Source organism: [Clostridium] aerotolerans DSM 5434, from assembly GCF_000687555.1.
Lineage (GTDB): Bacteria > Bacillota > Clostridia > Lachnospirales > Lachnospiraceae > Lacrimispora > Lacrimispora aerotolerans.
This window is the reverse complement of record NZ_JHWJ01000001.1, coordinates 461,374-519,044: the sequence shown is the minus strand read 5'-3', so window position 1 is coordinate 519,044 and position 57,671 is coordinate 461,374. Positions and strand designations below refer to the sequence as shown.

Sequence of the window (57,671 nt, the reverse complement as noted above, 5' to 3'; positions counted from 1 at the left end):
GCCCGGGGACGTCCGCCATGGCTTCTGATGATTGCAGGCTTTTTTAGTTTTCCAGCGGATATCACTTCGCCGATACGTCCACGAACCCCTGAGGTCTGCGCCTCTATAATAATTCCCCGTTCCATATAATCTGCAAAAATATCCTGGGCAGAACCAAGAGAGGTTGCTGCAACGTGTAAATCTTTCAGTCCCATTTCTTCTACTAGCACTTTACAGACCATTGCAGCTACATAATCACCATCACGAAACTCCGTATGAAAAGAAAATGTCATTCCATCATGTGCTCCACACCGTTCGCAAGCTTCACGGATTGTCTCGCAAATTTTGCTCTCCATTGGTTTTTCACCGCGCTTTACGGTAGGAGAAGCCTTTTTGATATACTGTCCATCTTTATAATTTCTTCCCTGATATACCTCACGGCCATCTGTTAACAGATAATCCGGGATATCTCTTCCAACTGCGTTAATCATATCCTATTCTCCCTTTCTTACAGATCGCCGTGATAAACGCCACATGCCTTTGCCAGTGCAATGATACGCTTCGCATCCTCAAAGAACGGAATATCAACCATTTTTCCGTCGACTGTATATACACCGATTCCTGCATCTGCCTGTGCCTGACAACCTCGTACCAACTTTTCGGCATAGACAATCTCTTTTTCTGTAGGTGCGAATGTTTCATGTACAAAAGCAATCTGCTTCGGATTTACGATACTCTTACCATCGAAGCCCATCTGATGATTCTGAATAACTTCAGCCTGAAACCCTTCCATATCATCAATGTTTGGAAACATGGTATCAAAGCATTGTACACCTGCCGCACGGGCTGCCAACAGCATCTGCCCGCGGGCAACCATCATTTCTACACCACCGCGCTGAATCTGCACATGCATGCTCTTACGGAAATCACCTCCGGAAATCGCGCAGCCAAGCATACGGTCAGATGCAGTAACAATATCATACGCATTCATGATTCCCATAGGGCTTTCCAGTGCCGCCATCAGAAGTGTCCTTCCTTCCTCAACACCGAACTCCCGCTCTGCTGCTAATACGGCCTCCTCTACCTGATGGACCATTTCTGCATTTTCACATTTTGCTATCCGGATTCCGTCTGCTCCTCCGGCAACACATACACGAACATCCTCCTGCCAATGCGGCGTATCAAGGCCATTGATACGAACAAGGACCTCCGTATCTCCATAATCAATATTCTTTAATGCATGATACAGACTAAAACGTGCTGCATCCTTCTGATTTTCAGCCACAGCATCTTCCAGATCCAGGATAATACTGTCACTTCCATAAATATAGGCATCTTTAATAAGACCTGGTTTCTGCGAATTCATGAACATCATTGTGCGGCGCAGACGCTTTTTATCTGGCTTTGGTCGTTGAATCATTTGATAATACCTCCCCATGGAATATTGGAAGCGGACTGATCGCAGCTACGATATACGGCGCATTCCACACGTGCTTTTAGTGTACAATCAAGTGCTCCTTTGTCAATAACAGTTACCTTTGCATTCGTTACTTCCAGCCGATTCAGAGTTTCCAATACAGCGGCCTTAATCTGGCGTCCATACTGATTTAATACACTGCTCTGGATATTGAGTTCCAAACCGTTTCCAGGTTCTATTGTGACCTGTGCATCACTGGATTCCAGCGTGCCGGCTACTGCACTATTTTTAATTAGCATTGAGGTTTCTCCTTTTTCATTTACGTTGAATAAAATTTAGGTATATTTGCCTGCTGAGTTCATTGTATCCTTGTTTAACCATCGTGTAAAATTCATAATATTTCTCGTATTCCAGTCCATTTTGGAATTTATATCTACTCTGTATCAATTTCATGATTACATTATAAACTATACACAAAAAGTTGTTACTTGATTTAAAAAGGGGGTTGATGTAACATGAATATATGGAATGGAAAATTAAAAAAGGAGAGAACATGGACGAGAAAGATTTTGAGATGCTAAGCATCCTGAATGAAACCAGAAACATCACACGTGCAGCAGAACGACTTTATATTACGCAGTCCGCTCTGTCAAAAAGAATAAAAGCCATTGAAAAAGAATTGGATACAGAATTACTAATTCGTTCCCGCCAGGGCATCCGTTTTACTCCTGCCGGCGAAGCAGTACTGGAACACAGCACATCCGCAGCCAGAGAAATGAATTTGCTGCGAATCTACCTGGAAACTATGAATGAGGAAATATGCGGAACACTTAATATGGGCGTCTCCGTTAATTTCGCCCTTTATAAATTACCTGATGCCCTGGCGGAATATCATGAGAAATATCCAAAAGTGAATTTGCAGATTACCACAGGACAAAGCCGCCATCTTTACCGCCAGATGCTGGACGGCTCTCTGGATCTTGCTGTAATTCGTGGAGAATATTCCTGGGACGGCGTCCAATATCTCCTGTCTCAGGAAAACATCTGCCTGGTTTATAATGAGGAATATGAAAACACCCCTCTATCTGACTACCTATATATCAGTCACAAAACAGATATGGCCCAGTCTGCAATGATTACACGCTGGATTCATGAACAAAACTTAAATCCCAGAACAAACGGGATATGTGTAGACAGTATTACTGCATGTGTGGAAATGGTAAAACGTGGATTAGGCTGGGGACTCTTGCCGGAAATAGCGCTAGAGCATTTTAATGGCTGCCAAATACCTTGTACCTTTAAAAACGGCGAGCCTTTTATAAGACGAACTTATATTTACTGCCAGCGGGAGGCCCAGAAACTACCACAAATAGAAGCATTTATGGAGATTTTAAAAAATAATCGTTTCTAGTACTGACGCGTTGTCACGTTTGAGATTACCTTCCTTAAACGAATCAAGTGCATACCGCCTAACAGGGTATTAAAAAGGAACTGCTCCAGCAGCTCCTTTTTAATGTTCTTTATTTATTTATCCTCACTTTTAACTGGACCGGAGGCAGCTTTTTAGTATAATACCTCTTTGTAGATAGTCTAAATGTTTATTTTTATAAGAAAATCACTCTGATTTTATGCCCCAAATACATGTATTGTTATCTCCCACAGTGGAAAAAGTCATTGTTGGCTCTGCAGTACCATTTTCGTCGTGCTGTTTGAAAAATACTCCCTGATATTCCGTACCATTTATATTCATTGTGATATAATCATACTTATTTCCTTTGGTCTGTTTCCAGGTTCCCGTTTTGTCTCCCTGGATCTTTCCGTTTTCAAGCAGAGTAATCGTTTCTTTCTTCACCATGTCAGACGTGGTTTTCTGACCATGATCGTATAAATCATATTTGCCCAACACCTCCTTGGAGTCATAATGATTGATAGGATCATTTTTGTTTTCAAATACAGCAGTCACCGGCCAGCCCTTTTGGTTTAAAAATTGCTGATGAACCCGAACCTCATGGTTTTCCGTTCCGTTATCAAATCTTTGATGATAAATCAGATAACGATTCTTACCCCCGTCAATGATAGCGCTGTTATGCCCTGCTGCCTTATATCCAATGCTGCTATTTCTTAACTTATAATTGCCCATAAGCTTTATTCCGTACTGCTCATTATTGCTGTTATTACCAGCCGCATTTTTCCCTGATGCATCAAGATAGGGGCCGGTGACCTCCTTTGAACGGAACAGGCGCATGTTGTACCCACCATTGGCTGTCAGACCACCATAGGTTTCATAAAGATAGTAATAGCCGCTTTCCTGGTCATATATGATATAGGGTCCTTCCCCTGACTGGTGATTCCCACCAGCCAGATGGACACCAAAATATCGGTCCACGTAATTTCCGCTCACTCCATCTACAGAATCCGTTCCAGGATACTTCACTGCTCCCGTCTCCCGATCCAGTTCACATAGGTAGATCCCTCCCGACCAGGAGCCATAAACCATGTAAAGCTTATTGCCTGTTTTATCAAAAAACAAGGTGGGATCAATGGCATTCGGACCATAATTATGGTTCCATTCATTTCCTTTAAACCATTGATTGCTGATCCCATTCTTTAAAACACCGGAATCCGTCAGTTTTTTTATATTCAGGTAATTATTATCCCACCTTGTATTCCTTCGGCTGTTTCCATCTGTCTTTCCATCTTTTGTAAAACCAGAATAAATTACGGTGTCCACATAGGTGTAAGGCCCCTCTATATTTTTAGATATGCCGTAACCAATACAGGACCTTCGCCAGGTCGAGGAGGCGCTGTAGTAAATCATATAGGCACCTTTGCTACCGTCTTTATTCCGGTAATAGGGATTCCAAATAACATCCGGTGCCCAGACAGCATACTTTCCGCCGGAACAATCCCCGTCATCATAGCCCGCCCATAGAAATGATCCTTTTAAATTTTCTCTTACATTTCCATAGAGCCAGTTATTTGTTACATTGTCATAATCAGTTCCCAGAGAAGTCCAATTGAGCAGATCCTTTGATTTTGCACCAGCAAGATGGGAACCAAAGATATAATATTCTCCGTCCTTTGCCTGAACGATTGACGGGTCGTGGACTGATACCCGCTTTGGTGCAGCCTGATTGTTTTGTGTGGACTCACTGCCTTCTTCTGCCTCCGCCTGAAACATAAATGCAATTACAAAAATTGCAAGAACCCCTGCGACTGCCAGATACCTTCTAAACGTTCTGCTTCTAACCACTCCACTCATAAATACCTTCCCCCTTGAAATTCCAACTTTCATTTCTTCCTTCCTCCATGGCGGGCAAACTCCTATTGCAGCAAATTCTGTTACATATTGAATTTCTCCTTTTAAGATGCATTTGTATACGATCCCATTACACATGGACAGGAAGAACGCTTCCTTATAGCGTATTGTACTATTTCACAAAATATCACATATTCACAGGTACAAGTACATCAATCACGTAATCAATATCATTCATAACAAAATAGCCTGCCAGAATAGTTTCATTCCAGCAGGCTATCATGCTCTTATTTAATGGTATATCAAAATATTATCCCCAAAGCGCATTGGCATCGGTGGCACTTCGATTCAATCTTGAAAAATCTGTCTTAACAAAGGATATGGTCGAAAGAAGCAGGAACACCAAACCAATGACCAGGATAACTCCAAACGTCATCATCGGAGTAATTGCAAAACCATTTATTTCAACCACCAGTCCTTCTTTAATCAGTTCAGAAACAGGAAGATTGCCTTTTTCCAAGACGATCATTCTAAAAAATGCTGTGGCATAAGTCATTGGATTAAAGTAAGCGACAAACTTCAGAGAGCCTGGCAGCATGGACAATGGAACATAGGCACCGGACAGAAATGTCAGGGGCATTGTTACTGCTGTTTTGACGATCTGGAATGTTTGACCGTTGCGTACCTTTGTAGCTAAAAACAGCCCAACGCCAGAGAATACGATGCCAATAAAAATCATGGATACGAGCACCAATAAAGGAGTTTTCCAGTTCGTAAACTTTATACCGATAAATAAACCAATTACCAGGATCAGGATACCCTGTAAGGTGGCTACTGTTGCTGCGGACAGTAATTGTCCCATTGCAACATAAACTCTTTTTGCCGGAGAGACCAAAACTTCTTTCATAAAACCACTGACCATATCATCAACCGTTGAAGACGCAAGGTTCAGCGCACTTTCAAATACAGTCGTGATAATAACACCTGAAAGCATATAAGCGATGGGATTTTCAATGAAATCATTTTTAAATATTGCACCAAACACATATACAAAGAAAAAAGGAAATATGAGCGAAAATATTAACCCTGTTTTATTACGTACAAATGCTTTTAGTCCTCTTTTCCATAAGGCGAATACTGTATTCATATTATCCCTCCTCCCTAATCTTTTTTCCTGTTATCTCTAAAAATACATCATTAAAGGTTCCTTTTTTAATTTCAATATTGGTAATGTGCTCCTTATGAACGCTTAATACCTCCAGCAGACGATCCAGATCTTCTGCTTCCACCTTGTAATAACCATCTTTTTTTGAATAGTTTAATTGGTGCTCCGCTAGCAGGCGTTCAAACCCTTCTTCATCGTTTGTATTGATATAAGCCTTGTCCTTCGTATACTTTTTCTTCAGCGCGTAAGGGGTATCATGTGCTACAATTACCCCTCCATCCATAATTGCTATCTTATTGCAGATTTCGGCTTCTTCCATATAGTGGGTGGTCAGAAAGATGGTAATGTTCCTTTCTTTTTGAAGCTTCATAATATATTCCCATATATGTGCCCTGGTCTGGGGATCCAGCCCGGTTGTTGGCTCATCAAGGAATAAAACCTTGGGATAATGCACCAGGCCCCTGGCAATCTCAACACGCCGTTTCATTCCTCCTGATAAAGCGGAAACCATTTTCTTTCTTTCATTTGTTAAATCCACGAGGTTTAGAACAAACGTAATTCGTTCTTCTACTTCCTTGTTTGGAATGTTATAAAATACACAGTGCATTTTCAAGTTCTCTTCAATGGTCATTTTCGCATCAAGAGTGGAATCCTGAAATACAACTCCAATGGAAGACCGTACCTCACTTTTTTGCCTGCTCACATCTTTTCCATCGATCAGTAACGTACCGGAAGTTTTTTCAAAAATGGTACATAACGTATTTATGGTTGTGCTTTTTCCAGCACCATTTGGTCCCAGAAATGCAAATACACTGCCTTCTTCCACATCAAAAGATATATCGTTTACTGCGACAAAGTCACCATATTTTTTTGTGAAGTTTTTAACCTGAATGATTGGATTCATAGTTTTATCTCCTTATTGCTTATTGTGCGAAAAGCCCCCTATTTTATACGGTGCTCTAGTGTGGCCTAAGTGTTACTTTAAAAATTCAAGCTGCAATTACTATGAAATGCAGCTTGAATAATGCTATATTATCATAATAAAATATCATTTACAACAGAGAAAGTGTACCATGCTATTCCCCTTGTATCTTGTATACCAATCAAAAAAAGCGATGCCCTGCCATTGTTCATTTAAACAAATGGCAAAATACCGCTTTCCATTAAATCTATAAATATAGTTTATATCCCATTGCTTCCAGAAGCTCTTCATTTCCCGTGGAGGCAAAAATTATATTTTTCTCCCCTCTATTCCATTCCTGATCCATCTCTGAAACATTCAGACTTATAAATAATCTTCCCTTGCTTCCGTCTCTTACAAAAGTCAACAGTTTTTCATTGGTTTCTTCCCATAATACTTCATAGGAAGTGTCTTCCTCTATATATTCTTTTCTGATCTCTATGATCTTCTGCACAAATTCACATAGTTGTGGATTTTGGTTCCATACCATGGGATTCCTGTATTCGTTTTCCTTCATTCCGCTAATTGCCTGTTCATCGCCGTAAAACAAGCTGGGGACCCCCGGAAAGAGCATAAGGAGAATACAAGCTAATTTCCACTTCCGCAGGTCGCCCCTACAAAGAGATAGAAATCTGGGTACATCATGGGTATCCAAAAGATTCAGCTGTCCGTTTACAAGATTGGTAGGGTAACGGAGCCTCATCTGTTCCAGCTGTCTGGCTGCAGTTAATGCATTTTTATGGTCACCAATGATGTGATCACGGCAAATTCGTCTGAATTCGTAATTCATGGTTGAATCAAAGATATCTCCCCGAAGCCAGCTTTCTGCATTCTCCCACACCTCACCAATGAGAATTGCTTCCTTATTTTCTTTTTTTACTGCCTCTCTGAATTTTCTCCAAAAATTCCGGTCAATTTCATTTGCTACATCTAATCGCCATCCGTCTATTTGATACTCACGAATCCAATAAGTACCTACATTGGCGAAATACTTTTGCACCTCTTCATTTGAAGTATTTAGTTTTGGCATCTTAGGCTCATAAGCAAAGCAGGCATAACCAGGTTTTTCTTTTTCCGACTGGGGCCGGCGGACCGGGAACTTTAAGTCATAAAACCAATCAATATATTTTGAATTTTCTCCCTTTTCCATAACATCTTCAAAGGCAGAGAATTCCCAGCTGCAATGATTAAATACACCATCTATAATGATCTTCATCTCTCGTTTGTGAATTTCTTCCACTAAGTGTTTAAATTCCTCATTGGTTCCAAAACACGGATCAATGTGATAATAATCAATGGTATCATACTTGTGATATTCTCCTGCTGCAAATATGGGATTGAAATAAATGCAGTTAACGCCAAGTGCCTGAATATAATCCAGATTTTTTATAACTTCTTTCAGCGTTCCGCCTAATCTTGATCTACAGACCTTTCCATTTTCTAATACCACTTCCTTTGGCTGTGTGAACGAACCAGCTTCCTCACCGACAAAGCTATCCGGAAATATATTGTAAACGACTGCCTTCTTAAACCAAGCTGGTACATCTGGTATTTCATTTCTTAATATGTAGGGATACTGATAATACTCGCTTCTTTCTTCCATAACATTACGTTCAAAATAAAGAATTGCTAGTTCATTTGAAAAACGTTCTGAGTAATAATAGGTCCACTCTCCTTCATTTTGCAGCTTAAAATAATAGCATACACGGGTATATGGTGTTTCAAACGCTGCTTCATAATAGTCAAAAAGTTCATCCCTTGCTTTTATTTCCATCTGAATTTCTTCAAAAACAACGGGCGTGGCAGGACAAGCCCGATCACCATAGTATAAGGTACACGCAGAAACATTGTCCTTTTGTGTTCGTATTCTTATGGTCAATCTATGTTCAGAATTGGCAAATGCATAATTTGATAACGGAATATGCAAAACCGCCTCACGATTTATTTTCATGTTGTTTTTCATTATCCTTTCACTCCTCCTGTAGTCAGTCCTGATACCATATATTTTTGTATGGAAAAAAACAGGATCAAAATAGGTACTGAAACTAAAATTGCGGCCGCTGAAAATAAGGACCAGCTTCTGCTATAATCATTGGCCTGAAGCTGATAAAGCCCGCCTGCAAGGTTATAGTTCTCCTCTTTCATTAAAAATGTAGTTGCAAATAGATATTCATTCCATACAAAAATCAATACCATGACCGCAGTCACAATAATGGAAGGCCTGGCAAGGGGTAATATGATCTTACAGATGATCTGTCCCGAGCTTCCGCCATCGATTCTTGCAGATTCTTCAATTTCGATGGGAATGGTATCAAAGTAACCTTTCATATTCCAGATACTGAATATACACATGCTTCCTGCATAAATCAGGATTAAACCCATGTAATTATTTAAAAGGTTCATGTTTTTAAATAATCTAAATATAGCAAACATGGATAAGATTTGTGGAAACGCATTCAGAATTAACAATAGCTTTAACATCTCATTTCTTCCCCGAAACCGAAAGCGGGAAAATGCATACGACGCTGTCACCGATGTCCCCATTGCAAGTATCATAGTCCCAAGACTAAGAACGACAGAATTCTTAAGCCATATAAGAAATGGCTCCTCCACAAGAATTGCTTTATAATTTTTCAAGGTAGGACTCTGGGGAAATAAGAATCCGTTTCCAAATGCAGAGCTATCACTGCTTACGGAAAGCAAAAATGCATATAAAATAGGAATTAAAGTAATAAAACATAACAATACAAAAAATACATTTAAGATACTTAAACGAGCCATGCGTTTTGCTGTTTTTATCCTCATACGTGTTCCTCCCGAATGCCTCGATTGACAAATAAAGAAAATAGAATAATAAATCCAAATATTACTATGGAAACAGCAGAGGAAAGCCCATAATTATTAGATACAAAGGCATTTTGGTGCGCATATGTAATAACAGTCTGAAGAGTTGCTCCAGTAAGAGAACCCTTTTGCATCGTTAATAAATAGATAATGTCAAACTGCTTAAAGGTGGTAAATGTCGTCATAATAATGGAAGGAGCTAATATGGGCTTAATGGATGGTATTGTTATATATAAATTTTGAGCCCACCATCCGCCTCCATCTAATCTTGCACTTTCATAATAGCTGATGTCCACACTCTGCAACGCCCCATCCATCATCATAATGAGAAATGGCAGTGCCATCCACAAGTTTAATACCATGCAGGAAATAAAAGCCGGAATGTTTTCAGATAAAAAATCCATGTTAGAAAACCCCAGCGCGGAACGTATTTTATTCAATAAGCCATACTGCGGATTATAAATACCTACTCTCCATAATAAAATTGATATGTAAGCCGGCATTGCCCAAGGAAACATCAGGAGTGTCTTGTATAATCTCGCCAGTTTTAGCCCTTCTGCATTCAACCCCAGTGCAATCAAATAGGCAGCCAAAATCTGTATGACCATATTTAAAACGGTCCAAATGATTGTTGTTAATAATGCAGACATAAAACCTGAATCCAGTTTTGTTAATGCACGTCTATAATTGTCCAAGGCTATAAATTCATAGTCCGTCCAATGATATAGATTCATATTTGTAAACGAAATATATATGGTATATATAATCGGAAATACTACAATTAATCCGATTAATATGATTGAGGGAAAACTATATTCCCATGGAAGAATTTTATTTTTCTTGTTCATAAATTGCCTACTCCTATATCCCCAATCTGCAGCAATCTGTCCTATAAAAAAGGACAGGTAAGGTGTCTCTACATAATCGTAAGACAAGTTTTCTTCTGTATGACCGATTAACTATTTAAAACAAGTTAACCGGTCATACAAAGAGCTTATAAAAGCATCCTCTGCTATCTTCCCGCGTACTTACACTTTTATTGCATATCTGCGATTGCAGTCTCTGCCTGCTTCTGATATTCATCCGCAACGTTGTTTAAATCTTTGCCTGATTTATTGACTGCCGCAAGAAGTGATTCTGCTGGCCCCCACATTACGCTCATTTGGGGAATGTTTGGCATAGGCTGAGCAATATCAGCAGTCTTTCTCATAGCAGCTATCATTTCATCCTTTGACACCGTTGGATTTTCATAGGATTTTTGATTCGCAGGAGCGCAGCCTGAGTTTTCTGCCAGATCAATTCCAAGCTGGGGATCAGCAATTTCTTTCAGCACCTTTTCCACCGCTTCTTTTTTAGTTTCCGCTGCATGCTTCATAACACCAATTCCCTGGACGCCTGAATATGGCACCAGTGCATTACCGTTTGGCATCGTAAAATCACATAAGGCTTTTATTCCATAATTGATTTTAGCTTCTTTCACGCCTGATATCAGCCATGGTCCGCCAATAATTGCCGCGGCTTTTCCGTCTTTAAACAGAGCATTCACCGTATTATAGTCCCCGTCCGCTTCTAATTTGGCAAACTTTCTATTATATTCAATTGCCTCCATGGTCTTTTTATCATTTAGTCCTGACTTCGCCTGCTCATTGATAATGAATCCGCCAAATCCGTTTATAAAGGGAGCTACATTATAAGCAGTTGAATGTTGGTTCACTAAAGCATAAGTTCCAGCAGTGGCATCTGTATGGTCTTTCATGTAGGAATAAAGTTCTTCTGTGGTGGAAGGCACTTCTCCCTCCCATAAATCCTTATTGTAAATAAAAAGCAGTGTTTCAAAGTAGACCGGCATCAGATATTGAGCCTCCTTATAATTCCCTGCTTTCAGCGTCATGGGAAGCATATCCGCATAAACAGCTTTGTCAATCACATCCGTGATCGGTGCCAAAGCTCCCATTTCCACGAACATTCCAAGAGAATCATGGGCATACATATACAGATCCGGTCCATTCACCTCATCGCTTCCATATAGCTTAATCTGATCTGTTAATCCGCTCTTCTGCTCGAATTTTACAGTGATTCCATCATCACTTAAAGCTTCATTTAGATGATCTTCCATCAACTGTATCATAGCCTTATCTCCATCATGCCAAATACGGATGGTATTGAGTGCCTCCGTATTCCCCTGCTTTGCCGCAACGCTGTCCGTATTTTTACTACATCCTGTAAACATTGCAGCAGTGATTGCAATACACAAAACCAGTGCCATCTTCTTCAATTCTCATGCCCTCCATTCAAAATTTTGAAATTATGTTACGAATCTTTTACCAGTCTATATTCACTGTCCCTGCCCCCGACGCTGGCACCGTATAGCTGCGATTATCTCCGCTTTGCCAAATGACATTGCCTGCCGCATTCTTCTTAATTGCTTTAAACTCAATTTTCTGACCTGCCGGAATATATACGGTCAAATTCCACTCAGGATAATTGGGGCAGGCTGCAGGCCCTGCTGCTTTGTTTGGATCCCAGTTTCCAAGTTCTGCGCAGTTTCCTAAAATATAAACATTCTGTCCCCAGTCCGTAGACGCATTGCGAATATGAATAGTCACCGGAATAGTATTACCTGCATTTTCATCAACCACATATATTTTGGAAGTGTCTCCGGTAAGGGTTATTGTTACTTTCTTATCTTGGGATACGGTTATTTTATCATTGGGATTCATTACATTTACTAACGTAGTCCCTGCTCTTATGGAGCTTTCAGCACGTATAGACATTGTTTCAGTATCGGTGCCTTTGGAATTATGAAACGCACAAATTATTTCCTGTCCTGCATTTTTTCCACTGTCCATTCTTCTTGAAAACGCATAGGTATGCATGGAAGTCCACATCTCACGTTGTGTTCCGAAGCTTAGGGCTTCATATTTTTCCCGAAGGTCGTTCAAAGTCCGGATAAGCTTATAGGTATTGGTGGATGTGTTAAAATAATCTTTTATTACATTGCCGTTTTGATCCTTCGTTACCATGGACCAACGATTCCAGGTATCTGCAATCCCATTGATCCCCTGACCATTGGCATTTCCTCTGTTTTGCTCTGTTCCCTGAAAGACCACCGGAGTTCCTCTTGCTGTAAATATAAACGTCAATGCATTATGGAGTTTATCAACATCGCCTCCAGCTTCTGTCAAAAAACGATTTCTGTCGTGATTGTCAATAAATGTAACCATATCATTCAGGTGAGTGCCATAAAGGTAATCCTGTGCTAAAATGGATTGAAGTGATATTTCCGATGTGTTGTTAAAATTCTTACCATATGCAAAATCATTTACAATAGCCTGAAACAGGGGAAAATCAAGCATGCCTGTTTCAGCGTTATCTCCAACCCAATCCTTAATAAATTCCACATGCATATCAAAGTTCTCGCCAAAGGTTGCAACTCCCAAATATTCCTGTAATTCATGAATATCAGATGGTTTCATACATTTTGCTGCATCCACTCTGGCCGCATCTGCCCCGGTATAGGTAAACCAGTTTTTTATAGAGTCAAACATTGCGCCCTTGGCATCCTTATTATCAAAGTCAATATCATCCAGACCACCCAGGTCATGATCTTCAAGCATCTGCGTGCTTGTTGATGTATGAGGGTGCTCTATGTTAAAGTTGATATCTCCTTTATTGTGATACCATGAGACATTATTAAACGGAGCCGCAGGCTGCAACTGAGTGCCCTCTTTTAATCCTGTACCGTTGGTATAATGCGCATTGCTTCCGATTCCCTGCAGATAATCTCCCACATGATTGGGAACTACATCAAAAATGACCTTAATTCCATTTTCATGGCAAACATCTACCAATTCCTTTAGCTTATCCTTGCTGGCCTGAGGATCTCTTGAACCGAAATAGCGATTGGCTCGATTGGGATCAAATACATTATAGCCATGATAGGCAGATGGCCACTGTTTGCCACTGGAATCCGGTATCCCCCATAGCTGCGGATCAGACACCGGTGAAATCCAGATTGCGGTATATCCCATTTCCTTAATGTAAGAAATCTTATCTATGATTCCCTGCCAATCACCGCCATGCATATAACGATAATCTTCTTCTGAGTTCTCTGCATATCGAAAAGCTTCTCCAGTTGCATTATTCGTTTTATCCCCATCATAAAAACGATCAACCATAATCTGATAAATAGACTCTCCCCGAAGACTTTCGGCTGCATTTACCTCCATTGGAGGTAACAGCGGCATTGTCATAATAAAACAAAGTACAAAGCTTACAATACGTTTTAACATCTTTTTCACTATCATTTCCCCTTCCTTCTCCATTCTTGATATGTTGTTTACTATTTTATAAAATACCGGTATTTATAAGCAAATTATAACAATACCACTCCTAATAACAAAGTTTTTTTATACATATTGCTTGATTTTTTTAGGTAAACGATATACTATTCTAATGGAGTTTAAGAAAGGGGTGTCCAATGGCTGTAACAATAAAAGATGTTGCCAGGGAAGCCGGAGTATCCACAGCTACGGTATCTAAAATCCTGAACAACAAGCCTTATATTTCAGAACGCACGACTCAGCGTGTCTTGGAAGTGATGAAACGTCTCAATTATCATCCCAATGCACAAGCCAGTAATTTCAAATGCAAACGTACTGGCAACATTATCTTTCTTGCTGTTACGGAAATACATACTGCCTTTCATAATCCTCACATGTTTGAAATTCTATGCGGTGCACAAAATGTAATCCGAGACAAAAACTATAATCTGTCTTTCTTAGGCGTATCTGACAAACAAGATGCTTTTGATTCAGCGAATAAAATCGTCGGTTGTAACACGGCTGATGGTATTTTGGTCCATGGCTCTGCCACTTCAAGGGCATTGATTGACTTTTTATCTAAAAACAACTTTCCACACATTATTATCGGGAGGCCCCCATTTGCCAGCCCCTCTTCCTGGATCGATACCAACAATCGCGTTTCTGGACAAATGGCAATGGAATATTTGGAAAAATGCGGCTATTCTCAGATCGCTTTTATCGGAGGGCCTAAAAGCGATGAAATATCAAGGCACCGCCTGCAAGGTTTTGTATCGTATATGAATATTAATGGACTGACCATACAAGATGATTTTATAAAATACGGTACCTATACAAAAGAAAGTGGATTTTTAATGATGGAAGAACTCCTAAGTCAACCCACTCTCCCCGATGCCGTTATCTGTGAGAATAATCAGATTGCAATGGGGGCTGTTGGGGCAATAGAAAAACATCAATTATCCATCCCAAAGGATATGGGACTCATTACATTTGACGATTATCCTCTCTCACAGCTCGTTGATCCACCTCTCACTGTGATTGATATAGATGTCCATGAAATGGGAAAACAGGCGGCTTCTATCTTATTGAGGAAGATAAAAAATCCGGGGCTTCAAGTTCAATCCTTTGTGACTCTTCCAAATCTAATTGTTCGATCATCAACCAGAAAATAAAATAAGGCATAAAAAATGCATCCTGAATCAGCTTTTAAAGGCTTCTCAAGATGCATTTTATCTGCGCCAGTTTCAAACTGACTAATCTCTAGCTATTATTATGACTCACTATGGGAATACTTTATATCCTAATGCTATTATCAGACCCTTTCTTACAGCTTGCCATTCCAATGCTAAGCAACAACCACATCATGGGAGTTACAATCACTACACTTATATTCACGACTGCTTGAGTCATATAACATATCACGGCAAAACAACAGGCTATTATATATGGCTTTGTCTTCACATTTTTCCACATACAGCGAATAGCTGAGCCAAGAAAAACAACATAAGCAATTAAACCAGTCAGACCAATGGTCATAAAGTACTGCAAATACTCATTATGGGCATTTTCAAAGCGTTGTGGCATTTCTTCACCGATTTTTGTTACAGTCAGTATTCCAAAGGTATCCAGTCCATGCCCAAATAATTTATGCATTGGAGTAAATTCCTTATATAATTCCATTGACTTTCTCCAGATATACCCCCGACCCGTTCCCCAGCTATCGTTAAATACGAGATAATTCCCCAAAGAGTCATACCTTGCTGCATTTCCAGCCACGTTTGCATCAAAAAGCAAAAAGCCAAGAACCAATATGGAAAGTATCATCAGTCCAGCCCAGCCATATAGGAACCCCAGTCCAACTTCCTCATTCTTATTCTGGCTTTTTTTAATCAGGATATAAACTGCAGCGTATACTGCCCACAGCCCTGCCACTACGTATATAAAACCTTTAAAGTCAGCCAATGTCTGAAACAAACTATCAAGCCCAATCACAGTATCCCCGTAAGCCTTGTTCATTTGGATAATGCATAGCACCACGGTACCGAATGTAGCAACCATCAGCAAATACCGTTTCATCCCGGTTTTACTTCTGAATAATAGAAAAGGCAGAAATCCAAACAAAGCCGCCAACGCCAAATATCCATTATCGCTGCGTCCCAGGATAATTGCAAAAAAGCTAACTACCATACAGAGATAACACCAGATGACTCTTATCCTACTTATAGAAATAGCAAACCACGTCGCTGAAGAACCTAAAATCAGCGCAACATAACCGGTATACATATTAATATTTCCAATGGTGGAGGTAAATATATCCCATTCTTCATACGCAATGTACTTATGAAGATTAAGGACATCCATCCTAAAATAATCTGTGATTCCAACAAAACATATCATCATACCACTGACCAGAAAAACATCCAGTACCCATTCCTTTGCCTTCCAAAACCGGCTAATCATCAGATAGGATGCAACATAGAGTGTCATTAAAAATAATCCAGAATATCGTCCTTCATTTCCCCAGAATGACTCATAAAAATAATCGGACTGAAAAGTTGAAATAACGAGAATAATCAAAAAAATGATAGCCCAACGATCAGCTGCACGAAATGTTTTTCTCCAGTTCTTTGGACGCAGCCTGGTAAAAAGAATCTTTGTATGCTCCCCTTTATATTTCTTGTAATCGATTACCAGCATAATTAGAGAAAGAATAAAACAAAGTGATAACATAGCCACAACACTGCCCCAATAGAATTGATATTTGAACACTAAAATATCTATGTAAGAATTATGATAGATGATTGGAAATACTAACACTAACAAAACAATAAAAAAGCTTATTACTCCATTGATGATGGATGAACAAGCTTCTGCAAAGGTGTAGTTATGTACTTTTATTTTTTTACTCTGTGAACTCAAATCATAGCCTCCATTCTCTTCCCCATATATTAAATAAAGTATAACATTCAATTGACTTAACTACAATTTACGATTTAATTAATATAAATGATAACTTTTTTAGAAGCTTGATTTATCTCATAGATGAGAACATTGGTCTGGTGCCCATATTATTCCAGATTTCTACTTTCCGCCAAATAATTTCTATTTGTATTCTAGTGGGCAGCGAATATCCTTCTCTAGTTCAGGCTGAAACATTTTTATTACCTCCTGCCAACAATATAAAACTATAGCTTTCGTATATCAAGTTACATATAAACTTAATAGTAACTTGATATACTTCAAAAATTATTTGATTTTCATAATTTCTTATGTAATTTGTTTAATAGTAAATGGGAAAAATTGGATATCAGCAGGCCTGAAATAATAATAATTCCTCCTACCCACTGTAATGCTGTCAGTTTCTCTTTCAGTACGATCTGTGCTGTAATAAGACCCGCTACCGGAACCAGGAGCGATAAAGGGGCTACCTCTCCAGCGGAGTATTTTGCGAGTAATGTACTCCATATACCATACCCAATCAGAGTTGCACACAACGCCAGATATACGATTGAAAAGATGGCTGTCCCATTGATATCGGTCAACTGATTCCAGACCTGTAAGGGCTTAGTAATAATGATTGCTGCTGTCAGCATAGGAATTGGCGGAACCAAACTGGACCATACAACCATGCTGAACATATTTAATTTCTTTCCATGTGCTTCTGCTTCTTTTGACGCATATCTAACTACAATATTTGAAATTCCCCAGAAAAGTGCCGCTAATATCGTTAGAAAAAATGCCGCTTTCGGTACAGCAGTGCCGCCATTGCCTCCTATGCTGCCGCTTATAAAATAAAGTCCTGCTCCAGCAATGATAAGTCCCACAATTTGGCCCTTCCTGATTTTTTCCTTAAACAGTACACCTGCAAATAATATGGTAAAAAATGCCTGTGACTGCAAGACCACTGATGCAACACCGGCAGGCATTCCTATATTTGATGCATAAAAAAGGCATGAAAACTGTCCTACACCAACGGTCATTCCATAAAGGACAACATATTTCCAACTGATATCTGGCCGTTTTACAAATAGTATTGCAGGCAGAGCGGCAACGGTATATCTTAATGCCACCAATAAAAATGGCGACATTTCATTGACTCCTAATTTAATTACTGTAAAATTGATTCCCCATAGTAGCACAACAAATATGGCTAGTAGTTTGTCCCTTGTTTTCATAAATTATATTCTTATGCCTCCTTATTATACTGACTTTCAATCCCTACAATTATAATAGGTTTGGAGCTTCTTTACTTAAGCTACTAATAAACTTATTATGAACTATTATCTTTTCAAGTCGCTAATGAATTAGATTATATATTATCATTGAAATAAAAGAAAGATATAATACAGGCAAGTTTTATAAAAAAGCTAACATTTTCTATATTTAAGGTTGATATAAGGAAAGTCAACGCTTATCTTGAAATTACCATGAAAATTGAAAACGCAAATCGCCTTACATCTGCAAGCGTAGTCTAAGTAAACTTAAACTTAAAGATCCCCGTGTGGCTGAATAAACTACACGAGGATCTTTAATGGAAAAAAAATATCTTTTTACTCTTCTTTTTTTTGCTCAATTAGCCAATTTCCAACAACTTTTCTGTTATGCTGGCTGATAGGTAATATTCTTTTATTAACCATTTCTATATAATTATATTGATAAGAGACTATATACGAATAGTTTACAATGTAAGATTTATGGATTTGGAGAAAATTCTCACCTGGAAGCTGCTTCATTGCTTCTTCTAGCTTTCCATAAAATTCATATTCTCCATCCTTTTCTATTATTTTAACCTTTTTTCTATTACTCTCCAAATATATAATGTCCTTAAAAGGTATTCTTTTATGAGTTCGGTTCATTTTAAACTCAAAATATTGATTTTCATTATCAATCAACATAATGGCTGTTTTTAAAACCTTCTTTATTTTTTCTTTTTTTAAAGGCTTCACTAGAAAGTTCAATGGACGAATATCAAATAATTTTATAGCATAGCTTTCTTTTACTGAAACATATACGATTTGTGTTATATTGTCATTTCTTTCTTCTCTTATCTTTCGTCCTATTTCTATGCCATTAATAGTCTCAAATTCAATACCAAGAAATATCAGATGATAGAAATTTTCTTTTATAATATACTTATATAATTCTTCACCTGAATAAAAAACATCCACCTCAAATTCTCTTCTCATACTATTTTGAAATACTATTATAATTTCTTCCAGTTGAGTACAAGTTACTGGATCATCATCACATATTGCAATATGTAGCAAGTCAATTCCCCCCATGCTTCCATAAGTTTAGATCTTAATTAAATTTATATAGTTTATTAAAAGAGATGTCTTATATGACCTCCTAGCTAATTTATTCATATATGAGCCTACTTTTACCTCTTTTCAATATAATCATAATAATAAATATAATAAACATATTATTCACGATATAAGTGACATCCGGTCCTATTATACTGGAAATAAAACCGGAATAAAGAATCCCTAACGGAACAAATAGACTAGAGCTAAATGCTAATAAAGCAAAAAAACGGCCTTGAAACTGCAGTGGAGTATGAATTTGAAAATAAGAATTTAATGGCACATTTACACATGTGGTAAAAAAGCCAATTAATAATTGTATTATTAGAAATAGAGAAAAATATAAAGTTTGTAAAGGATACAATATTATAGATAATCCGCCAGTAATCATCATCAATCCACTATTAATTATAATAAAATAATACATATAATTCTGTAATTTAATTTTGCGGTTTTTAAAGATGATGAACCCCGCAATTATCGTTCCTAAAATTGCCGTCGTGGACGTAAAACCAAATAATACATCAGATATTTTATATTTTTGAATTAAAATTCCTGGATTCATTATTTCCTCACTACCACCTACAAAAAAATTCAAGGACATAACTAAAATAAACAGATATAAAATATCTTTATGGTCCCGAACAAATTGAATACCTTCTGTGAGCTCTTTCATCCAATTAGATTTTACAGAAACATCAGATTTACACGACGTGTATTGTATGAAATATTCTAATATAGCAGACGTAACATATAAAATCACCATAATTAATAATATTATTTTAAATCCCCATAACCCAAAAGTAAGTGTCCCTAATACAGGAGCAATAAGTGATGCAGCATTATCACCAAAACTTTTTATACCATTATATCTTTCTATAGTCTCCAAAGAAACAATTTCCGAAAAGAATACTTTAGATGCTATCTCAAAAATATTAGAAACAATATTTATTATTATAGTAACGGTCAATAAAACCCCCGAATAAATATCTTTAACATTGTAAGTGACAAATAATACAAAATATAAGAATCCTGCTGACAGATCACACAGAATAATAATATTTTTCCTATTAAATCTATCCACGAACAATCCTAATAATGGTGTCACAATAATTGCCGGTACAGTAGACAATGTAAAAAAAACACCTGACCAAGCTAAACTTCCCGAGCTTTTTAAAATAAATAACGGTAAAACAATAAGATAAAAAGCCACTCCAAACTTTGAAGTTACTCTTCCCATAATTAACAAAATAATATTCTTTCTATATATCCTATCTTCCCCCATACTCTTACTCCTTGATCCAATATTCAGAGCAAGAATCCGTTCTCTCTAAAAAACCATATTCAATTAATAACCGCCGAATATATGGAAAATCACTGTAAATCTTTTTTAACACATTATTGACTTCAACTTCACTATAATGTATTCCTGGTGAAAAGTTACTTGCAATTTCCCTTAGTATTACGATTTTTCCCTTTTCTTTAGCAGGAAACTGTTTGATGCAGCCATTTTGATCTAAATATCTTGCTATCATTTTTTTCTTTTCCTCAACAGTGACATTGTAACGATCATCAATCATTGTAGCGGTTTTATGAGCATCATAAAATTGAGATGACGGTTCTTCCGATTTCATAAAGTCCTCCTTTTTTTTGAATAGATCCATAGCAGCTAAGAATAATTTAGCTTGTTTCTCATACTCATGTAACTTATATCGGTGATTTCTCACAGTAGAGCAGGAGATACCTTTTACTTCACTAATTTCTTTATCAGATTTCCCCTCTGCCATTAATTTTAATATGGATTGCTGTGTAGATGAAATTCCCAAAAAATTCGGATTCATATTCAGTAGATAATCTAACATGGAGCCATGCTTATCCTCATTATGAATTTTCATCATCTTGTACGCATCATATAAATGATTATTATGCTGAAATATTTCTCCTTTCGTAAAGGTTTCATTGCATATCAAACAATATACAAAATTATCATTTTCGTAAAAACCGTTTGTTAACTCAGTTTGTGTCACTTGCCATAACGATTTTCTTTCATCGTGGTCTTTCATCTTATCCTGGCCCCTTTTTAGTAATTTTTCATTTCTACTTTTCTACACTTATGAATACCACTATTCTATCTATTACATTTATGAACTTATATATGATTATAGACCTTTTCTCTGATTATGTCTATATATATGCAAACAAAAATATCATTTGTTTGCATATTATTAAACCTGAAACTACATTTAATCATAAAGCATAAGCTGTAATTCAGATTTTATTTTGTCTATATAAAAAGGAGTTGCTGCTATCGTAGATGATTTACCCACTCTTGCAACAACTCTTTTTAAAAAACCATTGTTAAAATTTTGCACCTTAAAGAAATGCTCAGAACATTAAGTTGCATACTTCATTACATAATCCTGATTTTCTAAACTCTCGGCAATTATTTCTTTTTCTTCAAGCTCTTTTAGCATTTCAAGTAACTGTTTGTCCATAAATTCACCTCCACTCTCTTCATTTATTCTAAAGGTATTAAGATCTTTGAATCAAGCATGATAGAAAACAGATTTCCCAGATCTTTGCCTTTAAAACCAAAATCATTTTTCTTTAACTCTGCCTTTAGGCATTCCAGAGAATGTCTCTTCTTGAAATAATCCAATAATAAAAAGGAGAGCTTGTTAATTTTACACATATCATAAGTAATTAGATTCAAAAGATAAATGACACCAGCATCATTTGTTTCTTTAACAACAAATTGATCATTTAATATACAATCAGTACTTTCATAATTAATCAAGTACTTATCTTTATGACTCTTATTGCTGATATTAAGGAAATTGAAATATATCATTTTATTAATTTCATCCAACAGTTCACCCTGTGAACTAGTTAATAGCTCCTGTACGGATATTCCCTCTTCCAATCGCTCTAATATAGTTTGATATTTATCATCCAGATAAAAAATCTGGTGATTCATACTATTATATAATACAAACCTCTTGTCTAACGCCAAATCATAATGATTGATTTTTTGAAAACTAACATGCTCATTTAAATTAACATACAAATCTTTATTTTCATTTCGTATATCATACATTAATTTCGTCTTTACATTATGATATTCTGTTTTGTTTACAGAATCCAGTATCCACTTTACTTCTGATACATGCAATCTTTCTGGTAAAAGCATATACTGGGTGAATAACTTATCTGATTGATGCTCGAATTGATGTTTGCTTACTAATCTTATGCTCTCTTCTGTTGATAGACCTTCTAATATATCAAAGGGAACATTAGTAGATAGATCACCCCGACCATCACGGTATATTTTATTAATGCTATATTTTTCAGGATAATACCATACATCAGAACCTATGTCTAAACCAAACTCTTGAAAGCCTCTTGATGAATAAGGAACTTTATACTTATTTTTTGATTCATTCAAAATCATAGTAGTATAATTGATTGAATTCAGAGCTTCTGCTTCTGTTTCCGTAGGGAAGCCAACCATAAAGAATAAATGTACTGGAATTCCGCTCTTTAAGCAATTACGTATGTTCATATCAATCCATTGGATTTTTACATTCTTTTTCATCTTATCGAGCACACGTTGATTGTATGATTCCAGTCCAAATTGAATTTGTCTACAACCACTTTTATATATTGCATTACAATTTTCTTCTGTCAATGTTGGACTAAATCGTGTCTCACCATGCCAATAGAAATCCAGATGCTCTTCATTTATCATTTCTGCAAGTTCAACCATTCTACTTGCTTCAAACGTTTCATCGACAAAAGAAAAAATACGTGAATGATATTTGGAATTAAGCTCTTTCATATTTTGTAAGACCTTGACCACTGGTATGGTACGATATCTCCCACTGGTTGCACTTGGAATTGTACAAAAAGCACATTTGTTAAAACATTGTCTACTAGTATATATTGGCAATACTAATTCCGGCATTAAATATTTATCCAATTGAAACCCGTCAAAATCAGGTACTGTATCATTGACAATAGACGTTGCCACTATATTATTCTTATAGATTTCATTTTGCTCACGGATATAATATAAATTATTGATACCCTCTAAGCTATCACCCTTCTCAACCGCATTTATTAATTGTGGCAGAACTGCCTCTCCATCATATAGCATAATAGAATCAAAATATTTGTAAAATGGATGACGATTCGTAAAATTATGTATTGCCAACCTGGTTATGTAATTACCTCCAAGTGATATATGCTTGACGTTATTACAATTTTTTTTAATCAGCAAGCATAACGTTAACGCCGAAATGAGTTGATACGACCCACTAATTGAAATTCCAATGAATTCAATTTTTTCTTTGTTTATTCTCTCAATGATCCCTTTTTTATAAAACTCAATAAAAGGATTGATATTGCTATTATCAATTACTTGCATAATATCATTGGTTTGTTTATAACCATATTTTAAATCTATTTTATTTAAGTCAATGGTACATCCGTCTATGGACTTGCTAATTAAAAATAAACTGTTTTTAATTATATTTTCAGCATAATCCCGCTTTTGCAAATCATAATATTCTTTCCCTCTGATGATTGATTTTGCAAGCTCAATTTTTAGTGCGGACTCCTTAACTAAATCAAAGGTTAATTGATCCCTGCCTTTTAATGACTTTTCACGTGTGATTATATCCAATGATTTAGTTACTCGTTCTGCAGATAACATTTCATCATAAAATTCAATATTTAAATCGACAATGCTTACATCTATATTTTCTCGCTCCTTTAGGTATGATTTTAATATAGGTAATGCTAAGTAAGGCCCTACAGGTGTCCACCCAGGAGGAAAAATAAGCAGTTTTTTCATTTTAACTTTGTATGATTGTATTTAAAATGCTAATCATACTCTCCTTTCCCTTATTAATATAGAAATCAAAGAATAAGTATGTAAAAGTACATGAAGTGAAGTTTTCTGAAATTATGGATAGCATTATCAGCTACATTGATATCATTCTACTTATTATTTATACAGATATTTTCATAAGATTTTATCAGAAAAATGAACCTTTTTTTATTTATGGAAAAAATGATATATACTTTTGCCATAATTTAAATTCTTGGGCATTGGGTTAGAAAAACAGACGCAATTGTCTCTAGCGGACTTTCGCGTCTGTTTATATTGGTCACTGCTGCTGGGCTCTCAGCCTATTATATATTTGGAAAATTTCTTATCCACTAACTCTTTATCCTCCGTATTGGCAACTAATAAAAGTGTTTCTTCCAAATTCAGGCTGAAAATTCCCATGCAGGTTGTAACCACCCGTGTTGGAATGAAAGGGGATAGCTTATGGAATGGTTGATCCTCACACCTCATTTGATAATTTTCGAAGCAGATAAGCAGGGGTACAACTCCATGCATGGCAGTAGCTGTTTACTGCAGAAGAGCCATAGGGAGATTCCTGAGGGTTATTCGGATTATACAATTCCCAGAAAGTATCCGCTCCCTGTAAAAGCATACCTCCCCAATAATATTTCATATAGTCTATTGCTTTTTCCTTTTCTCCACAGAGGATTAATGCTTCTACAAAATGATGATTCATATATGGAGTCACCATCCCCATCTCTGGTTTCAGTTCCACAATACGATCCATCAGCATTCTGGCTTCCTCTCCTGCTTTTACACCAGCCAAAACCATCCATACCTGGCTTGCATATGAAATCTGACGTTTCTCTCCGCTGATAAATACCCCTTGTTCCTCATCCCAAAAATAATTAAGGGCTGCGCTCTCAAACCGTTTTCTTTCTTCCTTTAATTCATCTGCAAGTTGAACCTTGTCTAAAGCCTCAGCCAGAACAATAACGTCATTCAACGCATATATGTAGATTGCCTGCGCACTGGCCTGCTTATTCAGCCCCTCTTTCCAGTCAACAAAACACCAGTTACTATCACCCTCCTGAACCACGTTTCTTTCATCGAAACGCATTCTGGACAATTCAATCTGACGATATGCTGACGGCCAAAGCTCTTCTACCGTCTTTATATCATTTGTAGCTTCATAATAGTCTTTTAAGGTGGAAATGAAAAACAGAGAATAATCAAACATAAACGTATCATCCACCAGATACTCCGGTTCTGTAAAAAGACAAGCTCCTATGGCTCCGTCATCTCTGATAAGTCCGGCAAATAAATACATGCACCGTTTTACCAATCCATAATCTTTAAACGTTGCATAATTTGCCAAAGCCTGAAGCCTTAAATCTCCCAGCCAAAGTCTACGGTCACGCTTCGGTCCATCTTCAAATACTGACTGCATACAATTTTGAAGAGTCCTTAGACTGACTTTGTCCATACGTTGCAGAACTGGCTCTGAAGCAGAAATTGGCTCTACCTCTTCCATATCTACAGCCGAAATCGCTCTGCAAACCACTTCTTCCACTACAACCTGAAATTTTAAAGAAGTATCAACCGCGTAAATTTCCAAAAACCGGAATGCATATCGCCTTGGCAAATGCAGCCAGGTTGGCAGCACATCCAAATGAATGTATTCTTCTTGAATCCAACTATGGCTGATCCACCCATTATATTCCTCTGAATTTTCCGTTATTTCTTTTGGAACCTCACCAAATTTCAACCTTAAATAAGCCGGCGCATCCTGAGGACTCCCTATGGATTTCAATTTTAAACTGACATAGCCTACTTGATGGTCACCAAAATCCAGAACAATGGATTCCCCTTTCTTTAAAGGAAAAAGCTCTAATTCACCAATTTCTGCTCTTGGTTCCACTTTCCCAGATTTATTGATGGACACAATTTTTATTGGTTTCACTTGTTTCTCTATCAGCTTTGGTTCCAGCTTCATTGCCTTTTCCACAAATACATCATTTGTAATTCTCTTCATATTTAAATCAACACTAACTGCTGCCACAATATCCCTCTCTTCCTAATTTTCTTTTCTTCTTGCTTCCAGCTCTCTATTAATATCTGGTAGCTTCTTATCTAAGTCATAGAATAAAAATGTTACAATTGTTAATACATTTGCTGCAATTGGAATCCAAATATACATTGCACTGATTGCATTTAAAGCTGATGCAGACTGTACCGGGGCATTGGCAACATAGCCACTTGCAGCCAGCATTGCGGCTGCAACGGAGCTTGCAACTGCCATTCCCACCTTACCGATAAAGCCGTTCACCGCAGATAATGTTCCTGAGATATTAATCCCGGATTTCCATTCTCCATAGTCGACAGGATCTGGCTGAATTGCAAAATGCATACTTCCTTTTAGACCATAGCCAAGAGCTGCAACCACCACTCCCAAAAGCACCAACGGAATGAAACTGCCGCCAATAAAAACCACCACCAATCCAGCACCATGTAATACGGATCCTACGATCATTAAATTTCTTTTTGTAGTCAAACGAGATAAAAATGGAACACAAAGATTTGTAACCACTGGTATCAAAGTTGTGATGGTAGCGGCAACACTGGAAAGCTCTTTATTATCCAGATTATATGTAAAGTAGAATATGATTGCTCCCGCCTGGATCACAAACCCGCCGAAAAACCAGATAATGTTTGCTGCAAAGAGAAGCCACGGTTTATTATGTATCAGACAGCTTAGGCTTGCTTTTATACTTACTTTCTCCTCATTGATCCGTATTCTTTCTTTTGTATTAAAAAAGCAGAAAAAGAATACCAGACAGCCTACGACACCGAATATCAGCATTACAATCCGAAAACCTACGGCTTCATTTCCCCCTCCCAATCGATCCACCAATTTAAGAGTAAATGCTGATACCACAGTTGAGCCTATACAGGAAAAAAAGATACGACTGGTTGCCAGGTTAGTTCTTTCTCTGGGATCTGCTGTTAATGCCGGTAAGATAGATGCCATGGGGATGTTTACCATTGTGTACGCCACAGACAACAATATAAAGGTTACATAAGCGTAAATCAGCATTCCTTTCTGAGATATATCTGGTACACTGAATGCCAGAACTGCTGTCACTGCAAATGGAATGGCACCTGCGAAAATCCAGGGCCTTGATTTCCCCCACTTCGTGTTTGTCCTGTCAATCATAAAACCCACAGCCAAATCAATAAAACCATCAAAAATTTTCGTTACCAAAAACATCACGCTTACCGCTGCGGCATTGAGATGCATGACATCGGTGTAAAAATACAACAGGTATAAGGAAATAACCTGCCAAATCAAATTGCATGCAAAGTCAGAAGAACCATATCCAATTCGCTGGCGCCATAGACTTTTTTTCATATCTTTTTCTATTGTATTCATCTCGTGAAAACCCTCCCCTTTATTTGGTATGGCCATGATATCATTACGTAGTTGTTTTTTCTATTGAATAATTTATGATATTGACTTGATATTTTTTAAGATGTTATACTTAAGATAATTGAAAAGAATGCAGAGGTGTTTCTATGAAAATAATCAAAGACAAATTTAAAAATTTCATGCTTTCTTATACACCGGATGAACTTTTTTATCGCCACCTTTACGAAGAAGAACACCTACATCCGGAAACATTCCCTCAATATGTTGATTCTTTGGATCGAAATTTTATTGAACAGCATCAACTCTATGTCCCATTCCTTCACGATACATGGTTTCCTTATATATCCGAAAATGAATTCTTTAAATCTCAATTTCAAAACATTAACATTGCAAAGCACAATCGCTATACACCAGAATATCTTCACCAACATGAGTTCTATGAATTTTTTTATGTTTATACTGGCTCTTGTATCAATACAATTCAGGGGAAAGAGCAGACCTGCCGGATCGGAGATTTGTGTATCATTCCCCCTAATACGAAACATAGTATTGCCGTATTTGATGACAGTGTCATAATCAATGTCATGATTAAGTCCAGTACCTTCCATGCGACATTTTTCGAATTGTTTACGAATAATAACGTTTTATCCAATTTTTTCTCCCATACTTTATATGAAAAAACGGAAAACAATTATCTGCTGTTCCACACCCAGTCAGATATTGTTATCCGCTCTCTTATTGAAGATATTTATATTGAATATTACGGTCATAAAAAATATTCGAATTCTCTGCTTGACAGTTACCTCTTAACCTTTTGGGTTTTACTTCTTCGGCATCATGAAAACCACCTGGAAAGTTTCCTTAACACCACTCACCAAAATCTGGCATTACTTGATATCTTAAATTACTTCCAGGCGAACTTTATGGATATTAGCCTTACCTCCGCTGCTGAGCATTTTGGATTTTCTGTTCCTCATTTCAGCAAACTAGTTAAAGATAATACAGGAAAGACCTTTATACAGCTTATCCGTAATATACGGTTGGAAAAAGCATGCCGTGCCCTTAAAACAACAAATTTAAGTATTTCTTCTATTTGTGAAATTATCGGTTATTTAAATCCCGAACATTTTAATCGTATTTTCAAAGAAACTTATCATATGACTCCAAGTGAATATCGTAGGAACCATACAAATTAGTGCAAGGTGTCTTTATTCTAAAACCACATCATATTTTACCAAGTTACAACATACACTTCCTTGAACATCAAATTATCCTAGCATAGCTCTATAAGTAACTTGCCAGTTTACGAGATGTGTTTCGGAATGTTGTAGGAGACATTCCTTTTTTTGTAGTAAACTGCTTAATAAAATAGGTGTCATACTCAAAACCTGTTGAACGTGCAATTTCATTCAAGCTCATTCCAGTATGGGTGAGCAATTCTTCTGCAACTTTTAATCGATATGATAATAAATAAGACATTGCCGTGCAGCTACATCGTTTATGAAACATTTCATTGAGTGAAACACGGTTTAAGTGAGCACATTGTGTTAAATCTTCTAAAGTAACCTTATTAGCATAGTTGGTGTGTATATATTCTAACGTCATATCAACAGGAGATTGTCCGTTTTCAGAATTTAAGCTTTCAATTAAGCCTAACATTTGAATAAGATTTTTTTTGATTCTACAAACCCAAAGCGAATCGCTTTGAGCAAACACTTCCGTACCGATAATAAAAAACCAATCTAATAATTTTGAATATGCTTTTGTATTAATAGAGGGTACTCCTGTATGAATGCTATCTCTTTGAAATAAAGGTAATCCTGTTTGTATCTTTAGATTGGGCATAAGATAATCTTCTGTTTTTGAAATCGGTATTGTATTAAGAAAATCCGTATCAAAACTAAACGATTGTGCTGATACATTTTCTTTTTCAAAAACTTGTATCACATCAACTTCTGACAAGCAAAGCACTCCAGGTGCAGAAATTGCAATAGGTCGATTATTCAGCATTCCTTTTATGCTCCCACTAGTGACAAATACTATAGTGAATCGATTCTGATAAGGAAGTGCTTTAAAATCTTCTATGGCATAGAAATCTATATTAACAGTTCTTTTTTTGTAACGGTCAATTTGTGGCATAATACCCTCCTTACAGATAGTATAGTTAAATTCTTCGCTTATTACATTGTACCATAGAACTGCAAGTTATAAAATATTAACGTAGCAAAAGGAATAAGATCAACATGGCGGCCAGCTTTTTACTATTAAAGCTGTGTTAAATGACTTTTCAACTAACAAGGAGGAAAATAAATTATGGCAGTAAAGGTTGCGATTAACGGTTTTGGACGCATTGGCCGGCTTGCTTTTAGGCAAATGTTCTCCGCAGAAGGATTTGAGGTAGTAGCAATTAATGATTTAACCAGTCCAGAGATGTTGGCTCATTTATTAAAATACGATTCTGCGCAGGGACGCTACGCTTTAGCTGATAAAGTAGAAGCGAAAGAAAGTTCTATTGTGGTAGCAGGAAAGGAAATTAAAATTTATGCTCAAAAAGATCCCAAATATCTCCCTTGGGGTGAGCTTGATGTAGATGTGGTTTTAGAATGTACAGGGTTTTTTACATCGAAAGAAAAAGCGGGGGCTCATATTACAGCAGGAGCTAAAAAGGTTGTTATCTCCGCTCCGGCAGGAAATGATTTACCCACAATTGTTTATGGAGTAAACGAAACTGTCTTGACCAAAAATGACACAGTCATTTCAGCAGCTTCTTGTACAACAAATTGTTTAGCTTTGATGGTTGATATACTTGATAAATTGGCTCCAATTGAAAAAGGATTTATGACAACGATTCACGCTTATACAGGCGACCAAATGACCCTTGACGGCCCACATGCAAAGGGTGACTTACGAAGAGCACGTGCAGCAGCCTTAAATATCGTTCCAACTTCTTCTGGTGCAGCTAAGGCCATAGGGTTAGTGATCCCTAAATTAGAAGGAAAACTAGACGGTGTATCCCAGCGAGTTCCGGTACCTGCCGGTTCAGTCACAGAGTTAGTAGCTGTCGTCAATAAATCTGTAAAGAAAGATGACATAAATACTGCTATGAAAGAGGCATCTTCTAATTCTTTTGGATATACAGAAGAACAATTGGTATCCTCAGATATAATTGGTATAACATTGGGTTCGTTGTTTGATGCTACACAAACAAAAGTCACTTCGCTTCCTGATGGAAAGTCCTTGGTAAAAGTAGTAGCATGGTATGATAATGAAAATTCGTATACAAGCCAGATGGTTCGGACAATTAAATACTTTGCCGAATTATAATTTATGGCTTAATAAAATTTGCCCGATTGAGCTTTGTTCAGTCGGGCTTTTTTATATTTATAATCTCTCGCTACCGTTCTCCATCGCACTTCTTTCGATTTCTTTCCTGTCCCTATTAATTATAATTTAAGCCACAAGCTTTCAAGCCCACGGCGTTTAAGTGGAGATAATGGGACTCGGACCCAGGGCCTCTTGAATACCATTCAAGCACTCTCCAGCTAAATTATACCCCGGTCTTATTCCTATCTATAAATAGCAATTTGGAAAGTTTTTGCCTCCAACTACCCAAAAGGCTTTTTTTCTTGCAGCTGATGAAACATATTTATAAAGGATTTTCTAATTGGCAATTTAATAGGAACATAATCTACAGACATTGATTTTACTGAATGAATAAAATATTATACCACAGAGAATTTGCTTTTGATTTAACAAGTTTTGATTGACAAACAAGTGTATTGTTGTTGCAAGGACAGGCCTTCCCCTTGACGGGAAGGCCATTTTTATTACTATCAACTTGAATCCGGCTGCTTAATGTAATACAGATTGCTCTTTTGCCGCCGTTTTCCTGCCACCGCTACTCCTTGCGCAGATGTTCGCTGCTTTCAAGGTCGGCCATAGCTCGTTTGACCGTGCTACGGGATAGCGTTAACTCTCTGGCAATAGTGCCAATCACCGGATAGCATTTGGATTCTTTATAATTTCTCATCAGTTTCGAATTTTAATATTAATTTATATTTCCGCAATTACTCTGCAAGAAAGACCAGAAAAGCCGCTCATGTTTGTAGGAAAAGTATATACTGTGAAAGAGTTTTCAAGAGTTTCTTTTAATAATAAATCTAAGTTAACAAGATTTTCAATAATAAATACTCCTCTTTCAGAACAATGTAAATCAATTCGAAGGTGATCCTCCGGCTTTTTAGCTCCAGCCATATCCACTCCTATTAAACTTACTCCCTTATTAAGAAGATAATCTATCACCTCATCAGATAATTCAATATATGTTGAAAAATATTCTTTTGAACCATATCCATACTGATTCAAAATCCCTGAATGAAAGAATACAAAATCATTTTCTTTTATGTTCCCTAAATCTAAATCCTCCAATTTTACTTCCTCAGTTTTTATATGGCTTATATCGAATATTTTACCTTTTGTTATAATATTATCTATTGAAAATTCTCCATTCATAACATCCAAATGAGTGCCTACATGGCCAGATTTTTCAGCTGCCTCGTTAGTAGTTTTAACAGCAGATAGCATTTCGTCTAACTTTTCTTTTTTTATTTTATAACTTAAATCAATTTTCATTTGATAACCTCCAACATATTTATTTATTTTTCCTAGGAATAATATTACAGTATCACAATATAGTTTCCTTGTAAACTATTTTTTAAAAATATATTGAATATTCATCTAATATATGCTATAATACATTTATTTACATGGAAACTAAATCTAAAATGGAGAATGCAATTATGAAAACAGAGAACACAAAATTTGAGATGGATATAACAATAAACAAGCTGGTAACAGTCTTTGAATATATAAGTAACATGATGGATGGACATGAAGAAGAAGTAAGAAATTTGTTACTCAAAAATGATTATAAAGATATTCAAAATATGAGCTTAATGCTTTCAGAAATTCATGTAATTGATTGTATTGGAAAAAGTCAATTAACTAATTCAACATTTATATCAAAAGAATTAAATTTGACAAAGGGAGCTATATCTAAGATTACTAGTAAACTAGTAAAGAAGGAGTTAATAAAAGGAAATCACCTAGAAAATAATAAAAAAGAAATCTATTATACCCTGACAACTAAGGGAAAAGAAGTTTTTAATATACATGAAATACTTCATAAGAATGAACATGAAAAATTTGTAAAAATATTAAGTAAATACAATAAAGAAGCACTTAACACTATAAATAACTTCCTAGATGATTTAGTAACCAATCTTTAATAGAGAGAATATTGGTATTAGCAATAATATTTTTTGAACTATGTAAGGATGCTTTAAGAGCTTAATAGGATAAGCTGTTGTATTATCATCTTCATCACCTATTCCCATTATATCGGTGTTCCAATATAGTTTTAAAGGCGTAATGGAAAGCACTGACAAGAATAGAACCCTCAGCCCACTGTCTGAGATTTTATGCTTTCCAGCACCATGACTTTTTTCGCATAGTTATCCAGACCAACTGTAAGGCATGTGCAATTGAACATATTATCTGTGATGTGACAGTAGCTAAAATGGCCTTTTTGATACAAGTCTGGTCTGCAACATAATTTGGTATATTAAAACGAATCGTAAGGAGGTCATTATATGTTTTCTTGTTTTAAACGAAAAAATGCAGCATCTGTAGAGGATATTGAACTACAACATTTCTTGCAATCTAAACACTGCAATGGGTGCTCAAGACATTGTCCCCTGTCCTCGCCAAAATGTGGACGTGGAAAAAAACTCGCAACAATTGAAACGACGAATTATAAACGGTCAGCCCCTTCGGATTGATAGCTTAGCATTGAATTTAAACTTTAGGAAAATGTCTGGCAGCAAATGTGTCATTAAGTACCTGTCTTATCCAGCTAAACCACCTTCATCGTTCCTATTATTTCTTTAATAAATACCTTTAATAAATCAGATAATTATGCAAATAATCATAATATAATTATATCATGATTATTAAAACAATTTAGTAAGTTTTTCCATGTATCCTTTCCTTCTATTATTATTTTACTCAAAAATATAACTCCATTGTTCTCAAAGAATCCCGCAAGTCAGCATAAAATCAAGCTTTCCGTGATAGCAGACAGACGGTCTCAACGTTCCTTGAGTGTATAAAAATGATGCTCGTGAGGCGTAAATATGTCTTGACAGAGGCATCACTTATTTTAATCTATTCATTTCTTTGTGATTTATCACCAATGTCATTTTTACATTCTTTAAAACTATTTTAAATAGAATATTAGCAGTAATATTCATCTGTTTACTATTAACACTTTAGATAAAAAACTTTCTTTCATCTTTTGGTAAAAACGCCAAAGACATAAATAAGTCACGTTACCCTCAGTCCGAGATTATAATATTTTAGTATTCCCATATCAACAGCTATAGAATAATACTATATTAATAATAGTCAACCCTATCTATAAGCCTTGGCCCTCTCCATTCTGAATCAGGTTCGTCTAAATATACGGATCCATACATTTCATATAAATCATAATTAAGTGAAATGTCTTCTATAATTATATTTTTGTATCTTTCAATAATTTTGAGAAAAGACTTCCAGCTGTCTTTATTCAGTCCGCTAGGTGTTTTTACGTTATCTAATATATTATCATATCTATCTCGAGCTGTTGGATGAGTTTTATAATCCCAAGAACTGCTAGGATAAATAGCATCACATGCCGCTTCATATATTTGAAGCGAACCAAACCATAACAAAGATGATTCATATAATTTCCTATATTTATCGGCAGTTAATCTTGGAAAAGATAAGGACTTTATATCTGCATCAAATTCATCACGTTGCGATTGATTATATATTTTTACTTTTTTATAATCTTCATTGCACTCTGATATATCATGATATATATAACAGTCAGAAACATTAGTTTCTGATAAATGGTTCAATAAATAATGAGCGAATTCGTGCCCAGCAATAAATTGTAACTGATAAGGTATGGGTGTATGAATAGCTTGAACAATATCTTCCGGGACTATCCCTCTAGGGTCCATCAAAAAATCCATTGTTTCAGTTTTAAGCATAATTCTAATGGCAATACGTAATGCATTTAAACAAACCCGTTCAGGAACTCTTCCATCAAAATCTAATAAGGCTAAATTCATAAATTTAAAAAAGAATCTAAGCGAATCACTTATCGTAATCACCGGACCATAATCCGTCTTGAATATTTGACCATTAGGAATATTTGAAAATATATCACCATATGTGATTGAGTCACAACGTTTTCTCAAATTTAGAGGTATACTTTGTAAGAAATTCGTATAATGATCTATCTCAAATGATTTTTCAAGTGACCATTCCCCTTCAAGGGATAGCGCTCTATTTCTATAAACTCTAAATAATCGCATATTATTAACTATTGTATCAGCACGTAGCTTTAATAAATAATCTTGAGCTGTCCTTACATTTAAAACTCTATCAATTTCATCTTCGTTGCATATTGGAAAGTAAAATAATCTACTCAACATTTTACTATCCACTTTATTCTTATCCCCTGACATATCCATTTTCCCTCCTTACCAAATATAATGCTATTAACTGCACAAATAAAGGCCTTTTTAAGGTACATCATTATAGCTTTTCTCAATTATAATTAACTCACCAATCTAAACCTTTTGCAAAAGTTCCATACTAAAAGTTTTTATGTCACCCCATTTCCATATAAATTTCAGTAATCACAAAGGTATTTTCTATCAAAACGATGCTTATTAAAAAAAACACAATCTACGTAAAATCAAAGTCTTTTTGAGAGCAAACAAACGGTCTCACAATTCGCCGTAGAAGGAAACATATCAACACAACAAACCTTCTCCACCTTATACCCTCTCTCCTGCAACACCACCAAATCTCTCACAAGGCTGGTAGGCTTACAAGAAACATAAACCAGCTTATCCACTCCAAAATCAATAATTTTCCCTAATGCCTTTGGATGTATCCCATCTCTAGGTGGATCAAGCACAATCAAGTCAGGCTTGTCCTGTAACTCATCAATAACCTTTAATACATCACCAGCAATGAATTCACAGTTCTCAAGCCCGTTACGCTTTGCATTCTCCCTTGCTGCCTCTACAGCCTCTTCAACAATCTCCACGCCAACTACCTTCTTAGCCACAGGAGCCAGAATCTGCGCAATCGTACCAGTTCCGCTGTATAAGTCAAATACCACCTTATCTTTTGTTTCACCAACATAACCTCTGGTAGTTTCATACAAAACTTCTGCACCAAGAGAATTTGTCTGGAAAAACGAAAAAGGAGAAATTTTAAATTTCAGTCCCAAAAGCTCCTCAAAAAAGAAATCCTGGCCATATAAAATATCAGTCCGGTCATTCTTTACCACATCAGCAAGACTGTCATTAAATGTATGAAGAATTCCAACAATTGTACCATTTAAAGTCAAACCAAGCAAAATATCCGTTAATGGCTGTAAGTCCATATCTTCCTGACTAGTCGTTACCAGGTCAATTAATATTTCCCCCGTTTTAATGGCACGGCGCACCAGAAGGTGGCGTAAATACCCGGTATGCTGCATTTTCTTATAAAATCCAGTTCCTTTTTCCTCAAAATATCCCTTTACAGCCTTTAAAATATCCGTGAAATCAGAATTAACGATCTGGCAGTTACCTGTTGTTACCACATCATAAAAGCTTCCTCTCTTATGCATGCCAAGGGCCAAAGGACCATCCTTAAACTCATCTCCAAAGGAAAACTCCATCTTATTCCGATATCCATCTTCCAGAGGGCTTCCCTTGATCCCTTCAAATACATAATCCTCACAAACACTGTCAATCAGATCTTTTACCTGTTTCTCTTTAATCTTTAACTGCTCTTCATAAGGAAGTGTCTGGTAAGTACATCCGCCGCATATCCCAAAATGAGGACAAGGATTTTCTGCGGTCTCAAGCTTAGAAGGCTCTAAAACTTCAAGAACCCGGCCCTCTACCTTTCCGCCTCGTTTTTTATTGATCATCACACGAACCTTTTGTCCTGGCAATGTGTGCTTTATTCCTATTTTACCTTCCGGCAGTTCTATATACCCCTTATCCGGGAAATCGAACCGTCCTATGATACCTTCGTATATCTCACCCTTTTTCACTCTTCTGACTCCTATCCTTTTTTATTCCTGACCGAGCAAAAAGCGTGTCTCACTGACTGAGGCACGCTCCTTCTCTATAATAATGCCAATCTTATTGTTCCGTAGCTTCGACAGCCTGATCGTCTTCAAAAAAATCATCGTCGAAATCGTCATCAAAATCATCTTCAAAATCTTCCAGATAATCCGGTGTGAAGAAGCGGTAAACGGTATAGGCGATGCCTGCCACCGCTGCCACAGCTCCTACTATAGCCAGTATCCAGAGAATACAATTTTTCTTCTTTTCTTCCTGTTCTCTTTTATGAAGCAATTCATTCACTCTGCTTGAGTTCATAAGATCTTCCAGTTTGCTCATAGCCTCTTTGCTCATTGCATCAAATCTGTTCATGTCTCCACGTCCTTTCTGAGAGCCTTGCTTTTTAAATCCTGGCAAAGGTTTGTCTCTCTGCCTATCGCAGTTATTATACCATTATATTGGGTCTTTTACTATCATTTTCACAATTTTTTTGAATTTTATGTATTGATTATTGTTTTTATAAAAGTTTTAGTTTTGCAAAGGAAGCAAACATTTTTTTAACCCCTGCTTTATCAAACTGGACCGTGACTTCGAAGTCTCTTCCGCCGTCCTTAATCTCCATGACAAGCCCTTCTCCAAACTTGATATGGCTGACCCTGTCGCCTTCCTTATAGCTTAAGGAAGATGGTTTTTCAACGGTAAATGCTTTTCCAAAACCTGGAGATGAGGTCGGGCTTGCAGTTTTAGATGCATATGCATTGTTTCCAGGTCCAAAGCTGCTGACACCGGCAGACCGTCCTGCCTTTCCCCATGGCAATGCGCTGTCATCAAAATCGGCTCCCGTGCGGATTTTTGAGATTCTCGGCTCCAGCCTGCTGGAATCCAGAAGGTGATCCGGAATTTCTTCGATAAAGCGGCTTACCTTGCTGTACCTGGTCTCTCCATTTACCATACGCTGTCTTGCAGAGGTCATCATTAAAAAGTTCTGGGCTCTCGTGATTCCCACATAACAAAGTCTCCGCTCTTCTTCCACCTCTTCCTTATCATCGGAGGAAATAGACATCATGCTGGGGAAGAGACCATCTTCCATTCCGGTTAAATACACCCGGGGGAATTCAAGACCCTTGGCGCTGTGAAGCGTCATGAGAGTCACTCTGTTTTCCGAGTCATCCATACGATCTACATCAGCCACCAGAGCCACTTCTTCCAGGAATTCATTGAGATCCGGATGCTCATGGTCTCCTTCAAAGCTCACGGCCTTATTAATCAACTCTTCGATATTTTCAAGACGAGTCTGGTACTCGATTTCGCCTTCTGCTTCCAGCTCTTTTAAGTATCCAGTCTCATCAAGTACATCTTCAATCAGCTCGTGAATGGTGTAAGCCTCTTCTGACATTCTGTTACGGAAATCTTCAATAAGCTCTGTAAATACAAGGACTTTATCGGCTGCTTTACCAAGTCCAGGGACTGCTTTTGCCCTGCAAAATGCATCATAAATGTCAAAGCCGCGTTCTGATGCAAATGCCTGAATCTTACCAAGGCTGGTGGCACCGATTCCACGCTTGGGAACATTGATAACTCTTAAGGCGGAAAGGTCATCCTTACCATTGGCAATGGTCTTTAAATAAGCCAGGATATCCTTGATTTCTCTTCTCTGATAGAAGTTGACGCCTCCTACCATGCGGTAGGGAACATTGTGCTGAAGACATTTTTCTTCAATGAGACGGGACTGGGCATTGGTCCGATAAAGCACGGCACAGTCCTGATAATCGGTCGGACTGTTTAAAATATCCCGGACGATGGCATCCGCTTCCTCTGAAGCATTATCAAACTGCTTAAACTGCACCAGAGGGCCTTCGTCATTGGCTGTCCAAAGAGTTTTATCCTTACGGCCTCTGTTGTGGCGAATGACCTCATTGGCTGCATTTAAGATGCTCTGGCTGGATCGGTAATTTTGCTCCAGCTTAATGACCACGGCTCCTGGATATGATTTTTCAAAGTTCAATATATTTTCAATGTTTGCGCCTCGAAACTTATAGATGGACTGGTCATCATCACCTACTACGCATAGGTTTTTATATTTTCCAGCCAACAGACTGACCAGCTTAAACTGGGCTGTATTGGTATCCTGGTATTCATCCACCAGTATGTATTTAAAGCGTTCCTGATAATAATTTAAGATCTCCGGGCTACTTTCAAGAAGCTGCACTGTTTTCATGATAAGATCATCAAAATCAAGGGCATTGTTCTTCTTTAACTGGCTCTGGTACTCTTTATAGACCTGAGCCACCTTTTTTTGTCTGAAATCACCGGAGGCGTTCAGTTCAAACTCTACGGCTGAAATCAGCTCATTTTTAGCTGTGGAGATTACAGATAGCATGGCACGGTCCTTATAAAGCTTTGGATCCATCTCCAGGCCTTTTAATACGTTGCGCATGAGAGTTTTCTGATCATCCGTATCGTATATGGTGAAATTCGTGGTGTATCCCAGGCTTTCTATGTGTCTTCTTAAAATGCGGACGCAAGAGGAATGAAAGGTAGAAACCCATATGCTGTCGGCTCCAAAGCCCACCAGCTTGTCCACACGTTCCCTCATCTCTCCTGCTGCCTTATTGGTAAAGGTAATAGCAAGAATGTTCCACGGGTTGATTCCCTTTTCTTCTATAAGATAGGCAATCCGGTGTGTAAGTACTCTGGTCTTTCCTGACCCGGCTCCTGCCAGCACAAGAAGCGGTCCCTCCGTATGGAGAACCGCCTCCTTCTGCATTGGATTTAATGTATCGTAAATACTCATAAATTATACCGTCTCTTCCTTTCCTTCCTCTGCTATCCCCAAATACCGCTTCAAATCATCTAAATTGGCCTCAGCAAGCCTTCTTCCGTCTTCATAGAGGGATTCCAGCTTCCGCTTATCCTGTTCTGTTCTTTGCACGGTTACATGCTTATCCGGGCGTATGACAAATATCCGGCCTTCCGCCTCCAGCTGATCAATCTCTTCCTGCATCCGGTTATACCGCTCCGGCACATCCTGAAGAGCTTTTAAAAGCTTTGGCAGCGGTCCAAAATACCGCTCATATCCCTTTTTCGTCCATTTATCAAGGAGAGGCTTCCGATACCCCTTCTCTCTTGTAAGAATCACTACAACCTTTTCATATCCAAGGTCTATGGCTCTTTGATAGGCTACTGGCATGGAGCAGCCTCCATCCAGATACTTCTTCCCATTCACAGAAATCATACTGGACAGAACCGGAATACTGCTTGAAGCCTTTACCGCGCTGATAAAATCTTCACTGGTGCTTTTTTCAAAGTACTCCGGCTTTCCAGTCTTACATCTGGTGGCGACCACCTCAAAGATCTGCCTGGAATTGTTAAATGTATCATAATCAAAGGGAACCAGGGTATCACTTAATTCCCCGAATAAAAAGTCAAAGTTAAATATGGAACGGTTTCTTACCATGTTGCGGAAGCTTAAAAACCGTTTGTCTCTCACGTAATCCAGATTGACCCTGATGGTCCGGCCCGATTGTTTGCTGATGTAGCTCATGCCCGACATGGAACCGGCAGAAACGCCGTTTACATAGGATAATTCTATCTCCTGCTCAATCAATACGTCTAAGACTCCGGCTGTAAAAACGCCGCGAAGGGATCCTCCCTCCAAAACCAATGCTCCTTCTGTCATCTTTTATCACCTCGACTTCTATTCTATTGCATTTCTTCCATCCGGTCAATCCCTTTTAAAGTCTAGGCAAACTGACTCTGATACAGATTATAGTAGGCACCCTTTACGGCTAAGAGCTCTTCATGGCTTCCTGCCTCCATAATATTTCCCTGGTCAATGACGAAAATCCGGTCTGCTTTCCGTATGGTTGATAAGCGGTGTGCGATGATAAAAGAAGTTCTTCCTTTCAGGAGTGCATCGATTCCCTTCTGCACCAAAAGCTCGGTATGGGTATCTATGCTTGAGGTGGCCTCATCAAGAATCAGGATTCCCGGCTTTGAGACCATGGTTCTTGCAAATGCCAGAAGCTGTCTCTGGCCGATGGAAAGTCCTGCTCCTCTTTCACTGATGACCGTATCATATCCCTCATCAAGCTTCATGATGAACTCGTGAGCACTGACTGCCTTGGCTGCCTCAATAATTTCCTCTTCCGTGGCATCAAGACGGCCATACCGGATATTATCCCGGATGGTACCGGAAAAGAGGAAATTGTCCTGGGTCATAATACCCATCTGGCTCCGTAAGCTGTTTAAGGTCACATCCTTAATCTCATGGCCGTCAATAAAGATTTTCCCTTCTGTGGCTTCGTAAAAGCGGCTGATCAAGTTAACAATCGTAGTTTTACCCGCTCCTGTAGGCCCTACCAGTGCAATGGTTTCTCCTGGTTTTATAAGAAAATTCACATCGCTTAAAATCAGACGGTCAGGCTCATCGCTGTATGCAAAGGAAACATTTTTAAATTCTACTTCTCCATTTAACTCCGGAAGCTCTTTTGCGCCCTCCTGGTCTATGATTTCTGCCTCTGTATCGATAATGTCAAAGATACGTTCTGCTGCAGTGATGTTGGTGGTCAGTTTATTGTAAAAGTTGGCCAGATTGCGGATTGGGCTCCAGAACATGGCTATATAGGTGGAGAATGCAAGGAAGGTACCGATTCCCACTTGTTCCACGCCTATGATCTTAATTCCGATGAAGTAAAGCAGGAAGCCACCAAGTCCCCAGGTAATCTCTACCAGAGGTCCAAAAGCATCTGCTACAAGTACCGCATCCATAAAAGATTTGTAGTGCTGGTTCACCAGATCATGGAACACGTCTTTTGTTTCCTTCTCCGCTGCATAGCTTTGGATAATGCGGATTCCAGACAGATCTTCATGAACGTATGCATTTAAGTTAGACGTCTTTTTTCTATAAATCTGCCATCTCCTATGTACGGTTGTTTGAATCAGAAATAGTCCGATTGCAAGAATTGGAAGCGTAAGAAGGGCGGCCATAGCCAGCCGGTAATTCTTAATCAGCATGATAACTGCTACGCAGATGACTGTTAATAGGTCCGGTATCAGCTGTGTCACACTGTCCGATAATACATCCTTTAAGGAATTCACATCTCCAATAATTCTTGCCAGTATTTTTCCAGTAGGGCGGCTGTCGAAAAAGCCGAATCCAAGAGACTGGATATGCTGGTATAATTCTTCCCTAATCGATAAAAGCACTTTATTGGATACTTCTGCCATAAGACGCATCCGGATCTTGGTTCCTGCAAGAAACAATAGAAACAAAATCAGTGCTCCGGCTCCAAGCCTTAAAAGCCCTTTCATATCCTTTTGGGCTACACAGACATTGATGGCATATTCCATAATCAGGGGGGCCATCATGCTTATGGCAATGGTTCCTGCCATAATAAATAAAACGATGGTAATCTGCTTTTTATAATCCAGTAAATACTTAAACATCCGGAGCATGGTGTCTTTTTTTAGGACTGCCTTCTGTTCTTCATCTATTCTGCTGGAATTGACTGCCATGTTACTTCCTCCTCTCCGTATTGAACCTGATATGTTTTATAATACTGTCCTCTCATGTTCATCAGCTCTTCATGGGTTCCTCGTTCTATAATCCTTCCTTCAGAAAGAATCAGAATCTCATCTGCATTTCGAACTGCAGAAATCCGGTGAGCAATAATAATTTTAGAGCTTTTATTAAGCTTTGACAGATGAGCTTCAATTTCTCTCTCTGTTTCCATATCAAGAGCTGAAGTAGAATCATCAAGAATCAGCAGAGGACTTTTCTTTGCAATTGCCCTTGCAATGCTGATACGCTGCTTCTGGCCTCCGGAAAGGCCTACTCCTCGTTCTCCAATTACTGTATCATACTGCTCAGAAAGCTTAGATATAAAGTTGTGGGCTTCTGCTGATATGGAAGCCTGCTGGACAATCTCCCATTCCGTGGCATCCTTATTTCCTGTTTTAATGTTTTCCGTAATGCTGTCAGAAAAGAGAAATACATCCTGCATGACCACAGAAATCTGACCTCTTAACAGGGACAGAGGCAGCTCCCTCACGTCCACTCCATCAAGCAATATCTTTCCATCCGTAACATCGTAAAACCGCTGGATCAGATTGACAATGGAGCTTTTTCCAGAGCCGGTAACTCCCATGATCCCAAGAGTCTTTCCCTTGGTTAAAGAGAAGTCAATGTCCTCAAGGATTTGTTTTCCATCAAGTTCAAAGCTTACATGGTCAAAAGTAAGATCGCCATTAATATGTTCCGGCCACACTAGCTGCTCTGCATCCTTGATTACCGGCTTTTCATCCATGATTGCCTTGATCTTTTTGTTGGAAGCCATGGCTGCGGCTAAATCGTTGCTCAGCCAGCCTACCATTTCCATGGGCCAGATAATGTTATTGGCATATTCGGAAAATGCACCTAATTCACCGATGGTCATTTTCTCATAAATAACAAGAATTCCTCCGATTACAATTACGGATATCATAAGGATTTTAGACAAAAATGAGATATTCGGCTGATAGCGAATGAGAAGCTTTGCCTGTTTCATGTTTAAGTCATAATATTTCTTATTGTGCTTTCTAAACTTGCCGATTTCATATTCTTCTCTGGCAAAAGCCTTTACCGTACGAACCCCGGCAAGATTTTCCTGGGCTACGGTATTTAATTCTGCTGTCTGTTCGCTGATCTTATCGTATACTTCCCCAAGACCGTTCTCCATCTTAATGGCATACCAGGCAATCAGTGGCATGATAGCCAAAGGTACTAATGTAAGTATCGGACTGATGCGATACATGCAGACAAGCACAATAATCGTATGTATGGTGCATTCCAGAACCAGCATTCCCACGAAACCGAATGCATTCCAGATTCGTTCTGCGTCATCTTTGATTCTTGCCATCAATTCCCCAGTATTGTGGCCATCAAAGTAATCCATAGATAAGGTCTGTATATGATCGAATAAATCCTTTCTCAGACCGCTTCCTATCCCCGCCGCAGCATAGTCAAAAATAAATTCCTTGGTGTACTGGAAAATCGCTCTTCCAAATCCGATTCCTATCAGTCCTAACAGCAGGTTCATCAGAATCTGCATATTACCGCCCACGATCACATCATCAATAATATGCTTCGTGATCTGGGGAGACATTGCATCGAGAAAAACGCTGATGAACATCGCGGTGATTGCAAGGATATACAGGAAACAATACTTCTTTAAATACTTCCACAGATTTTTCATACTTCCTCCTTTAAACATTTTTAAACTGGTTGATTTCTGCCCAAATATAGAAAAAAACCGAAAAAAACAGCGCAAAGCGGTCTTTTTCGGTAAATTCTCAAAAAAATAACCGCAGCCCATACAGACTGCGGTTCATACACATAAAGATACTCCTGTTAAGAGTCTATGATCCCTTGCTTATTACATGCAGAGGTCTTCTATGTTCGATGAGGCAGACTGAATGAATTTCATATTAACTACAACATTGCCGATTCCTTTAATTATAATTCCGTTGTTCATGTTTCTCATCGTTTCTGCCTCCTTTTCTTAATTTTATAATTATTTTCAATCACTAGAATACTGCCAATATTTTCATTTGTCAAGTTATTTATGAACATTTAGATAATTTAATCTAAACCAGATACAGTTTCTTCTTTGCTCTTATGGCTTCCTTCCATTTAAAACAGTCATTGATATGGAGCATCATATGGCGTGTGGGAGGCATTAAAAGGAGTCCGGCCACATCTTTACCGCCCCAGTAGTCAAGAAGCCATCTGGAGTCCTCCTCGTCCGTCACGCCACCTTCCAGCCGTATTTTTTCAATGGCCAGTGGGGTGACCTTCCTGACCATATCTCCTGGTTGTAAGTCTGCAACAATCTGCCTTGTTCTCATTCCAACGGCCGACCGGTAACGTAGTAATTCCTCTATTACCAGGCTTTTGCTTAGATGCATGATACCATTATCATCTAAGGCATTGCCAGAGTCTGTAATGGGAGCATTTATTCTTTGCTTCCAATCCTCATTAAATAGCTGTTCTCCTTCTGCCACCAGGATACCCATGGTCAGATCCTCAATTCTTGCAATATGCCAGACCACCCAAGCGATGGTCTCATCCTTACTGGCAGGCATTACAGAATATTCCCATGTCTCTAAGTCATAGAACAATTGATCGACTTCATTTTCCTCTTCTTTTGTTATATTCGAAAGGTGCAGCTTTTTATGTATGTCCAGAAAAAGAGTTTTTGCCTCCTCTATCCTATCCTTCTTTCGAATGATAGAATTTAATTCCTTATGACTTTCACTCAAACCTTCTCCAAAATACTTCATAAGCCCCCTTCTCTCTTATTGCACAGGAACAACTGCAAAAAATATGAGGTCCTTATCACCGGTATTAATTAAGCTGTGGGTATGTCCCTTCGGGCAATAGTGGCAGACACCTGGAGATACTGCTTCCTCTCCCCCGTCATAGATAACAGTTCCTTCTCCTTCCAGTATGTAAAAGATCTCACTGCTGGTATCGTGGGTATGCATTCCAATGGATGCCCCTGGAGCCAGTCTTCCCCTTTGTATCTTATTAAGCTCGTCCAAATACATCCTGGTGTTGAATTCCTTTTCTCCCCCGTTAAAATGAGGAAGTACTTTTTCCTCTGTCTCATCAAAATGAATGATCATGCCTTCTCCTCGCTCTCTCCTTGTATCCCGTACTTGCCGGGTGATCGCATATTTCTTCTATCAAATTACCACGCAGGCAAAAGAAAAACAACCCCTTCCCATGATTTTTTATAAAAGAAAGCAGGCAAAGTGTTTTTATAAAACAACATTGCCTGCCCAATCATAGTTATCGCTTTTCAATGATGAATTCTGTAACAAGTTCTTCTTCACCGCTGATGCAGTATTCCGGATGAACTGGTGCTCCCCAGCTGTCGTCACCGCCTACACCTCTCATGGCACCTAAGATGCTCACCACGGTATAACGCACCGCCGGAAGGTCTTCTCTGTGAGTCGCTGATTCCAGTTCTTCTGCCGTATATGGCAGAACAGAAGCATCAAATGGCTGATTTACTGCCCGGAACCCAATGGAATGGCCTTCCATATCGGATACCTTCAGCCAACGGACCTCAGTTCTGTTGCCGCATTCCTGGGGAACCAGATACCGGGATACATTATTTTCCGGAGTATCCTTATAGATTCCAAGCCTTGCGCCTTTGTTACGGTCACTGTAATTTTCCTCCGGCCCTCTTCCGTACCAGGCAAATTTCTTTACCGATTCCGGGGTGATGAACCTTAAGCCAAAAGCAGGGAGCTGAGGAAGTCCTTTTTGCCCCTGATATACGGCCTTAACCTGAATGGCACCGCTTCCATCTACCAGATAGGTGACTTTTGTAGAGGATTTTGGAACTGTGGATAATTCATAGAGATAAGTTACTTTTATGAATCCATCTCCCTCCTCCACTTCACAGTTCTTATTGTCATAGCGATAAAACCGTCCTGCGCCATACCAGACAGAGCTGTTTACAGAGAATTTATTGCCTTTGTCGTTGTCCGTAGTAGCTCTCCAGTATACCGGCATCACAGGTCTTCCAACCCATTCCTTTCCGTCATAGACCAGGGAAACAATGCTTCCTTCCTGTCTGGAGAATAATACCCGAAAACCGTCTCCGAAAACTCCGATGTTGACATCACCATAAATCACCTTCAAAGGCTCTTTTAAAGAGCTTTCTGTTTTCCCTTCTACCAGATAAACATTTTCTCCAAAAGAAATCTCAAATCCGGCATCAGCCCATAAGGTATCCTGTTTTAACAGGGCTGAGACCTGACGTACATATTCTCCTGGCTCTGGAAACTCCGGAACTTCCATCTGGATAAATTGTGTTTGCAGGGGATCAACGTTTGCGTAGAAGCTCTTCTGGAAGACAAGTTCTCCATCCTTTAACACGGTGTATACAAACTCCAAATCAGAAGTATCCGTAAACATTCTTCTGTTTTCTATGGTTGCGCCCCTAGAATCAGGAGTGAGGCGAATATCCTGATACAGATATTTAACCTCCTGGGCCTTGGGTGATTCGGTTCGGTCTGCATATACAATGCCATTGCCACAGAAGCTGTAATCCGTTGGCCGGTCTCCAAAATCGCCGCCGTATGTCATGTGCTCTTTTCCATAGGCGTCCTTCTTCATCAGAGACTGGTCCATGTAATCCCAGATAAAGCCTCCCTGGTACATGTCATACTGATCTTCTAATTCCGTATACTTATGCATTCCGCCCAGAGAATTACCCATGGCGTGCATGTATTCACAAAGGACAAATGGCTTTTCCGGATTGCCTTTCAGGTAATCTGCGACGTCAGATGCAGTTGCATACATCCGGCTTTCCATATCACTGATTCTGTCATATTCCCGGTTGTGGAATACGCCTTCATAGTGAACCAGTCTTCCCGGATCCCGCTCTCTAAAGAAATCAGCCATTGCAAGAATATCCTCTCCCGCATAGGACTCATTACCACATGACCAGATCAGTACACTAGGGTGATTTTTATCCCGTTCCAGCACGGACTTTGCACGGTCCACAACGCAATCCTTCCATTCCGGAAGATTGCCTGGCACATTCCAGGAAGGTTCCACGGCACCCATCTTCTGCCAGGAGCCGTGGCTTTCTAAGTTCGCTTCATCAATGAGATAGATTCCATATTCATCACAGAGCTCATACCAGAGACTCTGATCAGGATAGTGGCATGTACGCACGGCGTTGATATTGTGGCGTTTTAAGAAACGGATATCCCACGTCATATCTTCCCTCGTAATGCTCCGTCCTCTTCTCACATTAAACTCATGACGGTTGATGCCTCGAAATACGATTCGTTTTCCGTTTAAATGCATGATGCGGTTTTTCATCTCGAAGCGTCGGAAGCCTATTTTCTGGGGAATGACTTCTCTTATATTGCCCTGATTGTCAGTAAGCACGATTGTCAGTTCATAACGATAAGGATCTTCTCCGCTCCATAAACGGGCTTTTTTCACGCAGGCAGTAAATTCTACGTCTCTTTTTGCTGGGACAGCGTCACATTTGGTTACTTCTGCCCCTTCCCTGTCCCTTAAAATAGCAGAAATGGTTCCGCTTATTTCTCCAGTGAGTTTAAGCTCTGCCCGTAACAGGCCATCTTCGTAATCATCGGAAACGTCTCCGTGAATAAAGATATCTTCTACGTGGCATTCCGGTATTGCATACACATAAACATCACGGAAGATGCCGGAAAACCGGAAGAAGTCCTGATCCTCGATCCAACTGGCGCTGCTTCTTTTATATACCTCAACGGCAAGACGGTTTGTACCTTCTTTTAAGGCATGGGTGATTTCAAACTCTGAGGGGGTGAAGGAATCTTCTCCGTAACCGATAAAGATTCCGTTAACCCATACATAAAAAGCGGTCTCTACTCCCTGAAAGGAAATAAACTGACGTTTTCCCTTAAGCTGCGCCTCCAGCTCAAAGTCTCTTAAATAACTGCCCACCGGATTGTTGCTTTTATCTGTAAACGGCGGACGGATATCTGCCAGTCCATCCCATGGGTACATGGTGTTAATATACTGGCATTGACCGTATCCATTTAATTCTATGTGGCCTGGCACCTCAATGGTACCAAATTGATCCCCTGAAAAATCCGCTTCATAAAAGCGTTCTACCCTCTCTCCTGGATTGTCTGCATAGGAAAACTTCCATGTGCCATTTAACGACTGCCGAAGCCTCATTTCCCCAATTTGCGCTTCTTCTGCCGATTCATAATAACAATGATCGGAATGGGCCGGGATACGATTTACTGCAAAAACCTGCGGATCCTCCAGCCATTCCAGCTTTGCTGTTTTCAGTTCCATAAAGAACCCCTCCTTTGATTCAAACTGTGGTTCCATTATAATCCACGTAAGGAAAAGACGCTACCTTATTTTCAAATTTAAGTGTACCATTTCACGGATTACAGATAGGTTTCTACCCTGGTTTCCAGTCGTATGGGTTCCCCTTTTTTTATCCGGTAAGCCACTGCCGGAATGGACGCGTTAGGGTAAAGCACATTGGTGTTTGGATCTACTTCAATGACAATGCCTTTTGCCTCCGGACCCTTCCCGGAAACGCGGCAGCCCTGTTTGTTATAAGACACAGTAGATTCCGCGCCTTCTGCCTTTTGCTCATAGCCTTCCGTGAACTTTTCAACGGAAAAGCCGCAGTCATATGCCATGCAATCGTACTGACTTTCTATTTCATGGATTCTTTCATGACCATATTCTTTTGGAATAATGGTGGTGGTCACTGAAATGCCCGGAAACGGATGCCAGCGACTGATCACACGGTCTTCCAATACCTCGTAGGAATCACTATATTTTCTCACAAATACATAATCGTCTCCGTCAATGACAAAGGCAAGGGATGAATCTGGTGCATTTTCATGAAGTATGATCTGACTTCTTGCAACAGAGAATCCGAATCTGGTGGAATAGGCAAATTTAGAGTACTTTTCTGGAACATGACCGTGTCCGTACTTCTCACAAACGCCTGCCGGATAGGAAATAACATCACTGCCGTGACGGTGCATCAGCATATCCGCCTGCTTTAACAGCTTTATTTCAGAAAGGGGAGGAAGTTCCTTTGCTTCTGCCTTCCAGAAGGGGTGATCATCAGGAAGGGCGAGACATAAGAGTATTTTCATTCCCCAGTAGGGGGAACCTGGCGCATTGTATCGCTCTGCCATAATAAGGTTTGGGTAGCTGTAGCCAATGGTTAGAACTCCATCCCGGTCAAACATCTTTTGATCCATCCACCAGCTTATATGACGGCTGATGATTCCTTTTACAACTCCTAAGGGAATATCATCAAGTCCTGCAAAAATGTAAGCTGACCAGAAAGCCGCTTCCCCAAAACGATAGGAAAGACTTCTTCCGTATGGAAGCGCGGCACCATTTTCATCAAACCAGTAAAGAAAATCCCTGGCAAATAATATGGCCCGTTCTTTAAAACGATGGCACCTGTCAGTGTCTTCCTCTTCCATGGCCTTTGAATAAATCAGCCCATAGTAATGAAGGGCAAAGGAAATGTAATAATCCTTTTGACTGGAACCGCCATCCCGGTACCAGCCTTCTCCAGTATAATAGCTTTCGATTTTCGAAAGGCCAGACTCCAGGCGTTCCTCGTTATAGCGACGGCCCAGTTTCTTTAAAGCTACATTGACTAATATCATGAAGAACTGCCAGTTGCAGTCTGGGATAATATGTTCATTGATTCCATAGAGCCAGTTTGCCAGGTTTTCCTTTCCCGTTTCACCCAAAGGCTCCCATACTTTTTCGGGCGTAAAGATAAGGCCACAGGCAATGGCCGCCATCTCCACAAATCTCTGGTCATAATCCCCGAATCCTCCCCAATATTCTGGATGATCTGGGTCCGTACCATTCTTAAGTCCTTTTTGGTATATCTCTTCAAATCCCGTTCCCCCTCCAAGCCAGAAAGGCACGAGTGCCCATAATGGACGGGAAAATGCTTCCATCTCTATACTGGTCTTTGGATAGGTGACACCGCTGTCTCCCAGGTGAAGTCTTGCACAGCCATCGCTGTACAAGGGCTTTAATGGGTCTAAGACCTGGAACATCCACTGAGAAAACTCCTGCTTTGTATCAAGTTTCATATACATTCGCCTCTTTTCAGATTTTTATGATAATTACCAATATGGATTCCAATCCCCAGACAGACGGGTGAGGGCCTCCATATAGAAGTAATCGCCCCAGATGTTGCACTCATCAACGCCTTCCGGTGTACAGGTATTGTAAGGAGACTTTTTGGAATAGGTGCTGTGAAGAACAAGGCCATTGGATTCTTTAAAATCTCTGACTGCATAATTTTTTACCACAGATGCCATTATCTTTCTAGCCAAAGAGGTGTAGTAAGCAGCATCCTTCTCATCTAAATATTTTGCCATCTCAAGCATTCCGCAGGCAGCGATGGAGGCGGAAGAAGAATCTCTTGGCTCCGTTGATTCCTCGCCAAATTCCAGATCCCAGTAAGGAACCAGATCAGACGGAAGGTGCTCCAGGAAATAGTCGGTCACATGCTTAAAATCTTCGATGTATTCCGGACGCTTCGTATAGCGGTATGCCATGGCACAGCCGTAAACTCCCCATGCCTGACCTCTTGCCCAGGCGGAACCATCCCGGTATCCCTGGCAGGTTGCGCCATGACTTGGTTCTCCTGTTTCCATGTTCATGAAAAAGGTATGCCAGGTAGAATAATCCTCTCTGATGACATTTGCAATGGCTGTGTGGATATGCTTTTCAGCAATGTCCCGGTATTTCTGATCACCAGTCTCCTCGGTTGCCCAGTATAAGAGAGGCAGATTTAACAGGCAATCAATAATAAAACGGTAGTTTTCCGGCTGGTTCATGGGACCCCAGGCCTGGATAAATCCGCCCACTGGCTGAAAGCGGCTGATGAGCTGATCCGCCGCTTTAATGGCAGCTTCTTTTCCCTTTTCATCTCCAGACAGCTTATATCCTGCAACACAGGATGGGGAGTACAAAAATCCCATATCGTGATGGTCAACTTCTATCTTCTGGTCAATCCGGTCTAAAAAGCTTTCAATCTGAATCTTTCCAGCCTTTAAAAACGCCTCATCCTTGCTCCATTCATAGGCAAGCCAGATCTGTCCGGTCCAGAAACCGGTGGTCCAGTTTACATTGGCAGTAGGCTGATAAAAGCCATCCTCGCTGAATGCTTTCTTAAAGGAATGGGTAAATTCCTTTAAATTCTCTCTCACCTGTAAGATAGCAAAATCCATTGCTTTGGAGCATTCCATTTCCGTAAGTTCTGCTTTATTTTCAAATAAGGTTTCAATCTCTTTGCTCATTCTTTCTTACCTCCTCGTAGAATTTTTTCATGACTGAAAACGCAGGCTTTTCCCTTTTCCGGTCAGCCGTTACCAGCCCTTTGATGTTATAGCCCTTCTGATAAGCGCCAAGGCGCTTTGGTGTCCGGTAATCGAATAAGATCCATGGCACGGTCCCATGAATATAGCTGGTCTTTTTAAAGAGCTCTACCTGCATCTCATAAATTTCTTTCTGCTCCTCTTCTGAGCCTCTTACCTTTTTCATATTTTCACTGGTAGAAGAAAACCCATCGGCACCAAATTCACTGATAACCACTGGCTTTTCCGGCTTAGATTCTTCCAGTATGGTAATCAGTTTTTGGTAATCCGGATCATACCAGCCATAATATTCATTAAACCCAATGATATCAAGGTGCTCTTCCAGCCGGTCCGATATCTTTAAGTTCACTGCATCCACCAGGCATGCGGCTGAAATCAAACGGCTTTTATCCAATCCCCTTGCTGTCTCTGCCAGTTCACGCATAAAATGATATCTCTCGTCCGTATCTGGATTTTCATTGCCAACAGACCAGATTATGACGCTGGCCCTATTATGATCCCTCTTAATCAGCTCTGCCAGCTGGTTCTTTGCATCTGTAAGGGTCTTTGGATTGGAGAAATCAATCCACCAGTATACCGGTATCTCCTCCCACAACAGGAGGCCTTCTTCATCTGCCAGTTGGGATACCCATTCAGTATGGGGATAATGGGCAAGACGCAGGAAATTGCAGTTCATTTCCTTTGCCTTTAGGAAGGCCTTGCGGATATCTTCTTTGGTTACTGCCTTTCCATGCTCTTCTGTCTCTTCATGAAGACATACGCCTCTTAAAAACACAGGCTTACCGTTTAGTAAGATTTCCTTTCCCCTTGTCTCTATTGTCCGGAAACCAATCCGGTCTCTGACCACATCTATGACTGTTCCATCATTTAAGTATGTCAGCTGAACCTCATAGAGCTTTGGGCTTTCTACGCTCCATAGAGAAAGCGCCTCTGCCACAAATGTTAATTCTGCTGTTCCACCAGGTCCCAGTAAAACGGATTCTTTAAGCTGAAGCTCTGGTATGGAAAAAACAGCCTCTCCCCCTTCATAATGGCTTGCACCACCTAAGGATATGGAAACAGAGACTTGTTTTTTTCTCCAGTCTTCTAAATGTACATTCATGCTTTTAATATAAGTATCAGGAACAGAAAAAAGGGATACACCTCGGTAAATCCCTCCATATAAGAACCAGTCCGTGTTCTCACTGGGTATCTGATCCTGACGTCTGGTGTTATCTGCCACCACTATAAGACGGTTTTCCTCTTTTAGATATGGGGTAACTTCCACGCAAAAAGGAGTGGAACCACCAAGATGAAGTCCAAGAAATTCACCATTTAAGAAGATTCTTGCCTCATAAGCTGCTGCACCGAACCGAAGAAACACATGGCCGTCTGTTTTCCCGTCAAAAAGAAACCGGCGGCTATATACCGCCGGTCCCTCATAATAAAAATATTCCGGTTTCACAAGGTTCCATACTGCTGGTACCGGGATCTCTTCCCAGTCATCAAATCCGTAATCCAGAGGCACCTTTCGCCCCTCAAAATTGGTTTCTTCCTCCAGGAACCATTTGGCCCTCAGACAGTTATCGTACATATCTACGGAGAAATTCCAGGAGCCGTCTAAGGACTCTTCTCTTCTACCGCCAGTAAACACATAAGATTCTGCATCTAAGACAGGAGCGAGATATTGATCCTTATAAGCTTCGTTATGGATATTGTCCACGAAATTTTTTATCATTTTTATTTCCTTACCCTTTCACACCGGTTGCAGCAACACCTTCAACGAAATGCTTTTGCAGAGATAGGAACACGATAAGTACCGGAATTAAGGAAAGAACCGAAGCAGCCATAATGAGTCCATACTCTGAACTATACTGACTGATAAACATTTTAAGTCCTAACTGCAGTGTCTTTTTCGCTTCTGTCTTTAAATAGATGAGTGGTCCTAAGAAGTCATTCCACGTATTTACAAAGGTAAATATGGTAAGTGTGGATAGTGCCGGCTTTGACAGGGGCAGCATGATTCTCGCATAAATCTGGTACTCGTTCATACCATCGATTCTTGCTGCCTCACAAAGCTCATCGGGGATTCCCTGATAGAACTGGCGCATCATGAACACACCAAAGGCAGAGAATGCCTGAAGGAAAATTATGGCTAAGTGGGAATCATTTAACCCGAAATTTCTCATCATCATGAACTGAGGCACCATATATACCTGCCATGGAACCGCAATGGTAGCGATGTAGGCCATAAATAAGGTATCTTTATACCTGAATTTTAATTTTGCAAATGCGTAAGCCGCAAAGCTGCTGGTGAGGAGCTGTAAAAAGGTTACGATCAAAGTGATTTTCACCGTATTCGTTACAAAGGTGAGAAGCGGAATCTTGGTCCAGATATCGAGATAGTTCTGCCATCTGGGGTTTTCAGGAATCCAGCGGATCGGAAAGATAAAGACGTCTTTATCCAGTTTTAAGGAAGCAGAGAGCATCCATACAAAGGGTACCAGCATAGCAGCGGTCAGAAGGAGCAAAACCACATACAGGAGGCATCTGCTGATTTTATAATTTGTGCTTTTTACTTTCATTTTAGAATCCTCCTTTTCTTAGTTTGCATATTTCTTCTCACCACGGAACTGAACCAGTGTGATGACAAGTACCATTAAGAATAGTATCATAGCAACTGCGCTTGCATAACCAAGATTCCAGTTACGGAAGGCTTCTTCGTAGATATGGTAAACCAGGACCATGGCCTGGGAGCTTACAATACCATTGGAACCGCCTGCCAGCATGTATACGATGTCGTAAACCTTAAAGCAGTTAATGGTCAGGATAATGGTTACGAAGAAGGTAGTTGGCTGAAGCTGAGGCCAGGTAATATAGCGGAATCTCTGCCATGCATTACAGCCATCAAGTCCTGCTGCCTCATAAAGCTCTCCGTTGATTCCCTGAAGGCCGGCAAGATAGATTACCATGTAATAGCCCATATTTTTCCAAACGCTGAATAAAACGATGGTAAACATTACCCAGTGAGGATCCGCAGACCATTTGGGAAGGCTTTTTGCATGAACGCCAAGGTTATAAAGAAGCATATTGACTGGACCGCTCTTCATTGGGCTAAAGAGCATATTCCATACAGCGGCTACTGCTACTAAGGAAGCTACGTAAGGGAAGAAGCCAACGGTTCGAAAAAAGTTTCTTCCTTTGATCTTCTGATTTAAGACTACCGCAAGGCCGAGGGCACTGACCAGTGTTAAGGGCACCGTTGCCAGACAGTAGACAATGGTATTAACAAAGGACGCCCGGAATCTGGCATTGGCGAACATATCTATAAAATTCTTCAGTCCTGTAAACTGCATGGGACTGTTTCCATCCCATTTCATAAATGCCAGGACAAAAGCAAAAATAATCGGTCCCAGGGTAAAAACAGCAAAGCCGATAAAGTTAGGAGCAATAAAGGAATATGCAATCAGATTCCTCTTTTCCTGTCTCGTAAACCGCTCTCCTGTCCTCACTTTTTTAATCTGTTCATCTATTTTTTCGATTTTCGCAATCAGCCCATCACGTTTTCTTGCACCGTCGGCACTTCTAAGCTTAAGACTTAGAGCTTCCCGCTCTTTTTGCAAGGCTGTGATTTTTTCCTGCTTTTGCGACTCTGTTGTTGTCTTTGCCATATATGGGTCTCCTCCTTTTATTTCTATAATCAAATCAGAAGTTTTCTTTAAACGAGGCGGGCTTTTATCGCCCGCCTCTCTTTGTAGCTTAGAATTTACTTGCCTAAAATCGCACCAATCTTTTCATTCATCTGAGCAATGCCGTCATCTACGGAAATGCTGCCTGTCATGATTGCATCATGAGCTTCATTTAAAACGGTTTCAATTTCAGAACTCTTCTCATTTACCGGCATTTCCAGATAAAGCTTAGAGGTATTAAGAGCGTCCACGCTTGTTGTATCATCCTTAGGGAAGCCCTCTGTTCCGGAAACAAGATCAGCAACTGTGCTGTTCATAACTGCCGGGATGGTTCCTGTGGATGCAAGGATCTCTGCGCCGTCTTTGCCGCTTACGAAATTAATGAATTCCCATGCAAGATCTTTGTGAGGTGCATTTGCTGGAATTGCAAGGGATGTAATAGTTGCAAGAGTAGAACCTGGCTCTACACCTTCTGCGTGAGGATATTTAGCAATTCCCCAGTTGGTAACGTCGGTATATTCACCCGTACGGATTTTCTCCATTAAAGTAGAAATAAACCATGTACCCATGTTCATCATAGCTACGTTACCCTGAGCAAATGCGCCGGAGTAATGAAGTCCGCTTGTCTTTAAGGTCGCATAATCCTGAGCAATGCCATCTTCCTGCTCTTTTAATACCATCTCATAATATGGCTTTAAGAACTCATATTTGCCGTCTAAAATAGTATGCTTTCCATCAAGAACACCGAAAAGCTGTACTGCGGATCTCCAGGTGTGGTAATGAGCACCGTATACTTCCTGTCCTGGTGTGTCAACTGCAAGGCTTCTTGCCAGAGCATCGTACTGTTCAAATGTCATATCATTGGTTGGATAAGATACGCCTGCTTTGTCAAAGATATCTTTGTTATAAAACAATACCCAGAAATCGTTACGGAAAGGAAGTTCATATAACTTTTTATCAACGGTAATCTGATCGGTAAGTCCTTTATACTGAGTTAAATCAACATTAGAGGACTGGATATAGCTGTCCAGGGGCTCTAATACGCCTTTGTTTACCAGTGTCATATAACCTGGTACGTCTTTAACAGTAACTACGTCAAAATTAGAACCGCTTCCTGTTAATTCTGTTGCAAGAACGGTCTGATAGTCTGTAGATCCTAAGTCTACCATCTCGATCTTTACATCTGGATGAGCTTTCTCAAATGCATCAATAAGAGGCTGATAGTAAGTGGTTGAGCTGATATCCCAAACGGACCATTTTAATGTAGTCTTGCCATCTGCTGATTTTGTTGTCTCTGACTGTTTTGTCTCTGCTGCGCTTTCGGAAGAAGCCTTTGTGGCATCTTTTGGTGCACCGGCACATCCAGCAAGGCTGGCTGCCACCATTGCACAGGCAAGAGTAATGCTAAGCATTCTTTTTTTCATTGTATACCCTCCTGATTTGAATAATTAAACAGCAACTTCTTAGTCTTAAGAATTTACCATACCTGAATTATATATGAATGTTCCCTTTTTAAGAATGGAAATTCTTTAAGAAAAGATTCACTATTTATGCCAGAACTTTTGAAATATCAATGAAACATGCAATATTTTATGATTAGCAGTAATATTTCTCTTTTGCATACATATTGACCTGTTTCCTTAAAAAACAGGCCGGGTTTTTCATTGACATTTTACAAAAAATACGCTAACTTTGTAGATGTTACCGTAAGACAACACTGCAAAAACAGAGAGGAGACACCGTACAATCATGTGGAAAAAGCTCATTCCCAAAACAATACGCGGAAAGCTCATGACACTTACCGCCTCTGTCACCCTGCTTATTACCATTCTGACGACTTCGGTCTGCTTTTCGGTTTTTCAGTCTTTTCTAAGAAAGAACCAGATCCAGTCAGCAGAATTCAGCTTACAGGTCGTAAACAACAATATAGCAGCCGATATGAAGGACATTATATATTTCAGTAAATGGTGCTGCTCCAACGGTGCTATTTTAGATTATCTGGAAGCCTTAAAGGGCCAGCCAAAGCTCCCTACTGCACAAAAAGACATGGCTAACTTAAGGCCGCTGGCTCTCTCTACTCACAGCCGGTTAAAGGAAGAATACTACAACACCCGTTCCAACGAATATATGTCACGGGTCATCGTTTCCTCCATCGATGAGAACAATTTTCTTCAGATGGCTGCTTCTGCTAATTACACCTCCTCCTATGCCGCCATGATTATCCGGAAGAAAAACTTTTTTAAAACGCTGTATGAATCACCGGACTTTCGTTGGATCGGCCTTGTAAAGGATCCTTTTTCAGAGATCAGCCAGGAGACCTTCCTGCCAATCGTCCGG

The 57,671-nt window shown here is 39.2% G+C and carries 44 protein-coding genes and 1 tRNA gene (2 of these 45 only partly in view); 6 read left to right on the top strand and 39 right to left on the bottom strand.

The window, feature by feature from the left end:
- The 3 genes in view from citF to citD are tightly spaced (at most 17 nt apart) and all read right to left on the bottom strand, a layout consistent with a single transcriptional unit that may run on beyond the window.
- A protein-coding gene (citF, locus tag T546_RS0102450) for a citrate lyase subunit alpha (protein ID WP_026890250.1) crosses the window boundary here: on the bottom strand, positions 1–470 show its beginning. Its footprint begins 1,093 nt before the window's first position; 470 of the gene's 1,563 nt are visible here — the first part of the coding sequence; it begins with the start codon at positions 468–470; its stop codon lies beyond the left edge, outside the window.
- A gap of 17 nt (positions 471–487) precedes the next feature.
- Positions 488–1,399 (bottom strand): aldolase/citrate lyase family protein, encoded by a 912-nt coding sequence (locus T546_RS0102445; protein WP_026890249.1) that lies wholly within the window; start codon positions 1,397–1,399, stop codon positions 488–490.
- On the bottom strand, positions 1,396–1,695 hold the full coding sequence (gene citD, locus T546_RS0102440) for a citrate lyase acyl carrier protein (RefSeq protein ID WP_024835675.1): 300 nt from the start codon (positions 1,693–1,695) through the stop codon (positions 1,396–1,398). The genes T546_RS0102445 and citD overlap by 4 nt, the downstream gene beginning before the upstream one ends.
- A 254-nt stretch (positions 1,696–1,949) precedes the next feature.
- Between citD and T546_RS0102435 the strand changes: the two genes are divergently transcribed.
- Positions 1,950–2,807, top strand: coding sequence for a LysR family transcriptional regulator (locus tag T546_RS0102435; RefSeq protein WP_026890248.1), 858 nt, complete (start codon positions 1,950–1,952; stop codon positions 2,805–2,807).
- A gap of 204 nt (positions 2,808–3,011) precedes the next feature.
- Here T546_RS0102435 and T546_RS0102430 read toward each other — a convergent pair whose 3' ends face one another.
- The 8 genes from T546_RS0102430 to T546_RS22650 form a co-directional block, all read right to left on the bottom strand.
- A complete protein-coding gene (locus tag T546_RS0102430; protein ID WP_166429791.1) occupies positions 3,012–4,691 on the bottom strand; it encodes a glycoside hydrolase family 43 protein in 1,680 nt (559 codons plus the stop codon).
- 274 nt (positions 4,692–4,965) lie between these two features.
- Positions 4,966–5,802 (bottom strand): ABC transporter permease, encoded by an 837-nt coding sequence (locus T546_RS0102420; protein ID WP_026890246.1) that lies wholly within the window; start codon positions 5,800–5,802, stop codon positions 4,966–4,968.
- Between the two features lies 1 nt (position 5,803).
- On the bottom strand, positions 5,804–6,724 hold the full coding sequence (locus T546_RS0102415) for a daunorubicin resistance protein DrrA family ABC transporter ATP-binding protein (RefSeq protein WP_026890245.1): 921 nt from the start codon (positions 6,722–6,724) through the stop codon (positions 5,804–5,806).
- Between the two features lie 265 nt (positions 6,725–6,989).
- Positions 6,990–8,732, bottom strand: coding sequence for a glycoside hydrolase family 13 protein (locus T546_RS22655; protein WP_166429790.1), 1,743 nt, complete (start codon positions 8,730–8,732; stop codon positions 6,990–6,992).
- Between the two features lie 11 nt (positions 8,733–8,743).
- Positions 8,744–9,586, bottom strand: a complete 843-nt coding sequence (locus T546_RS0102405; protein WP_026890244.1) for a sugar ABC transporter permease — start codon at positions 9,584–9,586, stop codon at positions 8,744–8,746.
- Positions 9,583–10,473: a carbohydrate ABC transporter permease gene (locus T546_RS0102400; protein WP_026890243.1), complete on the bottom strand. Its 891-nt coding sequence runs from the start codon at positions 10,471–10,473 to the stop codon at positions 9,583–9,585. The genes T546_RS0102405 and T546_RS0102400 overlap by 4 nt, the downstream gene beginning before the upstream one ends.
- 188 nt (positions 10,474–10,661) lie before the next feature.
- Positions 10,662–11,891: an extracellular solute-binding protein gene (locus tag T546_RS0102395; protein WP_242842177.1), complete on the bottom strand. Its 1,230-nt coding sequence runs from the start codon at positions 11,889–11,891 to the stop codon at positions 10,662–10,664.
- Positions 11,892–11,946: 55 nt separating this feature from the next.
- On the bottom strand, positions 11,947–13,932 hold the full coding sequence (locus T546_RS22650) for an alpha-amylase family glycosyl hydrolase (RefSeq protein ID WP_051629543.1): 1,986 nt from the start codon (positions 13,930–13,932) through the stop codon (positions 11,947–11,949).
- 173 nt (positions 13,933–14,105) lie between these two features.
- Between T546_RS22650 and T546_RS0102385 the strand changes: the two genes are divergently transcribed.
- The gene (locus T546_RS0102385; protein ID WP_026890241.1) at positions 14,106–15,119 is read left to right on the top strand and encodes a LacI family DNA-binding transcriptional regulator; all 1,014 of its coding nucleotides are present in this window, start codon (positions 14,106–14,108) and stop codon (positions 15,117–15,119) included.
- A gap of 121 nt (positions 15,120–15,240) precedes the next feature.
- Here the strand turns inward: T546_RS0102385 and T546_RS0102380 are convergent, their stop codons facing one another.
- From T546_RS0102380 to T546_RS0102330, 8 genes are all read right to left on the bottom strand, one after another.
- Entirely contained in the window at positions 15,241–16,866 is a 1,626-nt protein-coding gene (locus tag T546_RS0102380) for an O-antigen ligase family protein (RefSeq protein WP_026890240.1), read from the bottom strand.
- Positions 16,867–17,204: 338 nt separating this feature from the next.
- A complete protein-coding gene (locus T546_RS0102375; RefSeq protein ID WP_026890239.1) occupies positions 17,205–18,122 on the bottom strand; it encodes an EamA family transporter in 918 nt (305 codons plus the stop codon).
- A gap of 375 nt (positions 18,123–18,497) precedes the next feature.
- The gene (locus T546_RS0102370; RefSeq protein ID WP_034597470.1) at positions 18,498–19,229 is read right to left on the bottom strand and encodes a LytR/AlgR family response regulator transcription factor; all 732 of its coding nucleotides are present in this window, start codon (positions 19,227–19,229) and stop codon (positions 18,498–18,500) included.
- Positions 19,230–19,305: 76 nt separating this feature from the next.
- Positions 19,306–20,538, bottom strand: a complete 1,233-nt coding sequence (locus T546_RS0102365; protein ID WP_026890237.1) for an MFS transporter — start codon at positions 20,536–20,538, stop codon at positions 19,306–19,308.
- A gap of 4 nt (positions 20,539–20,542) precedes the next feature.
- Positions 20,543–21,316 carry a DUF2087 domain-containing protein gene (locus tag T546_RS0102360; protein WP_051629539.1) on the bottom strand — a complete coding sequence of 258 codons (774 nt, stop codon included), beginning with the start codon at positions 21,314–21,316 and terminating at the stop codon, positions 20,543–20,545.
- 455 nt (positions 21,317–21,771) lie between these two features.
- Positions 21,772–24,108, bottom strand: a complete 2,337-nt coding sequence (locus T546_RS22645) for a B12-binding domain-containing radical SAM protein (protein ID WP_051629537.1) — start codon at positions 24,106–24,108, stop codon at positions 21,772–21,774.
- 496 nt (positions 24,109–24,604) lie between these two features.
- The gene (locus tag T546_RS0102335) at positions 24,605–26,167 is read right to left on the bottom strand and encodes an alpha-L-rhamnosidase-related protein (protein WP_026890235.1); all 1,563 of its coding nucleotides are present in this window, start codon (positions 26,165–26,167) and stop codon (positions 24,605–24,607) included.
- 15 nt (positions 26,168–26,182) lie between these two features.
- Positions 26,183–27,538, bottom strand: coding sequence for a glycoside-pentoside-hexuronide (GPH):cation symporter (locus tag T546_RS0102330; RefSeq protein WP_026890234.1), 1,356 nt, complete (start codon positions 27,536–27,538; stop codon positions 26,183–26,185).
- Positions 27,539–27,681: 143 nt separating this feature from the next.
- Here T546_RS0102330 and T546_RS0102325 point away from each other — a divergent pair, with 143 nt between their 5' ends.
- Positions 27,682–28,731, top strand: a complete 1,050-nt coding sequence (locus T546_RS0102325; protein ID WP_026890233.1) for an AraC family transcriptional regulator — start codon at positions 27,682–27,684, stop codon at positions 28,729–28,731.
- 88 nt (positions 28,732–28,819) lie between these two features.
- On the opposite strand, the gene T546_RS0102320 is transcribed toward T546_RS0102325, so the two are convergent.
- Positions 28,820–29,674, bottom strand: a complete 855-nt coding sequence (locus T546_RS0102320; protein WP_026890232.1) for a helix-turn-helix domain-containing protein — start codon at positions 29,672–29,674, stop codon at positions 28,820–28,822.
- A 174-nt stretch (positions 29,675–29,848) separates the two neighbouring features.
- Between T546_RS0102320 and gap the strand changes: the two genes are divergently transcribed.
- Positions 29,849–30,859 (top strand): type I glyceraldehyde-3-phosphate dehydrogenase, encoded by a 1,011-nt coding sequence (gene gap / locus T546_RS0102315; protein ID WP_026890231.1) that lies wholly within the window; start codon positions 29,849–29,851, stop codon positions 30,857–30,859.
- A gap of 161 nt (positions 30,860–31,020) precedes the next feature.
- Here gap and T546_RS0102310 read toward each other — a convergent pair.
- The 3 genes from T546_RS0102310 to T546_RS0102305 form a co-directional block, all read right to left on the bottom strand.
- Positions 31,021–31,091: transfer RNA gene (locus tag T546_RS0102310), tRNA-Thr, on the bottom strand.
- Between the two features lie 342 nt (positions 31,092–31,433).
- Positions 31,434–31,565, bottom strand: a complete 132-nt coding sequence (locus T546_RS26295; RefSeq protein ID WP_334291580.1) for a helix-turn-helix domain-containing protein — start codon at positions 31,563–31,565, stop codon at positions 31,434–31,436.
- Positions 31,566–31,588: 23 nt separating this feature from the next.
- A complete protein-coding gene (locus T546_RS0102305; RefSeq protein WP_026890230.1) occupies positions 31,589–32,167 on the bottom strand; it encodes a cyclase family protein in 579 nt (192 codons plus the stop codon).
- A 167-nt stretch (positions 32,168–32,334) separates the two neighbouring features.
- On the opposite strand from T546_RS0102305, the gene T546_RS0102300 reads away from it, so the two are divergent.
- Entirely contained in the window at positions 32,335–32,823 is a 489-nt protein-coding gene (locus T546_RS0102300) for a MarR family transcriptional regulator (RefSeq protein WP_026890229.1), read from the top strand.
- Positions 32,824–33,990: 1,167 nt separating this feature from the next.
- Here the strand turns inward: T546_RS0102300 and T546_RS0102295 are convergent.
- The 16 genes from T546_RS0102295 to T546_RS0102210 form a co-directional block, all read right to left on the bottom strand.
- Entirely contained in the window at positions 33,991–35,112 is a 1,122-nt protein-coding gene (locus T546_RS0102295; protein ID WP_156951277.1) for a hypothetical protein, read from the bottom strand.
- Between the two features lie 233 nt (positions 35,113–35,345).
- Positions 35,346–36,704, bottom strand: coding sequence for a 23S rRNA (uracil(1939)-C(5))-methyltransferase RlmD (gene rlmD, locus T546_RS0102290; protein WP_026890227.1), 1,359 nt, complete (start codon positions 36,702–36,704; stop codon positions 35,346–35,348).
- 91 nt (positions 36,705–36,795) lie between these two features.
- Positions 36,796–37,089, bottom strand: a complete 294-nt coding sequence (locus tag T546_RS0102285; RefSeq protein ID WP_024835656.1) for a hypothetical protein — start codon at positions 37,087–37,089, stop codon at positions 36,796–36,798.
- Positions 37,090–37,234: 145 nt separating this feature from the next.
- Positions 37,235–39,511, bottom strand: a complete 2,277-nt coding sequence (gene pcrA / locus T546_RS0102280) for a DNA helicase PcrA (protein ID WP_026890226.1) — start codon at positions 39,509–39,511, stop codon at positions 37,235–37,237.
- A 3-nt stretch (positions 39,512–39,514) separates the two neighbouring features.
- Positions 39,515–40,396 (bottom strand): patatin-like phospholipase family protein, encoded by an 882-nt coding sequence (locus tag T546_RS22640; RefSeq protein ID WP_034597467.1) that lies wholly within the window; start codon positions 40,394–40,396, stop codon positions 39,515–39,517.
- Positions 40,397–40,458: 62 nt separating this feature from the next.
- Positions 40,459–42,234, bottom strand: coding sequence for an ABC transporter ATP-binding protein (locus T546_RS0102270; RefSeq protein WP_026890225.1), 1,776 nt, complete (start codon positions 42,232–42,234; stop codon positions 40,459–40,461).
- A complete protein-coding gene (locus tag T546_RS0102265) occupies positions 42,210–43,952 on the bottom strand; it encodes an ABC transporter ATP-binding protein (RefSeq protein WP_026890224.1) in 1,743 nt (580 codons plus the stop codon). Before T546_RS0102265 ends, T546_RS0102270 begins: the two co-directional genes overlap by 25 nt.
- 391 nt (positions 43,953–44,343) lie before the next feature.
- Positions 44,344–45,039, bottom strand: a complete 696-nt coding sequence (locus T546_RS0102255; protein ID WP_026890223.1) for a DinB family protein — start codon at positions 45,037–45,039, stop codon at positions 44,344–44,346.
- Between the two features lie 15 nt (positions 45,040–45,054).
- Entirely contained in the window at positions 45,055–45,384 is a 330-nt protein-coding gene (locus T546_RS0102250) for a cupin domain-containing protein (protein ID WP_026890222.1), read from the bottom strand.
- A gap of 166 nt (positions 45,385–45,550) precedes the next feature.
- A complete protein-coding gene (locus tag T546_RS0102240) occupies positions 45,551–48,577 on the bottom strand; it encodes a glycoside hydrolase family 2 TIM barrel-domain containing protein (RefSeq protein ID WP_026890221.1) in 3,027 nt (1,008 codons plus the stop codon).
- Positions 48,578–48,675: 98 nt separating this feature from the next.
- Positions 48,676–50,373, bottom strand: coding sequence for a DUF2264 domain-containing protein (locus T546_RS0102235; RefSeq protein WP_026890220.1), 1,698 nt, complete (start codon positions 50,371–50,373; stop codon positions 48,676–48,678).
- Between the two features lie 33 nt (positions 50,374–50,406).
- Positions 50,407–51,588, bottom strand: coding sequence for a glycoside hydrolase family 88 protein (locus tag T546_RS0102230; protein ID WP_026890219.1), 1,182 nt, complete (start codon positions 51,586–51,588; stop codon positions 50,407–50,409).
- Positions 51,572–53,383, bottom strand: coding sequence for a glycoside hydrolase family 2 protein (locus T546_RS0102225; RefSeq protein WP_026890218.1), 1,812 nt, complete (start codon positions 53,381–53,383; stop codon positions 51,572–51,574). Before T546_RS0102225 ends, T546_RS0102230 begins: the two co-directional genes overlap by 17 nt.
- Positions 53,384–53,393: 10 nt before the next feature.
- Positions 53,394–54,230, bottom strand: a complete 837-nt coding sequence (locus T546_RS0102220) for a carbohydrate ABC transporter permease (protein ID WP_024835645.1) — start codon at positions 54,228–54,230, stop codon at positions 53,394–53,396.
- Positions 54,231–54,248: 18 nt separating this feature from the next.
- Positions 54,249–55,316, bottom strand: coding sequence for a carbohydrate ABC transporter permease (locus T546_RS0102215; protein WP_084326094.1), 1,068 nt, complete (start codon positions 55,314–55,316; stop codon positions 54,249–54,251).
- A 95-nt stretch (positions 55,317–55,411) separates the two neighbouring features.
- Positions 55,412–56,758 carry an ABC transporter substrate-binding protein gene (locus T546_RS0102210; protein ID WP_026890216.1) on the bottom strand — a complete coding sequence of 449 codons (1,347 nt, stop codon included), beginning with the start codon at positions 56,756–56,758 and terminating at the stop codon, positions 55,412–55,414.
- A gap of 325 nt (positions 56,759–57,083) precedes the next feature.
- On the opposite strand from T546_RS0102210, the gene T546_RS0102205 reads away from it, so the two are divergent.
- Positions 57,084–57,671 carry the start of a sensor histidine kinase gene (locus T546_RS0102205; RefSeq protein WP_026890215.1) on the top strand. The gene runs 1,299 nt beyond the window's last position, so only the first 588 of its 1,887 coding nucleotides appear in the window; it begins with the start codon at positions 57,084–57,086; its stop codon lies off the right edge, out of view.

Bases quoted from the DNA above. Each gene is read 5' to 3' on its own strand.
- T546_RS0102445 (WP_026890249.1), bottom strand. From the start codon at position 1,399: ATGATTCAACGACCAAAGCCAGATAAAAAGCGTCTGCGCCGCACAATG.
- citD (WP_024835675.1), bottom strand. From the start codon at position 1,695: ATGCTAATTAAAAATAGTGCAGTAGCCGGCACGCTGGAATCCAGTGAT.
- T546_RS0102435 (WP_026890248.1), top strand. From the start codon at position 1,950: ATGGACGAGAAAGATTTTGAGATGCTAAGCATCCTGAATGAAACCAGA.
- T546_RS0102430 (WP_166429791.1), bottom strand. From the start codon at position 4,691: ATGAAAGTTGGAATTTCAAGGGGGAAGGTATTTATGAGTGGAGTGGTT.
- T546_RS0102420 (WP_026890246.1), bottom strand. From the start codon at position 5,802: ATGAATACAGTATTCGCCTTATGGAAAAGAGGACTAAAAGCATTTGTA.
- T546_RS0102415 (WP_026890245.1), bottom strand. From the start codon at position 6,724: ATGAATCCAATCATTCAGGTTAAAAACTTCACAAAAAAATATGGTGAC.
- T546_RS22655 (WP_166429790.1), bottom strand. From the start codon at position 8,732: ATGAAAATAAATCGTGAGGCGGTTTTGCATATTCCGTTATCAAATTAT.
- T546_RS0102405 (WP_026890244.1), bottom strand. From the start codon at position 9,586: ATGAGGATAAAAACAGCAAAACGCATGGCTCGTTTAAGTATCTTAAAT.
- T546_RS0102400 (WP_026890243.1), bottom strand. From the start codon at position 10,473: ATGAACAAGAAAAATAAAATTCTTCCATGGGAATATAGTTTTCCCTCA.
- T546_RS0102395 (WP_242842177.1), bottom strand. From the start codon at position 11,891: ATGGCACTGGTTTTGTGTATTGCAATCACTGCTGCAATGTTTACAGGA.
- T546_RS22650 (WP_051629543.1), bottom strand. From the start codon at position 13,932: ATGATAGTGAAAAAGATGTTAAAACGTATTGTAAGCTTTGTACTTTGT.
- T546_RS0102385 (WP_026890241.1), top strand. From the start codon at position 14,106: ATGGCTGTAACAATAAAAGATGTTGCCAGGGAAGCCGGAGTATCCACA.
- T546_RS0102375 (WP_026890239.1), bottom strand. From the start codon at position 18,122: ATGAAAACAAGGGACAAACTACTAGCCATATTTGTTGTGCTACTATGG.
- T546_RS0102370 (WP_034597470.1), bottom strand. From the start codon at position 19,229: ATGGGGGGAATTGACTTGCTACATATTGCAATATGTGATGATGATCCA.
- T546_RS0102365 (WP_026890237.1), bottom strand. From the start codon at position 20,538: ATGGGGGAAGATAGGATATATAGAAAGAATATTATTTTGTTAATTATG.
- T546_RS0102360 (WP_051629539.1), bottom strand. From the start codon at position 21,316: ATGAAAGACCACGATGAAAGAAAATCGTTATGGCAAGTGACACAAACT.
- T546_RS22645 (WP_051629537.1), bottom strand. From the start codon at position 24,108: ATGAAAAAACTGCTTATTTTTCCTCCTGGGTGGACACCTGTAGGGCCT.
- T546_RS0102330 (WP_026890234.1), bottom strand. From the start codon at position 27,538: ATGAATACAATAGAAAAAGATATGAAAAAAAGTCTATGGCGCCAGCGA.
- T546_RS0102325 (WP_026890233.1), top strand. From the start codon at position 27,682: ATGAAAATAATCAAAGACAAATTTAAAAATTTCATGCTTTCTTATACA.
- T546_RS0102320 (WP_026890232.1), bottom strand. From the start codon at position 29,674: ATGCCACAAATTGACCGTTACAAAAAAAGAACTGTTAATATAGATTTC.
- gap (WP_026890231.1), top strand. From the start codon at position 29,849: ATGGCAGTAAAGGTTGCGATTAACGGTTTTGGACGCATTGGCCGGCTT.
- T546_RS26295 (WP_334291580.1), bottom strand. From the start codon at position 31,565: ATGAGAAATTATAAAGAATCCAAATGCTATCCGGTGATTGGCACTATT.
- T546_RS0102305 (WP_026890230.1), bottom strand. From the start codon at position 32,167: ATGAAAATTGATTTAAGTTATAAAATAAAAAAAGAAAAGTTAGACGAA.
- T546_RS0102300 (WP_026890229.1), top strand. From the start codon at position 32,335: ATGAAAACAGAGAACACAAAATTTGAGATGGATATAACAATAAACAAG.
- T546_RS0102295 (WP_156951277.1), bottom strand. From the start codon at position 35,112: ATGTCAGGGGATAAGAATAAAGTGGATAGTAAAATGTTGAGTAGATTA.
- T546_RS0102285 (WP_024835656.1), bottom strand. From the start codon at position 37,089: ATGAACAGATTTGATGCAATGAGCAAAGAGGCTATGAGCAAACTGGAA.
- pcrA (WP_026890226.1), bottom strand. From the start codon at position 39,511: ATGAGTATTTACGATACATTAAATCCAATGCAGAAGGAGGCGGTTCTC.
- T546_RS22640 (WP_034597467.1), bottom strand. From the start codon at position 40,396: ATGACAGAAGGAGCATTGGTTTTGGAGGGAGGATCCCTTCGCGGCGTT.
- T546_RS0102270 (WP_026890225.1), bottom strand. From the start codon at position 42,234: ATGGCAGTCAATTCCAGCAGAATAGATGAAGAACAGAAGGCAGTCCTA.
- T546_RS0102265 (WP_026890224.1), bottom strand. From the start codon at position 43,952: ATGAAAAATCTGTGGAAGTATTTAAAGAAGTATTGTTTCCTGTATATC.
- T546_RS0102255 (WP_026890223.1), bottom strand. From the start codon at position 45,039: ATGAAGTATTTTGGAGAAGGTTTGAGTGAAAGTCATAAGGAATTAAAT.
- T546_RS0102250 (WP_026890222.1), bottom strand. From the start codon at position 45,384: ATGATCATTCATTTTGATGAGACAGAGGAAAAAGTACTTCCTCATTTT.
- T546_RS0102240 (WP_026890221.1), bottom strand. From the start codon at position 48,577: ATGGAACTGAAAACAGCAAAGCTGGAATGGCTGGAGGATCCGCAGGTT.
- T546_RS0102235 (WP_026890220.1), bottom strand. From the start codon at position 50,373: ATGAAACTTGATACAAAGCAGGAGTTTTCTCAGTGGATGTTCCAGGTC.
- T546_RS0102230 (WP_026890219.1), bottom strand. From the start codon at position 51,588: ATGAGCAAAGAGATTGAAACCTTATTTGAAAATAAAGCAGAACTTACG.
- T546_RS0102225 (WP_026890218.1), bottom strand. From the start codon at position 53,383: ATGATAAAAAATTTCGTGGACAATATCCATAACGAAGCTTATAAGGAT.
- T546_RS0102220 (WP_024835645.1), bottom strand. From the start codon at position 54,230: ATGAAAGTAAAAAGCACAAATTATAAAATCAGCAGATGCCTCCTGTAT.
- T546_RS0102215 (WP_084326094.1), bottom strand. From the start codon at position 55,316: ATGGCAAAGACAACAACAGAGTCGCAAAAGCAGGAAAAAATCACAGCC.
- T546_RS0102210 (WP_026890216.1), bottom strand. From the start codon at position 56,758: ATGAAAAAAAGAATGCTTAGCATTACTCTTGCCTGTGCAATGGTGGCA.